The following is a 57,671-nucleotide window of genomic DNA, read 5'->3' as shown; positions in this document are numbered from 1 at the left end:
CCTGGTGTGCCTTTTGGCATTGCCGGCCGCAGCCCAGCGTATCATCATCAGTGGCCAGGTGGTGGAAGCCGTCAACGGCGAGCCGGTGCCGTTTGCGTCCATCTTTGTTCCCAAAACCAGCGCCGGCGTCACGGCCGATGCCGACGGCAAGTTCAAGCTGGCCGTGGCTGGCACCCCCGACTCCATTGCGGCCTCGGCCATGGGCTTTGCCACCCAGCGGCGCAAGCTCACCAATGCGGCCGTGCAAACGGTGCTGTTCCGCATGAAGCCCGGCGGCGTGACCCTGGCCGAAGTCGTGGTATCGTCGCGTCAGCCCGAAAACCCCGCTTTCCGCATTCTGCGTGAAGTGCAGAAGCACAAGCCTCAGAACGAGCGCACAGCCCTCACGGCCGCCGAGTACGACTCCTACAACCGCATCGAAACCAGCCTGATTGACCTGCCCAAGAGCTTGTCCAATCGCAAGGTTATCAAGGACATTCGGGCGCTGGCCGTGCGCCAGGGCGCCTCGGCGGCGGCCGATACCGATGCGCCACTACCCATTTTTGCGTCCGAAGTAGGCTCGCGCGTGTACCAGCGCAATGCGCCCCTGCGCCGGCGCGAAGACCTGCTGCACAAGCAGATGCGCGGCGTGGGCCCGCGCGAGGGCTCGGTGCTGTCGCAGATGCTGGGCTCGAACTTTCAGAACTTCGACTTCTACCCCAACTGGCAGAACGTGTTGGGCAAGGACTTCATCTCGCCCATTGCCGAAGGCGGCCGCCTCACCTACGAGTACGAGCTGCAGGATTCCGTTTTCGTGGGCAAGGACTGGTGCTATAAGATTGCCGTGACGCCCAAGCGCAGCCACGATTTGGCCTTCAAAGGCACCATCTGGATTACGCAGGAAGGCTACGCGCTGCGCCGCGCCGACCTCGTGGCCAGCCCCGACGCCAACATCAACTTCGTGAGCGACCTGCGCATTTACCAGGACCTGACCTCGCCCGGCGATGGCCCCGGCCTGCCCACCCGCACCAAGCTGGTACTCAGCGTGCGGCCTTACGAAAAGCAGGCCGCCATGCTGGTGCGCTTCACCACAGTGAGCAGCAACTTTGTGCGCAACCAGGTGCACACCGAAGCCGGTTTCTACGACCAGCCCATTGTGTCGTCGCTGATGGAGCCCACCGCCCAGGAAGCCAGCGCCAGTAGCCTTATCACGGGCCTGCCCCAGGGCGGTGCCAGCGGCTATTTCGACCAGCACCGGCCCGATACCCTCAGCCTCTCGGAGCGCCAGACGTTTGCCGTGCTCGACTCGGCCAAGCAGCTGCCCTCGGTGCGCAACGTGCTCGACTGGGTTGATTTGCTGGTGAACGGCTACAAGCGCGTGGGCAAGCTCGACATCGGCCCTATTGCCAACATCTTTGCTCACAATGACTTTGAGGGCAACCGCTTCCGGTTCGGCTTCCGCACCACACCCGATATCAGCCGCAACTGGGTGACGCAGGCCTACGTGGCCTATGGCACCAAGGACGAGAAGTTTAAGTACGGCGTACGCACCAGCTTCATTGCCGAGCGCCGCCACTGGACGGTGTTTACCGGCGAGTTCCGGCACGACGTGGAGCAGGCTGCCCTGCTCGACAACGACTTTCTCGACAACAACAACCTGTTCGTGGCCGCCTCGCGCTGGGGCCGCTTCCGCCAGGGCCTGCCCGTGATGCGCGACCTCACGGCCCTGAGCGTGCAGCGCGACCTGTTCCACGGCTTCACCCAAACCCTCACCGCGCGCTACCAGAGCATCAACCCGCTGTTCACCATCCGGTCGCGCCCCGGACCCGGCATGCCAGCCGTCGACAACGACCCCAACTCCAACATTCTGCACCTGAGCGAGATGGTTTCGGAATGGCGCTACGCCCCCGACGAAAACCTGGTGCAAAGCGAAAACCGCCGCCGCGCCGTAGGTCTGAAGCGCCTGCCAGTGTTTGGCTTCCGCTACACGCTGGGCGCCATCGACTGGACGAAAGGCGACTTTATGTACCACAAGTTCAACCTGTCCATTGCCCACAGCTTGTCGGTGGGCCAGTTGGGCCGCCTCACCTACCGCGCCGAGGCCAACTACATTCCCTCGGCCCTGCCCTACTTCATCCTCAAAACCCCGCTGGGCAACCAGACGCCGTTCTACAACGCCAACGCCTTCAACCTGATGAACTATTTTGAGTTCGTGACGGACCGTTCGGCCACGCTGCGCCTCGACCACCATTTCGAAGGCTTATTGGTGAATGCCATTCCCGGCATCCGGGCGCTCAACTGGCGCCTGGTGGCCACCGGCAACGTGCTCTACGGCAAGCTTTCAGACCGCAGCCGCCGCGCCAACGGCGACAACCCCGACCTGCCCGGCAACATCTCGACGCCTTATGTAGAAGTGGGCTACGGCGTCGAAAACATCTTCAAATTCATTCGCGTCGACTTTATTCACCGCCTTACCTACCGCAATGTGCCCGGCACCAGCGACTTTGGTATTAAAGTTGGCGCCCAGTTCCGTCTGTAAGTTTAGGGTGAGTAAGCCCTTGCTAAGCCCACCGGTTCAAAGCCGGTGGGCTTTTCGTATTTTAGCACCTTATGCCACAATCTCATAAGCTTGGGGGGCGTCGGGGCCGGCTCGGAGGGCTGGGAAGAACGTTGATGCAGTTTCTGCTGGGCGCGGGCCTGCTGCTGGCCAGCCTGCTGGGGCTGAGTCTGCCAGCCATGGCCGCGCCCGAAGACACGCTGGTCGTGAATCCTTCTCAGCCGGCCCTGTATCTCGACGAGAATTATTACAGCATGCTGGAAGACCCCTCCGGCCGGCTCACCGTGGCCGAAGTGCAGTCGCCGGCCTGGAGCCGCCGCTTTGTGCAGATGCGGGGCTCGGGGCATCCGCCCAACATCAACCGCACGCACAGCACCTACTGGCTGCGCATCACGGTGCGCCATGCGCCCACCGAAACGGCGGCCTGGTACCTGGAGCTATACGACTCGCACATTGGACAGGCCGTGTTTTTCCGGCCGCGGCCCGGCCTGGCTGCTGGCTACGACAGCGTGGTGACGGGTGCCAACCTGCCATTTGCCACCCGCCCGCATCCTTATAAAAACTTCCTGTTCGACATTCCGCCCCGGCCTGGCCAAACGGCCACCTACTACCTGCGCCTGCACTCCGACACCCGTACCAGCTTCCGGGCCATGCTGCACAGCAGCGCCGGGCTGATACCGGAGCTGTCGGTGCAGTACTGGCTACTGGGCGTATTCTACGGCATCCTGGTCATCATGCTGCTGTACAACCTAATACTCTTCTTCTTTTTGAAGGAGCAGACCTATCTATCCTACGTGCTTTATGTGCTCAGCGGCACACTGCTGTTTCTTACTGAGGATGGTCTGGGGTTTCAATACCTGTGGTCAGACTGGCCCGAGTTCAACCATTTCATCGGCGCGGCAGCACCGGTACTGCTGCTCATCACCTTTGCGGTGTATGCCAGTGGCTTTCTCGATATGGCCTCGCGCCTGCCTGCCCTGCACCGCCTGGGCCGCTGGGTGGTAGGGCTGAGCACGGCCCTGCTGGTGCTCGATGCGGCCGTGGTGCACTCGGGCTTCAGCTTCTGGCTGTATCTGCTGCCGTACGGTCTGCTATACTACTCGGCGTTCTGCGCCTACCGCAACGGGCTGCGGCCGGCGCGCTACCTGCTGCTGGCCCAGGCGCTGGTGGCCAGCAGTCTCACGTTCCTCATCATGCGCAAGCTGGGCATCGACTTCTACAACAACGCCTACACGGTGTACAGCCTGTATGCGGCTTTTGTGGCCGAAGTAGTGATTCTAAGCTATGCGCTGGGCGAAAAGCTGAAGGGCTTGATGGACACCACCCTGCTCACTCAGCACCGCCTGCTGAAGCAGCTCCGCAAAAAGCACCAGGCCCAGGACCGCCTGGTGGAGCAAATGCGCGAAAACCAAGAGCTGAAAGACCGGCTCAACACCGAATTGGAGGCTTTGGTGGCCCAACGCACCGCTGAGCTGCGCCGCCAGAACGAAACTGTGGCAACCCAGAACCGGGAGCTGCTGGAAGCCAACGGCCTGTTGGCCCTACAGTCGGCGGCCATCGAGAAGCTCAACAACGAGCTCAGCCGCGACCTGCACGCCGAGAAAGCCGCCCGCATCGAAGCCCGGGAAGTCGACTTTGGCGAATTCAGCCAGATTTACCCCGACAAAGACGCTTGCCTGCGCTACCTGGCCGACCTGAAGTGGGCCCACGGCGGCTACCGCTGCCGCAAGTGCGGCCACGAAAAAAGCTGCGAAGCCCGCGAGCCGCACGCCCGCCGCTGCACCCGCTGTCGCTACGTGGAGTCGGCCACCGCAGGCACGCTATTGCAAAAGTGCAAGTTTTCTATTGTGAAGGCCATGTACGCCGTATTCCTGCTTCATGCCCACAAGGGCAACTACTCCTCTTCAGAGTTGGCGAGAGTTCTGGAACTCCGCCAGGCCACTGGCTGGGCTTTCGCGCAAAAGGTGCTGGCCGCGCTCCAACGCCGCCGCCAGGCGAGCGACTACGAAGACGGAGAAGCGTGGTCCCATTTATTGCTGGATGCTACTGCAGAAGCCGAAATAACTGAGGCCGAAACGGTGGAAACCGGCAGATAATTTCCCGGATTTAATCCGGCAACGTTTGCGGACTCAGGGTAAGTGAGCTAAATGGCTTTAGCACCTATTTAGCCCTTAAACGTTATGAAACTGGAATACTCAATGGCTGGAAATGATTTTTTTTTCATTTCCAGCCATTTTTTTTCGTTGTTTTTTAGCTTGAAGGCGCAGAACATGAAAAGGCATCCGCGGAATAGCTCAGGGCAGAATATAGCTTTTTTACGTGTGAAGCAAGCGTATAACCCCTGGGTGGTTTAACCGAAAAAACGGCGAAATCAGCGCACTGAGGCATTTTTCGAGCTTGCGTTTGCTCAACACACCTCTATACATTTGGGCATCCCATCCCACCTGATGTCCGTGTTTCGCTCTTTTATAAGCGTCTTTTCGACTGGCTGCTTCCGCCTTTTGGAGGGCATAGTTCCACGTCCTGCCAGCTGCCGAAAATTGCTGCTGATGCTCCCGCTTTTGGCAGCCTGCCAACGCGGGGCAGTGCTTACCACTTCTGTATCTCCGGCAGTAGTAGCACCGGTTCAAAGTAAGCCTGCTACCACAGTGCCAATGTTAAGCCCACGGGTGCAGCAACTGTTGGCACAGATGACGCTGGAGGAGAAAATCGGGCAGATGACTCAGCTCAACCTTTCGGCCATCAATACGACGGGTGACAACAAGGATGTGCTGCTCGACTCGGCCAAAGCCACCGCGTTAGTCCGGAATTTTCATATTGGCTCGTTCATCAACGGGGAAGCCGTGCCAGCTGCGCAATGGGTGCGCTACTGCGCGGCCCTGCAGCGCATTGCCCTGCGCGAGTCGCGGCTGCACATCCCCATGATTTACGGCATCGACCACATGCACGGGGCCAGCTACGTGAGTGGCACCGCCATTTTCCCGCACAACCTCAACCTGGGCGCCACCTTCAACCCCGAGCTGGCCCGCCTCACGGCCCGCGCTACCGTGCTGGAGTCGGCCGACCTGGGCCACGCCTGGGTGTTTGCGCCAAACCTGGACCTGGGGGTGAATACCTACTGGCCCCGGCTGTATGAAACTTACGGCGAAGACCCGCTGGTGGCCGCAACTATGGGCGCGGCTTTTGTGCGGGAGATGCAGACTAACAGCGAGATAGCGCCCTACAAAGTAGCGGCCTGCGCCAAGCACTTCATCGGCTATTCGGACCCGCGCAATGGCTGGGACCGCAACAACGCCTTAATCTCCGACCAGCGGCTGCAGGAGTTCTTTCGACCTTCGTTCCAGGCAGCAATCGATTCCGGAGTTGAGAGTGTGATGGTCAACTCTGGGGAGATTAACGGCGAGGCCGTGCACGCCTCCCGCGCCATTCTCACCGACCTGCTGCGGCGGCAGATGGGTTTCAAGGGCGTGGTGGTGACAGACTGGGAGGACATCAACCGGCTGGTGAAGGTGCAGAAGATTGCGCCAAACGAGAAAGAAGCCACCTGGATGGCCGTGGACGCGGGCATCGACGTGGCCATGACGCCCTACACCACCAACTTCTGCCGCTTGGTGAAGGAGCTGGTGCAGGAGGGCCGCCTCACACCTGCGCGCATCGAACAATCGGCGGGGCGGGTGCTGCAGATGAAGGACGAAATCGGCCTTTTCGAGAACCCCATGCCGCGCGCCGACCGCCTAGCCCGGGTGGGCGACCCGGCCTTGCGCGCCCAAGCCGTGGCGGCGGCCCGGGAGTCGCTGGTGCTGCTCAAGAACCAGCGCAACGTGCTGCCGCTGGCGCCGGCCCACGTGAAGCGCCTGCTGGTGCTGGGGCCGTCGGCTGAGTCGCGCGCCAACCTGTGCGGCGGCTGGACGCTGGCCTGGCAGGGCCGCCCCGAAGAAGCCTACCCCAAGGACGTGCCCACGCTGGTGGAAGCCTTGCGCAAAGAATACCCCGGCGCCATCATCGAAACGCTGCCCTACCGCAATGCTGCCGGCAAACTCCTGCCAGTCAATATTTTATCTGCGGCCAAGCAGGCCGATGCGGTGGTTTTGGCCTTGGGCGAGCGGCCTTACACAGAGGTGCTGGGCAATACCTCAGACCTGACCCTGCCCGACGACCAGCAGCAGCTGGCGCGCGCTGCCCAGGCCAGCGGCAAGCCCACGGTGCTGGTGATAATCGGCGGGCGGCCGAGCATCATTCGGAACGTGGAGGCGGGTAGTTCGGCCATCATCTGGGCGGGGCTGCCGGGCTATGGCGGCGGCACGGCGCTGGCCGAGGTCATCAGCGGGCGGACCAATCCGAGCGGGAAGCTACCTTTTACGTACCCACAATTTGCTGGGCACGTCACCAATTACCACCACGACAACAACGAGAACAGCCTCGACCTGATTGACTTTGCCGGGGGCTTTGGGCAATTTCAGCCTAAATACAAAGCCTCCATGCTCACCGAGTTTGGTGAGGGGCTGAGCTATACCTCTTACACCTACTCGGGGCTGGCGCTGAGCGACTCGGTGCTAACCGGCACGGCCGGCAAGCTGCGCGCCACGGTGCGCGTGGCCAACACCGGCCAGCGCGCCGGGCAGGAAGCGGTGCTGTGGTTTCTCACCGATGAGGTGGGGCGCATTGCGCGGCCGGTGCGCCTGCTCAGGCATTTTGAAAAACAACCCTTTGCGCCGGGCCAGTCGCGCGAAATGGCCTTCACCATCGACCCGCTGCGCGACCTGAGCTACCCCGACGGGCAGGGCCGACCACAGCTCGAAGACGGCTGGTACACCCTGCGCGTGGGCTCGCAAATGGCGCGGTTTCGCTACGCGGGCCGGGCGGCGGGCGGCGTGAGCTCGGCTGCATCGGGTTCAACTAATTAGCCAGGAATAAACTCCTGTTTTTCTGCGAATTGCCTTTTGATTTCAAGCATTTTTCCCACCCACTTCAGAAAACTCACTATGAAGCGAGATGTATACATGAATGCGCTGCTCCGCCGCACGGCGGTGATGCTGGCCTGCGGCATGCCCGCGCTGGCCACCAGCGCACCGGCCGTGGCAGCGGCCCGGCCGCACATCCGGCCTGTAGCCGATGTGCCCGTGAGCGGGCGCGTGACCGGGCCCGACGGGGCCGGCCTGCCCGGCGTGACGGTGCTGGTGCGCGGTACGACTATGGGCACCAGCACCAACTCCGACGGCGCTTTTAGCCTGACGGCGCCCGAAGGCAGCACGCTGGTGTTCAGCTTTGTGGGCTACACCACCCAGACGGTGGCGGTGAGCAGCAGCAATGCCGGCGCCCTCAACGTGGCGCTGGTGGAAGACGCCCAGAAGCTGAACGAAGTGGTGGTGGTGGGCTACGGCACCCAGCAGCGCGGCAGCGTGACGGGCGCAGTGTCGTCGGTGACGGCGCGCGAGATTGCCTCGCAGCCGGTGGCCGATGCCACGCAGGCCTTGCAGGGCCGCGCGGCCGGCGTGCAGGTGACCTCGAACGGCGGCGCGCCGGGCGGGGCGGCGGGCACGTCCATTCGGGTGCGCGGCATCACGTCGGCGGGCAATAACAACCCGCTTTATGTGGTGGACGGCTTTCCGCTGCCCGACAACGGCAGCGAAAACCAGCTGAATGCCATCAGCCCGAACGACATTGAAACCATTGACATTCTGAAGGATGCTTCGGCTACCGCCATCTACGGCGTGCGGGCGGCAAACGGCGTGGTCATCATCACCACGAAGCGCGGCAAGGCCGGCACATCGGGCATTACTTTGGACGGCTACCGCGGGGTGCAGCAGGTGTGGCGCAAGCTCGACCTGCTGAACGCGACCGAATACGCCACCATCAACAACGAAAACCGCATTGCCGCCGGCCAGCCCATTGTGGTGGACCGGCTGCGCAACCCCTCGGCGCTGGGCGAAGGCACCAACTGGCAGGACGAGGTGTTCCGCCGGGCGGCCATTCAAAACTACTCGCTGTCGGCCACGGGCGGCTCGGACAAGGCGCGGTACGCCGTGTCGGCCAGCTACTTCCAGCAGGACGGCACCATTGTGGGCTCGCGCTTCGAGCGGTTTACGTTGCGGGCCAACGGCGATGTGCAGGTGAACAAGATTCTGAAAATCGGCAACAGCATCTCGCTCACCAGCCTGAACGACCGGCAGATTACCTCCAACAGCGGCGAGTACGGCACGGTGCAGCAAACGCTGCGCATGATTCCGATAGTGCCCGTGTACCGGCCCGACGGCTACTACTATGAGCCGCGCGGCCAGCAGGACAACTTCGTGGAGGAAAACCCCATTGTGGCCGCCACGCTGAACAACCAGAAGTTTACCCGCAACCGGGCCCTCACCACTTTCTACGCCGAGCTGGAGCCGGTGAAGGGCCTGCGCTTCCGCACCAACGTGGGCGCCGACCTGATTTTTGATAACTACAACTCGTTCCGGCCCACGGTGCCCGAGCTGCGCGTGGGCACCGACGTGTACTCGACCCGCTACAACCTGGCGGGCGCCTCGGCCACGTCGGCCTACACGCCGAGCTACCTCATTGAGAACACCGCTACCTACGAGCGGCTGCTGGGCGGCAAGCACCAGCTGACGGTGCTGCTGGGCCAGTCGGCGCAGGCCTTCAACTACAGCAACGTGGAGGCCTACCGCACGGGCTACCTGCGCAATGATTTGCAGGTGATTAACACCGGACCGCTGAATACGTCGCTGGCCAATGCCGGCATCATCAACCCGACCTCGCACTTGGCCAGCTACTTTGCGCGCTTGAACTACGAGTTTGCGGGCAAGTATTTGCTGCAACTGGTAGCTCGCTACGACGGCTCGGGCAACTTCCCGCCCGGCCAGCAGTTCGGCTTCTTCCCCGGCATTTCGGCCGGCTGGCGCATCTCGGAAGAGGAATTCCTCAAGGGCAACCCGGTTATCAGCAACCTGAAGCTGCGCGCAGGCTACGGCAAGGTGGGCAACCCCAACAACGCCGGCCGCTTCGCCTACCTCTACTCGGTGAACTCGGCCATTCAGTACCCGTTTGGGGCGGCGGGCACCATCCAGACGGGTGCCGCGCCCACGCGCCTGGCCAACCCCGACCTGCGTTGGGAAACCAACAACCAAACCAACGTCGGCATTGACGTAGGCTTCCTGCAGAACCGCTTCGAGGCCACCATCGACCTGTACGACCGCACCTCGCCGAACCTGATTGCGCCGGTGCCGGTGTCGCTGGTGTCGGGCACTTACGAGAGCGTGAACCGCAACGCCGCCTCGGCCTACAACCGCGGCGTGGACTTCACCTTCACCTCGCACAACTTCCAGGGCGGGGCCACGGGCTTCAACTGGACCACCAACCTGACGCTGTCGGCCTACAAAACCCGGCTGTCGTCGCTCGGCGCCGGCAAGCCTTACGACGGTCTGAGCGCCCTGAGCGGCGTGATTGTGCGCTACGACGCCGGCCAGCCGTTCGGTGCGTTCTACGGCCTGGTGGCCGACGGCCTGTTCCAGACGGCCGAGGACATCCGCAACCACGCCACCCAGAGCGGTGCGGCCCCCGGCGACATCCGCTTCAAGGACCTGAACAACGACGGAGTCATCAACGCCGACGACCGCACCTTCATCGGCGACCCCAACCCCAAGTTCATCTACGGCCTGAACAACACGTTCAGCTTCGCGGGCTTCGATTTGAACGTGTTTCTGCAGGGTTCGCAGGGCAATAAAATCTACGACCAGAACCGCTACCTGCTCGAAAGCGCCCTCTACGGCAACAGCAACGGCAGCACCCGCGTGCTGGCCCGCTGGACCGGCCCGGGCACCAGCAACGACGTGCCCCGCGCCATTGCCGGCGACCCCAACGGCAACCTGCGCGTGAGCAGCTACTACGTGGAAGACGGCTCCTACATGCGCATCAAAACCCTCACGCTGGGCTACACCATCCCCACTACGGTGCTCAACCGCATTGCCGCCAAGCAACTGCGCGTGTACGTGACGGCCCAAAACCTGCTCACCCTCACCAAATATTCGGGCTTCGACCCGGAGGTGGGCTCGCGCGGCGTCGACCTCGGCATCTACCCCCAGGCCCGCGTGTTCCTGGCCGGCCTCAACCTGGGTTTCTAACCTTTTAAAATCTCACCTTCGATGTTCACCATCACTCCCAAATTCACCGGCGCCGCCCTGCTCCTCGCCCTGGGCCTGCTCTCCGGCTGCGGCAAAGCGTTTCTGGACGAAACCCCGACCGACCAGGTAACGGACGCCAATTTTTACAAAACTTCCAACGACGCCATTCAGGCCGTAAACGCCATTTACAGCGAGCTGGGCAAGGGCGGGCAGTACAACTACGCCCTCTGGGGCATCGGCGACATCGGCTCCGACCTCTCGACCACGGGCGGCGGCGGCGGCGGCGACGGCCTGGAGCAGCAGCAGCTCGACAACTTCAACATCCCGGCCACCAACCCGCTCACCACGCGCCTGTGGGGCGGCTGCTACATCGGCATCGGGCGGGCCAACATTGTGCTGCAGAAAGTGCCAGCCATGTCCATCGACCCGGCCATTCAGCGCCGCAGCATCGGCGAGGCCGAGTTTTTGCGGGCCAAGTATTACTTCGATTTGGTGCGGGCCTACGGCGACGTGCCGCTGCTCACCACCCCGCCCACCACGCTGGAGCAGGTGAACATTCCGCGCACCCCGGTGGCGCAGGTGTACGCCCAGATTGAGAAGGATTTGCTCGACGCCATCACCAAGCTCGATGGCTCCTACACCGGCGACGACCTGGGCCGGGCCACCAAGTGGGCCGCCACCGGCCTGCTGGCCAAGGTATACCTGACGGAAGGCAAGCTGCCCGAAGCCGCCACCCAGGCCCGTAGCGTCATCAGCGGCAGCGGCAAAGTGCTGTGGCCCAGCTACGCCGACAACTTCAAGGTAGCCAACGAAAACGGCCAGGAGTCGCTGTTTGAGGTGCAGTACGTGGCCGGCCGCAACCAATACACCTTCGACGGGCTGGGCTTTGTGGGCAACGAGTTTATGGGCCCGCGCGGCCAGGGCATTGTGCCCCAGGGCGGCTACGGCTTCAACATTCCCGAGCCCGACTTCGTGGCGGGCTACGAAGCCGGCGACCTGCGCCGCGACGTGACCATCTGGAAGCCCGGCGACGTGTACCCCGACGGCCGCACCCAGCCCACTTCGCTGCCCGGCTCGCCCAACGGCTACGGCGTGAAGAAGTGGTTTGTGGGCAAGGTGAACACCAACATCTGGGACTCGGAGCTAAACATTCCGGTGCTGCGCCTGGCCGAAGTATACCTCATTCTGGCTGAGGCCGTGGGCCCGACGGCCGAAGGCCTGGAAGCCATCAACAAGGTGCGCCGCCGCTCGTTCGGCCTGCCCGTGGGCACGGCTTCGGCCACCCGCGACATTGCCGCCAGCATCAGCGCCGCGGCCTTTAAAACGGCCGTGTGGCGCGAGCGCAAATACGAGCTGGCCTTCGAGAACGACCGGTGGTTCGACATGAAGCGCACCGGCGAGCTGCTCACCTCGCCCCAGCTCGTGGCCAAGGGCGTGAAGCCCTTCAACGTGCTGCTGCCCATTCCGCAGTCGGAGCGCGACGTGAACCCGGGCCTGACCCAAAACCCCGGCTACTAAGGCCGGCATCCTCCTCACTTCCTCTTTGATATTCCCATGAAAAACCTTGTTCGCGCCGCCGCTTTGGCATTGCTTGCGGCGCCGCTTGTGCTCTCGTCGTCCTGCAAAAAGGACGAATACGCGCTGGAAGGCGCCGTGCCGGCCTCCGACTTCACCTACACCCTGAACACCGTGGGCCTGACCACCACGGCCACCTTCACGGCCACCAACACCGACGGCTACTTATATCAGTGGAATTTTGGCGACGGCACCATTGCCTCGGGCCCCACGGCCACGCACGTGTACAGCAGCAGCGGCACCGTGAAGGCCCAGCTCGTGACCATCTACCGCGGCGGCAACAGCTTCTCGGCGCAGAAAGACGTGACCCTGCCCTCGACCAGCGCGCTGGTGAAGGCCTACCTCACGGGCACCACCTCTAAAACCTGGAAGCTGGACAACAGCGTGGCCGCCGCCATTGTGGTGGGCCCCGATGATGCCAACCCCACGCAGTACTACGCCGGCGGCGCAGCGGGCAGCCTGCCCGCCTGCCAGGCCGACGACGAGTACACCTTTTCGGCCAGCAACACGTTCACCTACGACGCCAAGGGCCAGACCTTCGTGGCCGGCGGCGCCTGCGACACCCCGCGCAACGTGAGCACACCCTTCACCTTTGGCAACGCCACCGGTGCCGGCCTGGCCCAGATTACGCTGGCCAGCGCCACGCCCCGCCCCTTCATCGGGGTCACCGATGCGCCGGATTTGATTTACCGCGTCATCGCCATCGATGCCCAGCGCATGACCTTGCGCGCCGGCAGCCCCACGGCCGGGGTGGTGTTCACCATGAAAATGATTGTGAAGTAGCAATCCTGCTGCGTTCGTTTTTTCCGTTTTTTATGTCCTTCCTTTCTTTTCACGGTTTGCCGCCTCAGCGGCTCGGTGCTGGCCTCGTGCTGGCGCTGAGCTTGCTGGGCTGCACCGAAAGCTCAAGCAAATTCGTGCCCGCACCCGTCACGCCGCCCGTGCCGGTGGTGAACGAGGAGGCCCGCAACTTCGCCGACTACTCCAACCTGGTGTGGAACGACGAGTTCGACGGCACCAGCCTCGACGCCACCAAGTGGACCTACGACCTGGGCGGCGGCGGCTGGGGCAACAACGAGCTCGAAACCTACACCAACTCGACCGACAACGTGTACCTGAGCGGCGGCAACCTGGTGATTAAGGCCATCAAGACCACGCCCACCGGCAATTCCTACACCTCGGGCCGCATCCTGACCAAGGGCAAAAAGACGTTCCAGTTTGGCCGCCTCGATGTGCGGGCGCAGGTGCCCACCGGCAAAGGCGTGTGGCCAGCCATCTGGATGCTGGGGGCCGACATCGACCAGAACAACTGGCCGGTGTGCGGCGAAATCGACATCATGGAAGTGCGCGGCAGCAATTCGCGCCAGTTCCTGTCCACCATGCACTTTGGCAACAACGGCGCCGACCACCGCTACAAGGGCGTCACCCAGGCGCAGCCCTATGACCTGGCGGCCGGCTTTCACATCTACTCGGTGGTGCGGAGCAAGGACCTGCTGCGCTTTTACATCGACAGCCAGCTGTACTACACCTTCACGGCCAGCGACGCCAATCCGTTTCCGTTCAACAACCCCTTTTTCACGATTCTGAACGTGGCCGTGGGCGGCGATTTCGACGGCAACCCCGATGCCACCACCGTCTTCCCGCAAATGATGCAGGTCGACTACGTGCGCTTTTACCAATACAACTGATTACAATGGAGCAGGCCCACCGGCTTGCTCATTACCAATCCGGTCGGGACTTGGTGGGAATTTCGACCCGCCGGATAGGGTGGCGGCTGCGCTCGGCTCGGACAGGCCGCGTGTGGCTGCCCCCGATGGTATTTCCTGACACCCACCGTGTGCCCACCCCGGCCGCTGGCCGGTACCTTTCGCTATGATTTCCATCTTTCTTTCCGGCCTCTTATGGCTGGGCCCTTCCGAACTACCGGCCGCCGCGCCGCCCGCCAAGCCGCGCTATACCTTCACCAAGCTGGTGTGGAGCGACGAGTTCAACTACACCGGCCTGCCCGACTCGACGAAGTGGACCTACGACGTGGGCGGCAGCGGCTGGGGCAACAAGGAGGAGCAGTACTACACCCGCCGGCGCCTCCAAAACGCCCGCGTGGAAGGCGGCCACCTGATAGTGGAAGCCCGCAAGGAGGCGCTGGTAGCGGCCAACCCCTACACCTCCGCCCGCCTGCTCTCGCGCGGCCCCGGCGGCAGCCAGACCTATGGCCGCATCGAGGTGCGAGCCAAAATTCCGGCCGGGCGCGGCACCTGGCCCGCCATCTGGATGCTGCCCGACCAGAACACCTACGGCAACAAAGGCTGGCCCGACAACGGCGAAATCGACATTATGGAGCACGTGGGCTACGACCCCAACGTGATTCACGCCACCACGCACTGCAAGGCCTACTACTTCCGCATCAACAACCAGAAAACTGGCATCACCAAGCTGCCCGACGCCACCACGGCCTTCCACACCTACGCCATTGAGTGGACGCCGGAAACCATCACGGCCGACATCGACGGCGAGCTGTATTTCGCCACCCGCAACGAGCGCACCGGCTGGGAAGCCTGGCCCTGGGACAAGCCCTTCCACCTGCTGCTGAACGTGGCCGTGGGCGGCGAGTGGGGCGGCCAGAAAGGCATCGACGAAGCCGCCTTCCCCCAGCAGATGGTAGTGGATTACGTGCGGTTTTATGCCATGAAAAAGAACTAACGAAGTGCCACACCCCCGGCCCCTCTCCCAAAGAGAGGGGAGCCTGACGGTTCCGAACCAAGCATTTCCGGTGCCCCCTCTCCCTGAGGAGAGAGGGTCAGGGGGTGAGGCGCTACGTCAGAGCATCCTACATATCATCCCCCCTACGCCGACGGATTGGTGAGACTCCGCCCGGTGTTGCCGATGCCGCGCTAATGGACAAGCCGGCATTTTAGTGAAGGAACGGGCCCGCTGGATTTGTTGGTGAGCCCCAGTCCGGCCCGTTCCTTCTGCGGCATCTGGCGCCTATTCCTGCCCTCCGACTTTCCTTCTTTTATGAGCAAATCCTCTTCCATTTTCCGGCGCATGGCCTTGGGCGCCGTGCTGGGCTTAGCCGCCAGCTCCGCCGCCACCGCCCAGCGCCTGGGCCTTGAGCTGCGCGTCGATTCCCTCCTCAAAGCCATGAGCACCGAGGAAAAGCTGGCCCAGCTGACCAAAAACACCTTCATGACCACGCCCGACAATGCCCGGCTCAAAATTCCCGGCTTTGTGATGGACGACGGCCCCCACGGCGTGCGCTTCCAGAAAGCCATTGCCTGGCCCACCGGCATGGGCATGGTTTCGACCTGGAACCGCGGCCTAGCCGAACGGGTGGGCGAGGCCATGGGCACCGAGTTCTGGGCTTTTGGCAAGCAGCAGCAGCTGGGCCCGTGCATCGATTTGACGCAGGACCCGCGCGGCGGCCGCAGCGCCGAAAGCGGCGGCGAAGACCCTTACCTCATTGGTCAGGTGCAGTCGCACGTGGCCAAGGGCATCCAGAAAACGCCGGTGATGGCCACCGTGAAGCACTTCATGATTGAGGGCAAACAGGCCACGCGCCACTCGCGCAACGAGCTGTTCACCGACCGCGGCGTGATGGAGCACTACGGTTACCACTTCCGCACCGTGGTGCAGGAAGGGGCGGTGCTGAGCGTGATGTCGGCCTACAACCTCATCAACGGCGAGCACGCTGCCGAAAGCCCGTATTTGCTGAACACGGTGCTGCGTGAGCGGTGGGGCTTCCCGTTCTACGTGGTGTCGGACTGGGACGCGGTGCATGACACGAAGAAGGCCATTCTGGCCGGCAACGACGTGTGCATGGGCTCCGACGACTACCTCAAGGACCTGCCCGGCCTGGTGGCCAGCGGCGCCGTGCCGATGACGGCCATCGATGCGGCCGTGCGCAACGTGCTGCGCACCAAAATTATGGTCGGCCTGCTCGACTACTACCCCAAAGGCAGCAAGGCCGATGCCAACACGCCGGCCCACACCAAGCTCAACCAGCAGGCGGCCCGCGAGTCCATTATTCTGCTCAAAAACGCGGGCAATATTCTCCCCTTAAAAAAGGCCGCCGTGAAGCGCATCGCCCTCATCGGCCCCAACGCCGACAAGGGCAACCTGAACTGCTACGGCAGCTCCGAAACCAGCCCGCCTTACTCCGTGAGTCTGAAACAGGGCTTGGAAACTAAGCTGGGCGTCGATAAAATCTCCTTCCTGAAAGGCTGCGACATGAACAGCGCCGACACCAGCGGCTTCAAAATGGCGCGCGAGCTGGCCCGGAAGTCGGACGTGGTGATTTTCGCCGCCGGCCTCGACAGCACCCAGGAGGGCGAGCAGTACAACTCGGGCCACGACCGCGCCAACAACTCCGTCACGCTGCCCGGCCAGCAACAGGCCCTCATCATGGCCCTGGCCAAAGCCAACCCCAACGTGGTGGTGGTGGTGCAGAGTGGCGGCGTGGCGGCCCTGCACGAAAGCCTGCCCCGCATGAAAGGCCTGCTTTACAGCTTCTACGCCGGCCAGGAAGCCGGCACCGCGCTGGCCGATGTGCTGCTGGGCGACTACAACCCCGCCGGCCGCATGCCCGTGAGCATGCCCACCGGCGACAGCCAGCTCCCCGCCTGGAGCGACGACCTGCGCGACGCCAACGCCGTGGGCTACCGCATGTACGACCAGAAAGGCATGAAGCCGGAGTTCGCCTTCGGCGCGGGCCTGAGCTACACCACGTTCCAGTACAGCAACCTGCAAAAGCCCAAGGCGCCCGTGGCCGTCGGCGCGCCCGTCACCATTAGCGTGGACGTGACGAATACCGGCACGATGGCCGGCGACGAAGTGGTGCAACTCTACCTCAGCGACAAGTCCGCGAAGGTAGCCATGCCGGTGAAGCAGCTCAAAGGCTTCGAGCGCATCAACCTGGCCCCGAAGCAGAAGAAGACGGTCACCTTCACCCTTTCGGCCGAGGACTTCTATTTCTGGAACGAGCAAACCAAAGCCTACGAAGTGCACCCCGGCGCCTACACGTTCAACGTGGGCAGCGCCTCAGATAAGCTGCCCCTGGGCGGTGCCTTCACGCTGCAAGCCGGCGCCGCCAAGCCCGATTTGAAGGTAACGCAGGTGTTCACGGTGCCGCGCTACCCCCGGCCCGGCCAGGCCGTGACCTTCTATGCCATGGTGAAGAACATGGGCACCGCACCAGTGCCCACCGGCAGCCAGCTGGGCGTAAATTTCACCATCGACAAAGTTGCTGTAGGCAGCCTGCAGGGCCTTGCGCGGCCGCTGCTGCCCGGCCAGGCCCGCCTGCTGCCCGCCACCACCAACAACTGGAAACCCACCGCCAGCGGCACCTTCACCGTGGGCGCCGTGGTTGATGGCAGCAACGCCATCAGTGAGTGGCTGGAAAGCAACAACAGCTTCAGCCGGCCGATTAAAGTGTATTAGGGCTGACAGGCGCCTCACCCCCGGCCCCGGTTCGCTTGAAGCGCGAAGCCTCAGGGAGAGGGGAGCCTGTCGATTTGCGTATGAAGTATAACCGGTGCCCCCTCTCCCTGAGGAGAGGGGGTCAGGGGGTGAGGCGCCCCGCCAGAACGTTCTGGGTCTATCAACGGCCAGCGACGGAAAAACTCCGCGCAGCTACGCCCCGCCCGTATCTTTGGCAACGGCCGCGCCTCGTGGCGCGGGCTTCCTGTTGCGCATGCTTTCGGCTCCTTCTCTCCAACGTCTGTTCGGCATCAAAGCCAGCGAAACCCGCACGGTGGGGCTGTTTTTGCTGCACAATTTCCTGCTCGGCATCGGCTCGGTGCTGGTGTACGTGGCGGCCAACGTGCTGCTGTTGGAGCACGAGCCCGAACTAAGCCTGCCCCTGGGCTATTTGGCCGGCGCCGCCGCCATGATGGCGGTGGGTAAAATTTACACCTACTTCGAGCACCACCTGTTGCTGAAAAAGCTAGCCGTGCGCGTGCTGCTGGCCGTGGTGGCCCTTACGGGAGTGGTGGGCGCGCTGGTAGTATTCGGTCATTCGGTGGCGGCGGCCGTGGCCATCATGGCTGGCTACCGGGTCATTTATCTGCTGACCAATCTGGAGTTCTGGGGGGTATCGGCGGTGGTATTTGATGTGCGGCAGAGCAAGCGCCTGTTCAGCGTCATCAGCTCGGGCGACATGCCGGCCAAGGCCCTGGGGGCCCTGCTGGCGGCCCTCATCCACGGCGATGCCCAGCTGCCGGTGCTGCTGGGCGTGTCATTTGTGGCGTATCTGGCGGCGCTGTTTGCCTTGCGCGCCACGCTCAGTTCGCACGTGGTAGAGGCCGCCGCCCGGCCGGTGCGCCGGCCGCAGCGCGCGCCGGGCCAGTTGGCGCAGCAGCTGTTTGGCGGCAGCGAGCTGGTGCTGGCCATGTGCCTGAGCTTGCTGGCCATCGGGGCGGTACTCACGGGTGTTGAATATATGTTTTTCCTCAACGTGAAGCACAAGTTTCACGCTTCGGAAGACGTGATGCGTTCGGTGGGCTGGGTGCTGGGCGGCACCTACCTGGCGGCCATGTTTTTCAAGCTGCTGGTGAGCCGGCAGGCCCTGGAGCGCTACGGCGTGCAATGGTCGCTGCGGCTGCTGCCGGTGGTGGCGCTGCTGGCGCTCACCGTTTTCGGGGGCTTGCAGGCCACGGGCGCTTACTCCCAAACCGGGCAGCTGGCCTTCTATTGCGGCCTCTACCTGCTGCTGGAAGTACTCCGTCGCACCGTGTTCGACCCAGTGTTTCTGGTGTTGTTTCAGCCCCTAGCCCCGCAGCAAAGGCTAGCGGCCCACACGCTGGCCAAGGGTTTTTACGAGCCGCTGGGCATGGGCCTCACGGGCTTGTTATTCTTCACGTTCCGCTACGCCGGCTGGCTGAGCGGGGCGGCGCCGTTTGTTTGGATGGGGGCTTTGCTGTTGCTGGCACTGTTGTTTCTGGGCCGCACCTACCGCAGCTATCTGGCCGAATTGAAGGAAGGCCTGGGCCGACGCTTCGCCGAAACCGCCGAGCTGGCCCTGCCCGATGCCGCCCGCCAGGTGGTGCTCAGCCATCTGCAAAGCGCCCATCCTTTGGAGGTTCTGAATGCCATGAGCTGGCTGCACCAGCGCGAGCCGCAGGCCCTGGCCAGCCACGCCCCCGCCCTGCTCCAGCACCCCGACGAACGGGTGCGCCTAGCCCTGTTGGCCACGCCCGAAGTGCGCCCCCTGCCCCTCGACACCCTGCAGCAGCTGGCCCACCACGACCCCGCCCCGGCCGTGCGCGAAGCTGCCGCGCGCGAATTTGCCGCCGCCGCGCCCGATGTGCCCCCCCTCGCCGCCCTGCTCGAAAGCAACGACCTGGCCGTGCGCCAGGGTGCCCTGCGCGGCAGCCTCGAAACCGCCCCGCAGCACACCGCTGCTCGGGCCAACCTGCGGGAGCTGGCCGCCACGCCGGCCACCCACCGCGCGGCGCTGACCCTGCTGGCTTTCTTCCCGCTCGATGTGCAGATTGAGCTGGTCGAACGCAGCCTGAGTGGCTCCGATACCGCCGAAGCCCAGGCGGCACTTACGGCCATTGGCACGGTGGGGCACACCGCGCTGGCGCAGTACCTCCTGCATTCTTTGGGCGATAAACAGCGCTGGCAGCCCGCCGCCGACAGTTTGGTGGCGCTGGGCCCGGCCGTGGTGCCGCTGGTGCGCGAAGCCTTGCTGCGCGACCCCGGCAATGCCATCACGCACCGCCTCACCACGGTGCTCGAACGCCTCGACGCCCCTGCCAGTCGCGCCGCTCTCATCGAACTCGCCCAACGGCCCAACCTGTTTTCCCGGTTGGTAGCACTGCGGGCGCTGCGCCGGTTTCCGGCGCATTCCACCGAAATCCCGCTTTTCGAGCGGCTGCTACGCGAAGAATTCGGCTTGGCGGCGCAGTTGCTGCGCGGCCTTGTGGCAACTCCGCAACCCGCTTTGCACGCGGCCGTGCTCTACGAGTTTGACCTGTTGCACCAGCGCATTTTCGGCCTGCTGGCCCAGCTCTACGATGCCGAATTGGTGGCCACGGCCCAACGCAACGTGGCCCACGCCGCCCGCGAGCGCCAGGCCAACGCCCTCGAAATCCTCGACAACCTGATTCCCAGAGCCATATACCAAGGCCTGCAAACCCTGCTCGACGACTCCCCAGTAGCCGAGAAAGCCCGCATTTTCGCCGCTCTCACCACGGCTGGCGTAGCCACCCACGCCCACCACCTGGCGCCGGCCGGCCCGGCAGCCGCGGCGGGCAGCGCAATCGCCACGCCATCACTAACCGCGCCCCCTACCACCGCCGACGAGCCCCTGCCCACCCTGCTGCTCCGCCGCGGCCAGGCTGCCTTCACCACCTGGACGCTGAGCGTGGCCCTGCGCCACTGGCAGCCCACCGAGCCCGACGCCGAAGCCCTGCTCCGCCCCTACCTGCACTCGCCCAACGCGCTGCTAGTGGAAAGCGCGCAGCTGGCGGGCCGCGCCCTGGCCGCCCACACCGGCCGCCCGCTATCCATTTCGCCCCTCCAACCTGCCCCTATGAGCCACGCTGCTGCTTCCGAAACCCGCGTATCTGCCCTGGAGCGCGTGGTGGTGCTCAAAAGCACCGCCTTGTTTGCCCACACGCCCGAAAACGTGCTGAGCAGCATCGTGCCCATCATGAAGGAAGTGACGTTTCACGAGGGCGAGGAGATTTTTGCCAAGGGCGATATCGGCACCTCCCTCTTCATCCTGCACGACGGGCAGGTGGGCATCTTCAATGGCGAGCAGCAACTGGCCACCTTCGGCCCCGGCGACTTTTTCGGCGAGTTGGCTCTACTCGATGCCGAGCCCCGCTCCGCATCGGCGGCGGCGCTGAGCCAAGTGCTGGCCTTCCGCATCGACCAGGAAGATTTCTACGACGTGATGGAGGAGCGCGCCGAAGTGCTGCGCAACATCCTGCGCATGCTCTGCCAACGCATTCGCACCCAGAACGAGAAGATGCGCGAGCTGGCGGGGTAGAACAATCAGGCAAGCAAAAGCAAAGTAGAACAGTCATGCTGAGCGCAGCCGAAGCATCTCTACCGCAAGAGTAAATTCAATTACTGCTGCGGTAGAGATGCTTCGGCTGCGCTCAGCATGACCGTTTTTTATCCTTGAAGCGAATCTACACTTACTCCACCACCTCGTAAATCTTCACGGGCAACGCCTTATTTTTCAGCGTCACTTCGCTCACGAACTGGCAGTGGAACGACTCTTTCACGCGCTCGTAAACGGCTTCGCTGATGATAATCTGGCCGGCTTTGGCGGCCGACTGCAGGCGTTGCGACATGTTCACCACGTCGCCAATCACAGTGTAATCCAGCCGCTTGAGGGAAGCCGAACCGATGTTGCCGGACACTACTTCGCCGGTGTTCACGCCGATGCTCACCTCGGGGCGGTAGTCGAAGCCGGCGGGCAGCGGAGTTTGATTATTCTTCAGGGCGGTGCGGGCCGAGAGGGCGGCATCAATGGCGCGGTCGAGGTGGTGCTCACCGCGGAAAACGGCCATCACAGCATCGCCCATGAACTTATCGACGTGGCCGCCTTGCGCGATTACCTCCTTCACAATCAGGTCGAAATAGGTATTGAGCAGGCTCACCACGTCGGTGGGCGCCAGCTTTTCGGCCAGCGCCGTGAAGCCGCAGATGTCGAGGAAAACCACGGTGGCTTCCACGGTTTCGGAGGCCAGCAGGCGGTTCTCGAAATCGGGCCGGGTCATGAAGTTGAGCACCGTTTCATCGACGTACATCTTCAGGATGTTGTTTTCCTGGATGGCGCGCAGGGTGTCACGCAGTTGGCGCACCTGGTCGGCGGTTTTCTCGATGGTGACTTCCAGGTCGGTAAAGTCCACGGGCTTCACCACGAAGTCGAAGGCGCCGCGGTTCATGGCGGTGCGCAGGTTGCCCAAGTCGCCGTAGGCCGACACGATGACCGTTTTCATGGCCGGGTGCTCGCTGTGGGTGTGCGTGAGCAAGGTCAGGCCGTCCATCACGGGCATGTTGATGTCGGAGAGGATGATGTCCGTGTCCGGGTGCTCGCCGATGCGCGTCAGGGCCTCCTCGCCGTTGGTGGCGAAAACGAATTCGTAGGCATTCTCCCGAATCTTGCGTCTGAATTTCTGTTTTATCAGCAGTTCCAGGTCGGTTTCGTCGTCGACCACCAGAATTTTCGTTTTCATAGAACTGATTGTAGTAGAATACCTTGACAAGCAGAATTTGCAAGCACGTCATGCAGAGCGCCGCGAAGCATCTCGCGTGCTTCAACTAATTACTGGTAGCACGCGAGATGCTTCGCGGCGCTCTGCATGACGGCCCAAAGCTCACGACGGCAGCAAATGTGCTAATTTTTCTTTGAGTACGGCAAAATCAACCGGCTTGGTCAGAAAATCGTTGGCCCCCAGCGCCATGGCTTTGCGGTAGCTGTCGTCGTCGCCGTAGGCCGTAATCATCATCATAGTGGTGGGCGGCATCTCGAACTCTTCCTTCACGTGGCTCAGCAAGTCGAGCCCGCTCATGCCAGGCATGTTGATATCGGAGAGAATGATGAGCACCTCGGAATGATGTGCGCGCAGGTATTCCAGCGCCTCCTCGCCCGAAAACGCGAAGCTGAAGGTCCATTCGCCGCTCCGGATTTCGCGCCGGAAGCGCTGCTGAAACAAGTCGCGCACGTCGGTTTCGTCGTCGACTACCAGGATTTGCATGGGTAGATTTTTTATCGGATTTGAGGAAGCCAAAGGTAAAGCCCGGGCTACTTAAGCCGGCAGCGTCACCACAAATTCGGTGCCTTCGCCTTCCGTGCTTTCCACCGTCAGGGTACCGCCGTGGCCGGTGGTCACAATGTCGTGGCTCAGCGAGAGGCCCAGGCCCGTGCCCTCGCCCACGGGCTTGGTGGTGAAGAAGGGCTGGAAAATTTTCGCCTTGATATCGTCCGGAATACCCACGCCGTTGTCCCGCACCCGGATTTCGACGCCGCCCGGCACGGTCTGGGTAGTCACGCTCACCCGGGGCTGGTAGGCGGGTTCGGCACCTTGCCGCTGGCGCTGCTGCACGGCATGGAAAGCGTTAGTGAACAAGTTGATGAGCACCCGGCCCAGATCCTGCGCCACGGCCGGCACCTGAGGCACCGCAACATCGAACCGGGTATCGAGTTCGGCGCTGAATTCCTTGTCTTTGGTGCGCAGGCCCTGGTAGGCCAGGCGCAGGCTTTCGTCCACCAGGGCGTTGAGGTCGGTGGGCACGCGCTGGCTGGTGCCGCTGCGCGAGTGCTCCAGCATGCCCTTGATGATGGACGTGGCCCGCTGCCCGTGCTGGCTGATTTTCTGAAGGTTCAGCTTCAGGCCGGCTAATATTTCCTGTTCTAGGCCGGAGTTGCGCGCCGCGCCGGGCTGCTCGCCGGTGATTTCGTCCACGAGGTCGGTGCTCACTTCGGCAAAATTCTTCACGAAATTCAGCGGATTTTGGAGCTCGTGGGCAATGCCGGCCGTGAGCTCGCCCAGAAACGCCATTTTCTCGCGCTGCACCAACTGGTCCTGCGCGGTTTTGAGCTCGGCCAGCGACTGTTCGAGGGCTTCGCGGGCGCGCTCCTGCTGGCGGGCGTGGCGGCCCAGCAGCAGTGCCAGCGCCAGCAGCACCACCACGCCGGCCACCAGGGCATAGGTGCGGTAGCGGGCCTTGAGGGCGGCCTGGGCCGCGGCGGCTTCTTGGGTGCGCTGCTGCTCGCGGTAGTTGAGGCTTTGCAGGCGCATCACTTTTTCCTGTCCGAACAGCGTGTCCTGCATGATAATCTTCAGGCTCTGGTACTTGAGGGCGCTGTCGGCGTTGTGGCGGTCTTTGAAATCCTGGGTGAGCAGGGTGCTGGCGTTGAGCACGCCGCGCAAAAAGCCGTTGGTTTGGGCGGCCTGGCAGCCCAGGCGGGCGTAGTAAATGCTGGAATCGGATTGGCCCTGCTGCTGGTAGAGCGTGGCCAGGCCCACGTAGGAAAAGTTGAGGCTGCGCAGGTGCTGCACCTGCTTCGACTCGGCAATGCTGGCCCGGTAGAACGCTTTGGCCTGGGCCGTGCGGCCCTGTTTGCGGGCCACGTTGCCGAGGCCGTAGAGAATGTAATTAGTGGGCGTGTGCAGACGCCGGGCCAGGGTGTAGGCGCGCTCTTGGAAAATGCGGGCCGAATCGAGCTGGTTGAACAGGTCGTAGGCCAGCCCGATGTTGCTGAGCTCGATGACCACCCGGCGGTCGTCGCGCAACTCTTCGCCCAGGCGCAGGGCCCGGAAATAGTAGGCCAGCCCTTGGCGCTGGTCGCGCAGGTACACGTAGATGATGCCGATGCTGCGCAGGTTCTGGGCGGCCAGGGCGCGGTCGTGGGTGGCTTCGGCAATGCGCAGCGACTTCTGAAACACCTCCAGCGCGCGGGCCAGGTTGCTCTCGCGCAGGGCAGCGCCCAGGCGGTTCAGGGCCTCGCCCTCGCCGTGGCGGTAGCCGATGCGGCGGGCCAGGTTCAGGGCCTTGTAGGCGTACACGGCGGCCGAGTCGGTGCGCTGCGTCCAGAGCTGGTCGCTGAGCTGGCAGAGCAGCAGCACCTGGTCGTAGTTGGTTTGGGGCAGCGAGAGCAGGTGGCGCAGGCTGTCCACGGCGCGGCTTTGGGCGTGTTGCGGCGCCTGCACGGGCAATGCGCGCGCCCAGACCCGGGCCGGCCCCACCAGCAGGCAGCACGCCAGTAGCAGGCGCAGCCAGCCAAGCTTAGTCAATGCTGCAGAAAAGAGCGTAAAGATTTTGTGCAAGAAACGACGTTTGAACGCTGACAAAGAGTGAGCACATTCCAAATCTGAGAAGCACCACCGGGCTTGCGCCGCATTGCCCGCTCTCCTTTGCAGGAGGCAGACGGAGGGCCACCTTTTCCGATTAAAAACGGCCAAATTGCCCGCTGGCTAAGAATGCATTGCGGATTTGACCAGCCCAAACCTCAACCGACAAGCAAGCTGATAAGTTACCCCAAAAAAGACCGGCTTAATTAAATGGCAAGCTAATCAGAAACTCGGTGAAATTCCCCGCCGGAGACTCAACCGTGAGCCGGCCGCCGTGGCCCTGGGTGATGATGTCGTAGCTCAGCGACAAGCCCAGGCCCGTGCCCTCGCCCGTGGGTTTGGTGGTGAAAAAGGGCTGGAAAATCTTGGCCTGCACCTCGGCCGGCATGCCGGTGCCGTTATCTGCCACGCAGATTTCGACCTGGTGGCCGGTGTGCTTGGTGCTCACGCGAACGGTGGGCGCGTAGCCGGTTTCGCCGGTTTGCTGGCGCTTCTGCACGGCGTAGAAGGCGTTGCCGAACAAGTTGAGCAGCACCCGGCCCACGTCGGCCCCTACCACCGGAACCCGGGGCAAATCCAGGGCGAAGTCCGTTTCCAGCGCGGCGTTGAAACTCTTGTCGTTGGCGCGCAGGCCTTGGTAGGCTAGGCGCAAGTACTCCTCGCACAAGCGGTTCACGTCGGCGGGGGCGCGCTCGCCGGTGCTCGTGCGGCTGTGTTCCAACATGCCGCGTACGATGGCCGCCGCCCGCCGGCCGTGGTGGCTGATTTTGCCCAAGTTCTGCCGCAGGTCGCCCACCAGCTCGGCTTCCAAATCGGCGTCGCGAATGAGCTTGGCCTGCTCCTCTTCCAATTCTGCCAGCAGTTCGGTGCTCACTTCGGCGAAGTTGTTGACGAAGTTCAAGGGGTTCTGAATCTCGTGAGCGATGCCGGCCGTGAGCTCGCCAAGTGAGGCCATCTTCTCCTTCTGGATGAGCTGGGCCTGCGTGGCCTGTAGTTCCGTCAGGGAAGCGTCGAGTTGGTCGCGCTGGGTTTGCAGCTCACCGCGCTGGGCCGTCACGGCCGCGTTGAGCTGGCTGAGCTGCTCGTTGGCCCGCTGCTGGCGGCGGTTGGCGCGCCAGAGCACGAAGCCCAGACCAGCCAGCAGCGCCAGCACGGCCAGCGCAGCAAACAGTAGCAGGCGCTGGCGCCGGGCGGCGTCGGCTTGCAGCTGCTGGTTGCGGGTGAGCAGGCCGATTCGGCTCTTTTGCCGGGCCATGTCGTCGGCGAAGCGGGCGGCCGTGGCCTGGCGGGTGGTGGCCTCGCTGTTGAGCGAGTCGCGCAGGCCGGCGTAGCGGCGCTGGTAGGCGTAGGCGGGGCCGTACTGCCGGAGCTGGGCGTAGGCCTGGGCCAGCAGCAGCACGGCGTCGCGCAGCGTCTCCTTTTCCTGCATGGCTTTCTCCTGGACGGCTTGCCGGCCGTAGTACACGGCGCTGTCGGGCCGGTTGGTGCGCAGAAAATATTGCCCCAGTGTGGTGCAAACCCAGGCCCGGTAGATGTTTCGAGTTTGGTTGACTTCGCGCAGCACCTGCCGGGCGTAGGGCAAGGCCAGGGGGCTGTGTTGACGCTCGTAAGTATCGGCCACCCGCACTTTAACCAGCAGCTCCACACTGGTGCCCCGGGCCAGGCGCAGCGCCCGCTCATAGCCCGCCAGCGCCAGGGCGTAGCGCCCCGAGAACCGGTCGCAGTCGGCCAAGCCGGTCAGGGCCGTGGATACCCAACGGGTGCGCTGCGTGGTGTCGGACAGGGCGCGGGCGCGGGACAGCTCCTGCCGGTAGGAGGCGCGGGCCTGCTCGTAGTCGTCCAGGTAGATGTACACGTCGCCGATGGACTCCAGGGCCCGCACTTCCTCCAGCAAGAGGCCGGCACGGCGGGCTACCGGCAGCACCCTCGAGGCGGCCTGCAGGGCCTGGTAGTTGTCGTGTAGCACCAGGTTGAAGTAGCGGTGCTCGCTCAAGTATTCCTGCGCCAGCAGCGCGGGCTTCCCTGTGGCCCGGGCCGCGGCCCGGGCCCGCAGCAGGTAGGGCAGCCCCTCCTTACCGGGGGAATAATTGGCCAGGGCCGAGAGCACATACACCGATATGCGCTTGTCGGCGCTGCGCGCGGCCAGCGGCAGGGCCTGCCGGAGCAGTGCCAGGTCGGGCGGGGTGCCCCGGCGAAAGCCGACGCCGACGCGCCGCAGCATCGCCCTGGCCTGCCCGTCGGGGAAGTTGAGCTGCCGGGAGAGCAGCAGCGCCTGCTGAACCAACGAATCCAGCCGGTCGGGCGGCAGCAGGCTATACGTCACTTCCTCCAACCGGAGCAGGAGGCGCACGCGGGCGGTGTCGGGCTGCGGGTGCTCGCGCAGCGCCTGCCACAGTTGCGGCGGGGTGGGCGGTGCGGCGGCCGGCCGGGGCTGGGCCGGGCTGGGCGTGTGCGCCATCAGCAGCAGAAGAATCGATAGCAGCCAGCGGGCGCTGCCAAGCCCGGAAACGAGAGTGGAATGCATGCTTACGCGGGTAAGGAAATCGTGAATGTGGTGCCCTGGCCCACGCGGCTATCCACGGCCAGCGTGCCACCGTGGCCCTGCACGACGATGTCGTGGCTTAGCGACAGGCCCAGGCCCGTGCCCTCGCCCGTGGGCTTGGTGGTGAAGAAGGGTTGGAAGATTTTAGCCTGCACCTCGGCCGGCATGCCCGTGCCGTTGTCCGCCACCCGGATTTCCACCTGCCCATTCAACCGTTTTGTGTTTACCGAAACCGTGGGCTTGTATCCCGCTTCGCCGGTTTGCTGGCGCTTCTGCACGGCGTAGAAGGCGTTGCCGAACAGGTTGAGCAGCACCCGGCCCACATCGGCTCCGGCTACATCCACCAAAGGCAGTCCCGGCGCGAAGTCCGTTTCGAGCGCACAGTTGAAGGATTTGTCTTTGGCGCGCAGCCCCTGGTAGGCCAGGCGCAGGTATTCCTCACACAGAGCGTTGAGATTGGTCGGCGCCCGCTCGCCGGTGCTCGTGCGCGAATGTTCGAGCATGCCCTTCACGATAGCCGCCGCCCGCTTGCCGTGCTCTATAATCTTGCCCAGGTTTTGGGCCACGTCCTCGGCCAGCGCCGTCACTTCTTCCGCGTCGCCGGCGGCTTGAGCTTCCTGCAATTCTACCATCAGCTCGGTGCTCACTTCCGAGAAGTTGTTGACGAAGTTCAAGGGGTTCTGAATCTCGTGGGCGATGCCGGCCGTGAGCTCCCCCAGGCTGGCCATCTTCTCCTTCTGAATCAGCTGGGCCTGCGTGGCCCGCAGGTCGGTGAGGGAGCGTTGCAGCTCGCCCGTGCGCTGAGCTACCTGCGTTTCGAGGGTTTCGTTTTGGGCGGCTAGCAGCGCTTGTTTCTCCTGCTCCTGAGCCAGGGTCTGGGCCGAGAGGCGCTCTACTTCGGCCAGTTGCACTTGCAGCAGCCCGGCATCGAGGGCGAACTCGCGCGCCAGAAACAGGGAGATGCCCAGCGCCGGCAGCGCGAAGGCCGCCACGATGCACAGGTTGGTTACCAGCACCGACGCCGAGAGCAGTTCCGTGCCAACATACCCCAGCGAGGCCAGTAGCCCGGCTGCAAAGCCGACGGCGATAATCCAGACCCCACGCCGGCGCTGCCGCACGGCCCGCACGGTTAGGCGTAGCTCCTCGGCGGTGAACAGGACGCCCATGCCGGCCCCGATGTACATGGTCACCGGGTGAAAAGGAGCCAGCATCCACGCCAGCACTCCCACCCCATACCACACCCACAAGCCCGCGTAAATGCGGCCGGGCCGCACGCTAAACAAGGCGTACAAAGCCCGCACCGCCCACAAGCCAGTCATGGAAGCCAGCAAGTTGCTTGCCCCAGCTACTAGCAGAAATTCCTTTAGCGAGTTCAAATTCAGGGTGTACATACAACATGCCCCGAATGAAGCCAACGCCGCGGCAAGGGCAAAACGGGCAAAGTAGCGGTTGGCCCGTTGCTTGGGGTTGTAGCGATAAAAGGCGTAGTGCAGCAGGGCCAGCATAGCCGAAAACCCCAGCAGGACCAGGAATACCTGGGCGTTATCCCTTTCCCGGGCCTGCGCCTGCCAAAACGCCTTAGGGCTAAACAAGGATGGTACCAGCTGCGGGACTCGGTCAGTTCCTATCAGGAGGGGTGGCTGCCAGGGGGCGTAGCGCACGGCCAGCACCTGCTCGGCTGGGCCGCCCGCCGACACCTGTCCGGGCTGGGAAAGACGGCTGCGGGGCACCACCGTGGCCGGGTCGGCGTCGATAACGCCTTGGCGCTGTACCAGCCGGCCATTGAGGTACACCTCAACGGCGCTCCGGCCCTCGGCATTCACCAACAGGTCGTGCCGGCGCAAGCTGTCGCCCAGCCGGAAGCGGAGCCGCAGCCAGCTGATGCCGGTGCTCAGGCGGACCGGCAACTCGCGCCGGGGCCGGGTGGGGCTGAGCGTATCCCAGACGCTGTCGTCGAAGTCGGGCCGGGCCCAGGCCGGGTCGTCGCCGGCGTGGTAGCGCCAGCCCTTTTTTAACAACAACCTACCTTTACCGGGCAGGCGGTTGATGCGCAGCATCGTCGTGTCGGCCGGCGCGGGCGCGGCACTGGTAGCCCCGAAAAGCAGCCCCAAGGCCGCGAGCAGTAGAAATAGACGCATAGGCAAACGCCGGCACCATGCCGCCGTTCACCGTTCGCGGTTGGAATTAATCCCGGTTAAAATTGACTTTTAAGCCGGCAAGCTAATGATAAATTCCGTGCCTTCGCCCTCCCGGCTTTCCACGGCCAGCGTGCCGCCGTGGCCCTGGGTCACAATGTCGTAGCTCAACGACAACCCCAGCCCTGTGCCCTCGCCCGTGGGCTTGGTGGTGAAGAAGGGCTGGAAGATTTTGGCCTTCACGCTTTCGGGCATGCCCGTGCCATTGTCGGCCACTCGGATTTCCACTTCCTCGCCCACGCGCTTGGTGCGCACGCTCACGGTGGGCACGTAGCCGGGCTCGTTGCGCTGCTGGCGCTGCTTCACGGCGTAAAAGGCGTTGGTGAGCAGGTTGAGCAGCACCCGGCCCAGGTCCTGGGCAATGACCTCGACGGGCGGCAGCGTGGGGTCGAAATCGGGCTTGAGGGTGGCGTTGAAAGTCTTGTCCTTGGCACGCAGGCCGTGGTAGGCCAGGCGCAGGTACTCGTCGGCCAACTGGTTGAGGTCGGTGGGCACCCGCTCGCCGGAGCTGGCCCGCGAGTGCTCCAGCATGCCGCGCACGATGCTGGCGGCGCGCCCGCCGTGCTGGTGAATCTTCTGCAGGTTCTGCTTGAGGTCGGCCAGCAGGTCGGCTTCCAGCTCCAGGTCGCGGTCGGTTTTTTCGCGCTCCTCTTCCAGCTCGGTCACCAGCTCGGCGCTCACTTCGGCGAAGTTGTTGACGAAGTTCAAGGGGTTCTGAATCTCGTGGGCAATGCCGGCCGTGAGTTCGCCCAGGCTGGCCATCTTCTCGCTCTGAATAAGCTGGGCCTGCGTGGTGCGCAGCTCGGTGAGGGCGGTGCGCAGCTCCTCGGCTTGGTTGGTGAGGGCGGCGGTACGCTCGGCCACCAGGTGCTCCAGCTGCGCATTCTGGGCCTCGATGAGGCGCTTGGCTTTCTCTTCTTCCTCGCGCAGCACCCGCTCCTTTTCCAGTTGCTTTTTCTGGCTGCGGGCAATAAAGATGAACGTGACCAGCCAGATGATGACGAAGCCCTGCGTGGTGTCGAGGGCGGCGTCGTACTGCTTGGGAATCTTGCCCTGCGGCGTTTCCAGCACGAATTCTACCAGCTTGTACACCACCAGCGGCCCGATGGCCAACACCAGCGAGCGGGCCGGGCGGTAGTCGCGCACGGCCAGCAGCACGGCCAGCACCATGCCCAGCACCAGCAGCCAGTACGCGTCGCCAAGCTTCGGGCTCCAGAAATCAAACGCCTGGGCGCCGAGGTACAGCACCACCACCGGCACCCAAATCCAGGTCAGCAGGGGGTTCCAGCGCGGCAGGCGCCGGGGCAGGTCCAGGAACTTGCGCAGGGCGCCCACGATTCCGAAGGCCACCGGAGCCGTGAAAAAAATATCGCCTAAACCCGAGTAGTGAGCCATGAGTGAGTGGGTAGCAGCTGCCCGCCGGGGCCGGGCCCGGCAATGTGTGTGGCAATGTTACTCAGCAATAGCCAAACCGCTATGCGGCCCCGGGCGCAGCGGCTGGCGGAATCGCCTTATACGGGCAGCACAATCAGGAATTCGGTGCCTTCGCCCTCGCGGCTTTCCACGGTGAGGGTGCCGCCGTGGCCCTTCGTCACGATGTCGTAGCTCAGCGAGAGGCCCAGGCCCGTGCCCTGGCCGGCGGGCTTGGTGGTGAAGAAAGGCTCGAATATTTTGGCCTGCACGGCCGCCGACATGCCCGTGCCGTTGTCCTTCACCCGGATTTCGACGCGGCGGCCGGCCGGCCGCCGCGTGCTCACCACCACGGTGGGCACGTAGGGCACGTCGGCGTGGGCTTCGTGCTGGCGCTGGCGCACGGCGTGCAGGGCGTTGGTGCACAAGTTGAGCAATACCCGGCCCATGTCCTGCGTCACCACGGCCACGGAGCCCATTTTGGGGTCAAATTCCTTATTCAGCAGGGCCTCGAAGGTTTTGTCTTCGGCGCGCAGGCCCTGGTAGGCCAGCATCAGGTTCTCCTCGGCCAGGGCGTTGAGGTCGCTGGGCAGGCGCTGGCCGGTACCGCTGCGCGAGTGCTCCAGCATGCCCTTGATGATGGACGAGGCCCGCTGCCCGTGCTGGCTGATTTGCTGCAGGTTCTGCTTCAGGCCGCTCAGGATTTCCTGCTCCAAATCGGCCGAGCGGGCGGCGCCTTCGCCGTGCATGCCTTCCACGAGGTCGGAGCTGACTTCGGCGAAGTTCTTCATGAAGTTCAGCGGGTTTTGCAGCTCGTGGGCAATGCCGGCCGTGAGCTCGCCCAGAAACGCCATTTTCTCGGCCTGCACCAGCTGCGACTGCGTTTGGCGCAGTTGGGCCAGGTTGCGGCGGTTCACGCGCAGCTGCCGGTAGATGAACACGCCCAGCCCCGATACCAGCAGCACGGCCAGCAGCGCCCCCAGCAGCAGGCGGTTGCCGAGGCGCAGGCGCACGGCCTGCACGGCCTGGGCCTGGCGCAGGTTGTTTATCTGGCTGCTCTGGGCCTGCTCGATGCGCTCGCCCTCGTACTGGGCCACGTTGAAGGCAGCCTGAGCCCGGCGAAAGGTATCGGCCAGGGCAATGTAGGCGCGCGAGTAGCGCTGGGCCTCCACCAGCTGGCCCCGGGCGTCGTAGAAGGCGGCCAGCTGCTGCAGGTACTTGGGACGCAGGCGGTCGAGCCGCGCCGCCGTGGCCTTCTGGTAGGCCAGCAGCCAGTGGCGCTCGGCTTCCCGATTATCGCCCTTGGCTGCACAGTACTGCGCCAACGTTGCATCCAGCTCAAACTCGCCGGGCCCGCTGGACATGGGCAGGTCCAGCGAATCATCGAGCTGCTGGGCGCGCCGCAGCAACGGCGCGGCCTGGTCGGTGGCGCGCATTTGCAGGAGCACGGCCGCTTTCTGCACCAGGGCACAGGCGCGGTCCACCTGCTGCTCGCTGGGGTCGGCCACGTGAGCCGCCAGGGCCGAATCGGCCGAGCGCAGCGCATCCGGGTAGCGCTTTTGCTGCACAAACAGCTTCGAAAGCGCCAAAAACGTGAACACCCGGTTGGTGCCCTGCACCCGCCGAAACTCGGGCATGGCCTGGGCCTTGCGCAGGTACTGCACGGCCTTGGCGTTGTTGCCCCAGTCGGCGTATAGCCCGCCGGTCACAATCACCTCGTTGATGTGCAGCTTGTTGCTGAAAAGCAGCGCGGTATCGGCCGCGCGCAGGGTGCTGTTGATGGCCCGGTTGTAGTCGCCCATGCGCCGGTAGTAGGCGCCCTGCGAAATGTAGCAGGCCGTGATGTTTTCGATGGCGTTGTGCAGCCGGTAGTAGGTCAGTTTTTCCTCGTAGTATTTCTTCCGGGCCACCATGTCGTTCTGCTGGTTATACAGCGTCACCAGGTTCATGAGCAGCCAGGGAATGGGGCGGCCCACCCGGTCAAACTCCTGGATAGCTGCCTTCATGGTGTCGAGGGCCGCCGCCGAATTATGCTGCCACAGGCCCAGGCCGGCCCGCAGGCGGCGATAGGGGGCGTCGTCGAGGGTGGGCAGGCGTTGGTTGAGAGCCAGCAGCTGGTCGAGCAGGGGCCGGGCCGCCGCATTCGTGGGGCGCAGGTCGAGCAGGTGAACGATGGTGCGCAGCCGGGCCGAGTCGGAGGTTTGGCGCGGCAGCGTGCGGGCCAGCGAATCGTAATCCGCGTCCCAGTAGCGCTGCCGGGCCTGCAACGGTCCGCTCAGCGCCCACAGCGCCAGCACCATAACAATCCATCTCATGGGTAGAATCTATGCGTTAAGAACGAACGTTAACGCGTTGACCGTACCGCACAATCCGCCGTTTTGCCAGGCTTGAACACACGCCGCCATTTCCATGCCGTAAAGATGAAATATTTCCTTCGCACCATCTATAACCCGGGCCATAAATGTATGGCCGGGCCGGCCCCGATAAGCGCTTGATTTTCTGTTTTCAACTTTACCTGCTTGCTTTGCCCGCCTGCCGGGCCCCACCGCCCCCAGCCCTTGCCGCATGAATCTCCAGGCCGCCGAAGAGTTTATTGTGAACGAGCTGCGGCGCGGCCTCTCCCCCACGCTCCATTACCACGGCCTGCACCACACCCTCGACGTGACCGCCGTGGCCATGGATCTGGCCGCTGCCGAAGGCATCACCGATTCCGAAGCGCTGGCCCTGCTGCGCACGGCCGCCCTCTACCACGACGCCGGCTTCCTGCACACCTACCAGGGCCACGAGGACGAAGGCGGCGCCCTAGCCCGCGCCACACTGCCGGATTTTGGCTATTCCGATGCGCAAATCGCCCAGATTTGCGCCCTGATAACGGCCACCAAATACCCGCAGGAGCCGCAAAACCACCTCGAAGAAATCCTCTGCGACGCCGACCTCGACTACCTCGGCCGGCCCGATTTCGTGCCCATTTCCACCAGCCTGTTTGAGGAGCTCACGGCCCGCCAGCTCATCGCCAACGAGCACGCCTGGTTCCAGCTGCAGGCCCGGTTCCTGGCCGGCCACCACTTCTGGACGCCCACCACCATTGCCCGGCGCGCGGCCCCCAAGCAGGCCCGGCTCGACCACATTCTGGCCTTGCTGGCCAACTGGCCCGCGCCCGGCCAAGCCTCCTGACTCTGCTTCCCACCGCCATGCAGCTTATCGTGATTTCGTCGCCCGAGGCGGTAGCGCATGAAGCGGCGCTGATGAGCGAAATACTGGCCGCCGGCCTCCCCCGCCTCCACTTGCGCAAGCCCGCTTTCAGCCCGCCGGAAATGGCTGATTTAGTTGCGCAGATTCCGGCCCGCTATCACGCCCGGCTGGTGTTGCACGGGCATCCGGCCCTGGTTTCGGACATGAAACTCGGTGGCCTGCACCTCACCACTAGCGCCCGCAACGCCCTGACCAGCCGGCCAGAACTAGCTGCAGGCCAAAAGTTATCCACCTCTTTCCACACGCTGGCCGAAATTCGCCAGCACCGCCGAAAGTACGACTACGTGTTCCTGAGCCCGGTTTTCGATAGCCTGAGCAAGCGTGACTACGCCTCCGGCTTCGAGTTATCCACAGTGGCTGAGGCACTTCAACGTCTGCGGCAGCGCGCCGGCCACGTGCCACAGGTGCTGGCGCTGGGCGGCGTCGAGGCGCACCGGCTGGCCGCCGTGCGGCAGGCTGGCTTTGCGGGCGCCGCCGTGCTGGGCGCCGTGTGGCAAAGCCCCGACCCGGTGGCCGCCTTCCGTGCGCTGCAAGCACTATCTGGTCAATAATCGGCCAGGCCGTTTTTGAGCGAGTACACTTCCCGAAAACCCTCCGCAAACAACTGCTGCGCGGCCCGCTGGCTGCGCGTGCCACCGGCACAATGCACTACCACCGGCACATCGGCGGCCAGCTCGCCCAGCCGCTCGCCCAGTTGCTTCAGCGGAATCGGCTGCCCGCCGATGCTGCGCCGGGCCACCTCGTCCGGCTCGCGCACATCGAGCAACTGCAGGGGCCGGCCGCTTTGCTGCCAGGCTTTCAGCTCCTCAGCTGTGATTTCGGGCGCGCGCTGGGGCGCGGCCACCATGGGTGCCTCGCCGCAAAAAGCCGCGTAGTCGGGCGCCAGTTCGGTGAGTTGCTGATTTGCCGCCACGGCGCGAAACCTGATGCTTTGGAAGCGCATGCCCAGCGCATCGACCAATAGCAGGCGACCGTTCAGCACCTCGCCCAATTCCAGAATAATTTTCAGCGCCTCGGTGGCCTGCATGGTGCCCACCAGGCCCGGCAACACGCCCAACACGCCAATTTCGGCGCAGCTTGGCGCGTCGCCCGGCGCGGGCGGCTCCGGGTAGAGGCAGCGGTAAGTCGGGCCGTTCTGATAATTAAAAACCGATACCTGTCCTTCGAACTTGAAAATGGCCCCAAACACCAGCGGCTTGCCAAGGATAACGCAAGCGTCGTTCACGAGGTAGCGCGTGGCGAAGTTGTCGGAGCAATCCACCACCATGTCATATTCCGCAAACAGGTCCAGCACGTTGTCGCGCGATAGCAGTATCTGATGCGTTTGCAGCGTGATGAATGGGTTTTGGGCGGCCAGCTTTTCGGCGGCCACTACGGCTTTGGGCCGGCCCACATCGGCGGTGGCGTAGAGCACCTGGCGCTGCAGGTTGCTGTCGTCCACGGTGTCGAAATCGAGCAAACCGAGCGTGCCTACGCCGGCGGCGGTCAGGTATTGCAGCACCGGACAGCCCAGGCCGCCGCAACCCACCACCAGTACGCGCGCCGCCTTCATGCGCAGCTGGCCAGCCAGGCCGATTTCGGGCAGCAGCAGGTGGCGGCTGTAGCGGTTGTTTTCGGCGGGGGAAAGCGGTAAGTCAGCGGTATTGTCGGCAGGAATCATCAGGATGAATTTTGAACGTCATGCAGAGCGCAGCGAAGCATCTCGCGTGCCATCACTAACCCATAGTTCTATTATTTTGATTTACTACCACACGCAAGATGCTTCGCTGCGCTCTGCATGACGGGCTTGTAATCACCTAACGCGCCAGCCCCACTAGCGTCGCATCCCAGTCTTTCCATACCGGTTCGTAGCCCTGGCGGCGCAGCATGGCGGCAATTTCAGCGGGGCTGCGCTCATCCGAAATCTCGAACTGCTCCAGCGACTCCGGCGCCACCGCGTAGCCGCCCGGGTTGGTCTTCGAGCCCGCGCTGATGCTGGTGATGCCCAGCTTCACCACATGGTCGCGAAAAACCGGGTTTTCGCGGGTCGAAATCGACAGCTCCACCTCCTCATTCAGCAGCCGGTAGGCGCAGATGAGTTGCACCAGCTCCCGGTCGCTCATCTCCACTTTGGGCTGCAGCAGGCCCTTCGCCGGCCGCAAGCGCGGGAAGGAAAGGCTGTATTTGGTCTGCCAGTAGGTTTTTTCGAGGTAGTCGAGGTGCAGCGCGGTGTAGAAGCAGTCCGTCCGCCAGTCTTCCAGCCCGATGAGCACGCCCAGGCCCATCTTGTGGATGCCGGCCCGGCCCAGCCGGTCGGGCGTGTCGAGGCGGTAGTTGAAGTTTGATTTCTTGCCCTTGGGGTGGTGCTTTTTGTAGTCGTCGCGGTGGTAGGTTTCCTGGTACACCAGCACCGTATTCAGCCCTTCCGGTATCAGGCGCTCATAGTCGGCTTGGTCAAGCGGCTGTACTTCCATGGAGAGGTGGGCGAAGTGCGGCCGCAGCGTGCGCAGGGCCTTTTTCAGGTAATCCACACCCACCGTCACGTTGGCCTCGCCCGTCACCAGCAGCACATGGTCGTAGCCCCAATCCTTGAGCACGGCCGCCTCCTGCAGCATTTCCACGCTGCTCAGCGTGCGCCGCGCAATCTTGTTATCGAGGCTGAAACCGCAATAAGTGCAGATATTCTGGCACTCGTTGCTCAGGTACAGCGGCGCATACAGTTGCACCGTGCTGCCAAACCGCTTGCGGGTGAGCTGATGGCTAAGCTGCGCCATCTGCTCCAGGTACGGCGCGGCGGCGGGCGAAATCAACGCCTTGAAATCCTCCAGCGTGCGGTGCGGCGCGGCCAAGGCGCGCTCCACATCGGCCGCCGTCTTGGCGTAGATGCTGGCCTTTACATCGTCCCAGGACTGGGCTTCGAAAATGGGGCGGAAGCTCATGGTTCTTATTTATTTGGGGAAACCCGGAACGTCATGCTGAGCGCAGCCGAAGCATCTCTACCGCGCAACGCAATCCAATCGATTTATTTACCACTGCGGTAGAGATGCTTCGACTCCGCTCAGCATGACGTTCTTAGCTTTCACCATTTATAATTCTACATATCCAAAAACGCCGTGAGCGGCGAGCTGGCCACCGCTTCGGCGTGCGCTACCGGCGCGGCCAGCCGCGCCTCGTAGGCCAAGCGGCCGGCTTCCACGGCCATTTTGAAGGCTTTGGCCATGGCCACCGGGTTGCCGGCCACCGCAATGGCCGTATTCACAAGCACGGCATCGGCGCCCATTTCCAGGGCCGCCGCCGCGTGCGAGGGCGCCCCGATGCCGGCATCCACCACCACTGGCACCTTGCTTTGGCCGATGATGATTTCGAGGAATTCGCGCGTCAGCAGGCCTTTATTCGAGCCAATGGGCGAGCCCAGCGGCATCACGGCGGCCACGCCCACTTCTTCCAAGCGCTTGCACAGCACCGGGTCGGCGTGGATGTAGGGCAGCACCACGAAGCCCAGCTTCACCAGTTCCTCGGCCGCTTTCAGGGTTTCGATGGGGTCGGGCAACAGGTACTTCGGGTCGGGGTGGATTTCGAGCTTGAGCCAGTTGGTTTCCAGCGCCTCGCGGGCCAGCTGGGCGGCAAAAACGGCCTCCCTGGCCGTGCGAACCCCAGAGGTATTGGGCAACAGGTTGAACTGCGGGTGCGATAGGTGGCGCAAAATGTCGTCCTCCGCGTCGGCCACGTCCACCCTTTTCAGCGCCACCGTCACCAATTCGGAGCCCGACGCCAAAAGCGCTTCCTCCATCAGCACCGACGAGCTAAATTTGCCCGTGCCGGTAAACAGGCGAGAGCTAAACGTGCGGTCAGCAATGACCAGATTTTTATTTAACATAATAATTAAATACGATTTACAGCCGATAACTCGTTGACAAACAGACTTGCTGCTTGCGCTGGATTTTCTACTCCGCCAATGGCCCCGGATACCGCCACGCCATGCAGCCCCGTGGCCAGCAGTGCAGCCACATCTTCTAAAGCAATGCCGCCGATGCCGATAACGGGAACGGTGATGCCAGTCGCCCGGCACTGTCGCATAATTTCGGCGTAGCCCGCCAGGCCCAGAATCGGGCTCAACTTCTCCTTGGTGCTGGTAAAGCGAAAGGGCCCCAGGCCCACGTAGTTGACGCCGGCCGCGGCCAGGCGCTGCACGTCGGCAAAGGTGTTGGCTGTGCCGCCGATGATGAATTTCGAGCCCAGCATCTGGCGGGCTTCGTCGGGCGGCAGGTCTTCCTGGCCAAGATGCACGCCGTCGGCCCCGATTTCCTGGGTTAGCGCGGGGTTGTCGTTGATGATGAGCGTGGCACCGAAGCGGCGGCACACGGCCTGCGTATCGAGCGCCAGCTGCTTCCAGATGGCCGGCGGCTGGTTTTTCACCCGGAGCTGCACCCAGCGCACCCCGCCCTGGCAGGCCAGCTCGGCTGCCTCGACGTTGGTGGTGATGTAGTGGAGCGTGCTGATTTTCATGATGGATTAGCTTTTCGAGTGGTAGCCCAGCAGCGTGTCGTTGCTGGCCAAAAACTCCGTGGTGTAGTCCTTAGCGGCCTCGCAGGCCTCGACCAGCGTTTCGCCTTTGGCTAGATTGGCCAGCACCGCCGCCGAGAGCACGCAGCCGCTGCCGTGCTTCTCGCCATGCGGCAGCCGCGTCACCGCAAACGAGTCCCACTTGCCGCGGGCGTAGAGCACGTCGGTCGATAGTTCTCCTGTATCGTGGCCACCTTTCAGCAACACCGGGCAAAAGGCGCTCACGGCCTGCGCCGCCATTTCCGCCGATTCTTCGCCGGGCCACATGCGCAGCATTTCGGGCTTGTTGGGCGTCACGAGGGCCATTTCGGCGCACAGGGCCTGCATTAGCTGGCGGTCGGTCTGGCGGTGGAACTCGTAGCCGGCCGAGGCCTTCAGCACCGGGTCCCACACAAGTTGCAGCTTCGGGTTTTGCCCCTTCAGCCAGCCCACCAGCTCCAGCAGCTGCGGTAAGCTTTCAACCAAACCAATTTTGATGAAATCGACTTTGAAACGCGCGAACAGCACGCGAATCTGCTCCCGGATTTCGACCGCCGGCACCCAGTTCACCCGCTCAAACGACACGTCATTTTGCAAGGTGAGAGCCGTGCACACGCCCAGCCCATACACGCCGTGGCTCTCAAACGTTTTCACATCGGCTAGCAAGCCGGCTCCGGCGCTGGGGTCGAAACCGGCAATGCTAAGGGCGTAAGGGCGGAAGGGTTGGGCCATGGGTTATGTCGAAATGCAGCTAATAAAGAACGTCATGCAGAACATAGCGAGGCATCTTGCCCGCCACCACTAATTCTGTCGATTGAATCACTTGCTGCGGGCAAGATGCTTCGCTGCGCTCTGCATGACATTCTTAAACATGCGACGTTCTTGTTCTAAAAAGGCCTAGAAATAAATCTCGCTGCCTTTTTCCACAAATTCCCGCGACTTTTCCACCAGCCCTTTGGCCAGCACTTCACTGGCCGTGAGGTCCTGGGCCGCGGCGTAGTCGCGCACTTCCTGGGTAATTTTCATGGAGCAGAAATGCGGGCCGCACATCGAGCAGAAGTGGGCCACTTTGGCGCCCTCGGCGGGCAGGGTTTCGTCGTGGTATTCGCGGGCGGTGTCGGGGTCGAGGCTGAGGTTGAACTGGTCTTCCCAGCGGAACTCGAAGCGGGCCTTGCTCAGGGCGTTGTCGCGGTACTGCGCTCCCGGGTGGCCCTTGGCCAAATCGGCGGCGTGGGCCGCAATTTTGTAGGCGATGACGCCATCTTTCACGTCCTGCTTGTTGGGCAGGCCGAGGTGTTCCTTGGGCGTCACGTAGCAGAGCATGGCCGTGCCAAACCAGCCAATCATGGCCGCGCCAATGGCCGAGGTAATGTGGTCGTAGCCGGGCGCAATGTCCGTGGTAAGTGGCCCCAGCGTGTAGAAGGGTGCCTCGTGGCACTCCTTCAGCTGCTTGTCCATGTTTTCCTTAATGAGGTGCATGGGCACGTGGCCGGGGCCCTCAATCATCACCTGCACGTCGTGCTTCCAGGCAATTTTGGTGAGCTCGCCCAGGGTTTCCAGCTCGGCAAACTGGGCTTCGTCGTTGGCGTCGGCGATGGAGCCGGGGCGCAGGCCATCGCCCAGCGAGAAGGCCACGTCGTAGGCCTTCATGATTTCGCAGATTTCCTCGAAGTGCGTGTAGAGGAAGCTTTCCTTGTGGTGCGCCAGGCACCATTTGGCCATAATGGAGCCGCCGCGCGACACGATGCCGGTCACGCGCTTGGCGGTCATGGGCACGTAGCGCAGCAGCACGCCGGCGTGGATGGTGAAGTAGTCGACGCCCTGCTCGGCCTGCTCAATGAGCGTGTCGCGGAACAGCTCCCAGGTCAGGTCCTCGGCCTTGCCGTTCACCTTTTCCAGGGCCTGGTAAATGGGCACCGTGCCCACCGGCACGGGGCAGTTGCGGATAATCCACTCGCGGGTTTCGTGGATGTTCTTGCCGGTGCTCAAATCCATGAGGGTATCGCCGCCCCAGCGGCAGCTCCACACGGCCTTATCTACCTCTTCCTCAATGGAGGAAGTCACGGCCGAGTTGCCGATGTTGGTGTTGATTTTTACCAGAAAGTTGCGCCCGATAATCATGGGCTCGCTCTCCGGGTGGTTGATGTTGCTGGGAATCACGGCGCGGCCGGCGGCCACTTCCTGGCGCACAAATTCGGCCGTGATGTGGCCCTCCGGCGTGTTGGCGCCGAAGCTGTGGCCGCGGTGCTGCGTGCGCAGCGGGTCGTCGGCGGGCAGCTCGTCGAAGCGCTGGTTTTCGCGAATGGCGATGTACTCCATTTCGGGCGTGATAATGCCCTTTTTGGCGTAGTGCATCTGGCTCACATTGTAGCCCGGCTTGGCGCGCAGCGGGGCCGCGATGTGCTCGAAACGCAGGTGGTCGAGGCCGGCGTCGGCGGCGCGCTGCTGACCGTATTCGGAGGTGGTGCCGGTGAGTTGCTCCACGTCGCCGCGGCCCAGAATCCACGACTGGCGCAGGCGGGGCAGACCTTTTTTCAGGTCGATTTCAACGTTGGGGTCGGTGTAGGGGCCGCTGGTGTCGTACACCGTCACGGGCGCGTTTTGCTCCGACGGGAAGCCGAAATCGAACTTGCGCTCGGTGTCGGCCAGCGCGATTTCGCGCATGGCCACCCGGATTTCGGGGTGCAGCTTGCCGGGCACGTAAATCTTGCGGGAGCCGGTGAGCGGCTGGCGTTCCACCAGCGTCTGCTGCGGGGCCTGGTCTTTCTTTTTCATCTATTGATAAGGTGTAGCGGTGAAATCTTAGCTGACTGTGATTCAAACGTCTGTCATGCTGAGCGCAGCGAAGGACCTTATCACGATTGCACTGATTGTTGCAAATTATTCTGCTGTGATAAGGTCCTTCGCTGCGCTCAGCATGACAGACGTAGCGACTTACCCACCCTGTGTGGCGCGGATAATCGTGACCCGGTCGTGCGCCCGCAGTTCGTGGACGGACCAGGCGGCGCGGGGTACTACCTCGTCGTTCACGGCCACGGCGAGGCCGCGCTGCTCGGCCAGCGCGAGGCCGGCGAGCAGTTGGATAAGCGTCTGATTGTCGGAAGTTTCCTGGGGCGAATTGTTTACGTAGCAGACCATGGCAACCGGGTGAGTTGGCAGTGAAATCAATCCATAAACAATAGCGGGTGCCGGCAACGGACTACCCCATGGGCAGCCGCGAACGGACCATTACTTTTCCCTTCGCCGGTATTAGCCGGAATCAGGTTCCAAGGGTATTATCTCAGCCGCGCCGAAGCGCAGCACCCCTAAAGTTTATGGGCCAAATCTACACACAGTCGGCAAATAATCGGCTGGTTGAGGGTGACTAAAATTTACCAGTCCTGGCCACGCGCAATCCGCTGCATTATAAAAAGCCGCCCGCGTAAAGTTTCTTTCAGCAGATGCGGCTGGAAGTAAAAAATCCAATATCTTCGCTACCTACGCTTTCTATTCGAATTATTATCTGGCTATGATGCAAAATACTCTACTTTTCCTCGTGTTGATGGCGGCGCCCATTGCGGCGCGGGCGCAAGTCGATACCGTGCGCGCCAGCACCCTGCCCGGCCCGCAGCTGGCCGAAAAAGCCTACAACGCCGGCCTGGCCAGCTTCCAGGCTCAGCGCTACCCGGCTGCGCTGCAAAGCTTCGACCAGGCCATTGCCGCCAAGCCCGATTTTGCGGCCGCCTACACCAATCGCGCCGCCACGCGCTTCGAGCTGAAAGACTACCCGCAGGCCCAAGCCGACTACGACCAGGCCCTGAAGCTGGAGCCCGGCAACTACGCCGGCTACTTCGGCCGCGCCCGCGCCCAGGAGGCCCAGAACCACATTACCGAGGCCGAAACCGATTATTCGGAAGCCCTGAAAGCCAAGCCCGACTACGCCCCCGCCTGGTACAACCGCGGCGTGCTGCGCTTCGAAAAAGGCGACTACCAGGCCGCCCGCGACGATTTCGACGGCGCCCTCAAGGCCGACCCCAAGCTAGCCTACGCCTACCACGACCGCGCCAGCGCCCAGCAGAAGCTCGGCAACTTCGCGGCCGCCGCGCAGGACTACACCCAGGCCCTGGCCCTGCAGCCCGACCTGCTGCCCGCCCTGCTCAACCGCGCCGCCGCCGAGCGCCGGACCGGCCAGCTTCCCCAGGCCCTGAAGGACTACGACGCCTACCTGGCGAAGAAGACCGACAACGCCCTGGCCTACACCAACCGCGGCAGCGCCCGCTTCGAAAACAAGGACTACGCCGGCGCCATCGCCGACTTCAGCCAGGCCCTGCAGCTCGACCCGAAGTACGCCTACGCCTGGAACAACCGCGCCGCCGCCCTGCTCAAGCAGGAAAAATACGCCGATGCGGCCTCCGACGCCAGCCAGGCCCTCAAGCTGAAACCCGACTACGCCGAGGCCTACCTCAACCGCGGCCACGCCCGCGAAATGCTCCGCCAGGCCGACGAAGCCTGCCAGGACTGGCGCAAAGCCGCAGAATTGGGGCTGACGGTGGGCGACCAATATGCCGCCGCGGCCGGCTGCGCGGGCGAGGCGGCGGAGTAATCGATTCGCCTGACGTGGCGCCTCACCCCCAGCCCCTCTCCCAAGGGAGAGGGGAGCAAAACGATTCCGAAAGGAAACCAAACCGGTGCCCCCTCTCCCTTGGGAAAGGGGGTCAGGGGGTCAGGGGGTGAGGCGCCCGCCCGCGCTTAACAGAACAAAATCCATATCCGATGCTTTTCCGCCTATTCTTACTACTCTCCCTCGCCGCCACTCTGCCCGCCGCGGCCCAAAGCATCGCCTTCACCAAAGACAACTTTGGCGACAATAAAGACGGCCTGCGCGAAGCCAACCGCGAGCTGAAAGACGGCGACACCGAGTACCGCGCCGACCCGCCACGCTACGCCGCCGCGCTGCCGCACTTCCTGGCAGCCCAGGAATTCAACCCCAACAACGCGGCCCTGAACGTGAAAATCGGCGACTGCTACCTACACTCGCCCACCAAAACCGCCGCCCTCCCCTACCTGCAAAAGGCGGCCAGGCTCGACGCCACCGCCGATGCGCGCACGCACTACCTGCTGGCCCGCGCCCTGCACCTGAGCGGCAAGTGGCGCGAGGCCCTGGCCGAGTACCAGCAGGCCCAGCCGGTGGGCGGCAACACCCGCAACGGCGACGCCGAAACCATCACGGCCACCGACTTGCAGCGCTACATGCAGCAGTGCCGCAACGGCCAGCAGCTGGCGGCGCACCCCACCCGCGTGTTTATTGATAATGCCGGTCCGGAGCTGAACTCCCCGGATTCGGACTACGGCCCGGTGGTATCGGCCGATGAATCGACCATTCTCATCACTTCACGCCGGGCTGGCTCGACGGGCGGCAAGAAGGACCCCGAGGGCAATGGCTATTTCGAAGACATTTACCAGGCCAACTGGCAGGGCAAGAAGTGGAGCCGTGCCACCAACCTGGGCGCGCCCGTGAACACCGACGACCACAACGCCACCGTGGGCCTGGCCCCCGACGGCCAGCGCATGCTCGTGTACGTGGGCACCAACGGCGGCGACCTGCTCGAAGCCAACCTCACCGGCACCACCTGGACCAAGCCCAAACAGCTCGGCTCGCGCATCAACACCAAGAGCCACGAAACCTCGGCCAGCTACTCACCCGACGGGCGCTGGCTGTATTTCGTGAGCGACCGGGTGGAGGGCAGCCTGGGGGGCTCGGATATATATAAAGTCGATATGGAAGGCCGCAACCAGCCCGTGAACTTGGGTCCGACCATCAATACGGGCGCCGGAGAGGAAGGCGTTTTTATGGCGCCCGATGGCAAGACGCTGTATTTCTCCTCCGAAGGCCACAACTCGATGGGTGGCTACGACATCTTCAAGTCGGTGTTTGAGAACGGCAAGTGGAGCGAGCCCGAAAACCTGGGCTGGCCCATCAACACGCCCGACGATGACGTGTTTTTTGTGACTTCGGCCTCGGGGCGGCACGGCTACTACAGCAGCGACCGGCCCGGCGGCCTGGGCGCCAAGGACATCTACCGCATCACCTTTCTCGGCCCCGAAAAGCCGCCCGTGCTCAGCCAGGAAGACCAGCTGCTTGCCTCGCGCCTCAACCCGGTGAAGCAAACCGTGCTGGCGCCCGCCGTGGCCGTGGCCACCGCCCAGGTTACCATCCTGAAAGGCACCGTAACCGACGCCGCCAGCCAGCAGCCGCTCGACGCGGCCATCGACCTCATCGACAACACCAGCGGCCAAACCATTGCCACCTTCCGCAGCAACGCTACCTCCGGCAAATACCTCGTCAGCCTGCCCTCGGGCACCAACTACGGTATTGTGGTGCGGCAGGACGGCTACCTGTTTCACTCCGAAAACTTCGACCTGCCGGCCGGCGCCGCTTATGCCGAAGTCATCAAAGACATCCCGCTGAAAAAGCTGGAAGTGGGCACCACCATCGTGTTGCGCAACATTTTCTTCGACACCGGCAAGGCCACGCTGCGCCCCGAAAGCACCGCCGAGCTGGAGCGCCTGCAAAAGCTCCTCACCGAAACGCCGGCCCTGAAGCTGGAAATGGCCGGCCACACCGACGACGTGGGCGAGGCCGCCATGAACCAGGACCTGAGCCAGCGCCGCGCCCAGGCCGTGGTGAGTTACCTCACGCAGCACGGCATCGCGGCAGCCCGCCTCACGGCCATGGGCTACGGCGAAACCCGCCCCGAAGTGCCCAACACCAGCAAAGGCAACCGCCAGCTCAACCGCCGCACCGAGTTCAAAGTGACGGCGAAGTAGCCAACCGACGCGGCCGGGCAAAAGGCGACATTGGCCGGGCGAAGGACGTTAATAATCGGAAAGTTGGCGGGCAGGGCGGCGGCCGCCTTTACCTTGCGCAGCTAAACCAACGGGCAGCTTTTTCGGCTTGAAACTTTTACTCCGCTTTTTCTACCGCCGCCGGCTGGGGCTGCTATTGCTGGCCCTGCTGGGCGGGCTGTTGCTGCTCACGCGGACGGCGCAGGCGCAGCGGGTTTTCCTGCAGCAGTTCGGGCCAGCCGAGGGCCTGCAACCCTCCTTCATCTACGCTTTGCTGCAGGACCAGCAGGGCTACCTCTGGCTGGGCACTGGCGAGGGCCTGGTGCGCTACGACGGCACGCGCTTCGTCACCTTCACCAAAAAAGACGGGCTGGCCGAGGATTTTGTGGTGTCATTGCGCGAAGAGCCCGCCACCGGCCGGCTGTGGGTGGGCCATTCTGAAGGCGGCATTTCGGTAAAAAAGGAGGCTGCCGGCCGCTTCGAGCCAGCCAGACTCGTCGCCGTGCCCGCCGCCCTGCACCTGCACGCCGACGGCCCGCCGCCCGTCGATACCGCCGCCATTGGCCGCTACCTGCACCAGTATCATATTGTGTTGCAGGAAGGTACCGTGCCCATCTGCCTGCTGCACGACCGCGAAGGCAACACCTGGCTGGGCACCGCGGGCCAGGGCCTGTTGCGGCATTCCGACCGGCATTTGCGGCTGGAAGCGCACTCCGTCGGCCCTGCGGGGCAAGTTCCAGCCCTGGCTACAGTCCCCACCAAGCGCCACACCGAAGCCTGGGGCACCTTCGGCGGCAACCGCTTCTTTCGGCTGCGACCCGGCAACGAGGCGCCTCTCACCGCCGGCAATGGCCTGGCCCCGCCCCTGCCCGGCGACCCGGTGAAAGCCCTGCTGCCGCGCCCGGCCCGGCTGGGTGGCGGTTTCTGGCTCGGCACTTCCACGGGGCTTTATGTGGTAGCCACGCCCGGGCAGCCGGGGGTAGCAGTGCCGAGCTTGTCCGGCAATGATGATTTCGAAGTAACTGCCCTCGCTTACGCGCCCGGCACCGGCCTGTGGATGGGCACCGCCGCCGATGGCCTCTACCTACTTCCCGCCGATTCGACCAAGCCCCTGCGCCACTTCACCACCGCCGAGGGCCTGCTGCACAACACCATCACGGCCCTGCTGGCCGACCGCACCGGCCGCGTCTGGATTGGCACCCACGACACCGGGTTGGCCTTCTTCGAGCCCCGCACCAACGACTTCGACTACGCTCGCCTCACCAAAAAAGGCATCGATGTGAGCAGCTTTGCCGAAGATGCCGACGGCCGCCTCTGGGTGGGCACCGAAGGCCAGGGCCTGTTTTGCCGTCTGCCTAATCAGAAATGGGAACAGTTCACAGCCAGCCAGTTACCCTCTGATTACATCTACGGCCTGCTGCCGCTGCCCGGCAAAGAGCCGCGCCTGCTGCTGGTGCACCGCGAGGGGCTAACGGTGCTCCACGCCCGCACCCAGCGGTTTTCGCCCCTCGCCGCGCCCGACAACCTGCTGGTGCGCGACTGCCTGGGCCCGGCCGCGCTGGCCCACCACGCCGGCAGCCGCACGGTGGCCTGGCTCAACACCCGCGCCGGCCTGCTCCGCCTCGACCTCACGGCCGGCCTGCGGCAGCTCACGGCCCAGCCGCCCGGCCTGGCCCTCATCGGCGCCGAAGTGGACGGCGAAGCGCGGCCCGTGCAGGCGCTAGGGCAGCTTTCGGCCGCGCGGCACCGGGTGGCTTTTGCTTTCGAAGGCATCAGCCTCACGGCTGGCGAGCCGCTGCAATACCAGTTCCGCCTGCGCGGCCTGTCCGACGAGTGGAGCCGCCCCAGCCGCGCCGGCGAAGCCCAATTTCCGGGCCTCGACGCCGGCCGCTATGAGCTGCAGGTGCGGGTGCGCCGCGGCAGCGCCGGCCCGTGGAGCAAAATCGTGGCCTCTGGCTTCGGCATTGCCACCCCGTTTTGGCGCACGTGGTGGTTTGCCACTTTCGCGTTGCTGAGCCTTGGGGGCGTGGTTTTTGGCCTGGTTCGGTTCCGGGAGCGCACACTGCGTCGCACGCAATTTGTGCTGGAGCGCACCGTGCGCCAGCGCACCGCCGAGCTGCGTCAGCAAAAGGCGCAGATTGAGGATATTAATGCCGATTTGGTGGTGGCCCGCGACGCGGCCGAGGCTTCGCGCCGGGCCAAGGCGCAGTTTTTGGCCAATATGAGCCATGAAATCCGCACGCCGATGAACGCCGTCATCGGCCTCACCAACCTGCTGCAAGCCACCCGGCCCACAGCGGAGCAGGCCGAGTATCTCACAGCCATCGAGTCGTCGTCGCAAAACCTGCTGGTCATCATCAACGACATCCTCGACAGCTCCAAGATGGAAGCCGGCAAGCTGTCGCTGGAGCAGGTGCCCTTCCGCCTGCCCGAAGCCGTGCGCCGCCTCGGGGCCATGTTCAAGTTTGCCACCGAAAGCAAAGGCCTCGCGCTGCAAATAAAAGTAGCCGACAACGTGCCCGCCGCCGTACTCGGTGACCCGGTGCGCCTGAACCAGATTCTGGTCAATCTGGTCGGCAACGCCATCAAGTTTACCCGCCAGGGCGGCGTCACGGTCACGGTGGAAGCCGTGGAACCGACCGATTCCGCAGCAACCGGAGCGGCTTCAGCTTCTACCCATTCATCCATCCACCCATCCGCCAATTCAACAATCCGCTTCGCCGTGCGCGATACCGGCATTGGCATTCCGCAGGATAAGCTGGGGGCCATTTTCGAAGATTTTTCGCAGGCCAATACTTCCACTACGCGCGAGTTTGGCGGCACGGGCCTGGGCCTGAGCATTGCCCGCAACCTCGTGCAGCTGCACGGCGGCCAGCTCGGCGTGCGCAGCGAAGAAGGCCAGGGCTCGGAGTTTTTCTTTGAGCTGCCCTACGAAGTGGCCGACGCCAGCGCCGCTCAGCCCGAAGCCCACGCCGGCCTGCTCGCGCCCTTCGAGCCCGCCCTGCGCGTGCTGGTGGCCGAAGACAACGCCCTCAACCAACTCGTGGCCCGCAAAACCCTCGAAGCCTGGAACGTGCAGGTCGTCATCGCCGAAAACGGCCGCCTGGCCGTGGAAGCCGCCAGCGCCGCGCCCCAGCCCTTCGACGCCGTGCTGATGGACGTGCAAATGCCCGAAATGGACGGCTACGAGGCCGCCCGCCGCCTGCGCGCCCTATTCCCCGACGCCGGCCAGTTTCCCATCATCGGCCTCACCGCCTCGGTGCTGCCCGAAGACCGGGTGCTGGCCCTGGCCGCCGGCATGAACGACACGCTGGCCAAGCCTTTCGAGCCGGCCGTGCTGTATGCCCGCCTAGCGCATTTCACGGGTCGCTCGTTGGCTCCAGTCAGCGAGGCAGGGTCATCAACCGCCGCGCCGGTGGCCCCCCCGGCCAACGTTACCATCAAACCCGACTGGCACTTGCTCGAAGAATTGGCGGGTGGCAACGAAGGCTTCCTGCGCCAGATTGTGGGCACGTTCCTAGCCGAAGCGCCGGCCCTGGAAGCCCTTTTGGCCGCCAACTGCGTCGATAACCCGGCCGCGCTGGCCGGCACCGCCCACAAACTGAAAGGCCAGGTGGCCTACTTCGGCGTGCCGGTGCTGCACACCCAGCTCGACGAGCTGGAACGCGCCGCCAAGCACCCGGCCCACCCCTACTGCGAGCCGTTGGTCGAGTCCATCCGCCAGCAGTTGGCCGAGCTCTATCCGCAGCTCGAAGCCCGGGCGCCGGCTTAGAAATCGACGGCACCGGTTACTTTCGTTTTTCCTTACGCCCACCTTTCGCTGCTATGTCTGCTTCTGTACTAAGTTGTTTGGTTGTCGACGACGACCCGCTGTCGGTGCAAGTGGTGCTCAATTGCATCAACAACACGCCTTTCCTCACCGCCGCCGGCAGCTACACCAACCCCGTAGAAGCCGCCGAGGCTCTGCGCACCCAGCCCGTCGACCTGCTGTTTCTGGACGTGGAAATGCCCCTCATGTCGGGCATCGAGCTGCTGCGCACCTTGCAGCACCCGCCGCTGGTGGTGCTCATCACGAGCAGCAAGGACTACGCGGTGCAGGCGTTCGAGCACGCCGTGGTCGACTACTTGGTGAAGCCCGTGAGCTACGCCCGCTTCCTGCAAGCCGCTCAGAAAGCCCTCGAAATGACCGAGCGCCAGGCATCTGCGGGCGCCGAAAACATCGAAGCCGCGGCCAACAACGAGTTTACCTTCGTCAAAGTCGACAACAAGCTGGTGCGCGTCTCCTTCGCCGACGTCCGCTACGTGGAGGCCCTCGGCGACTATGTGCACATCATCACCAAGCAGAGCAAGCTCATCGTATACAGCACCATGAAGGGCGTGGAGGAGAAATTCCCGAGCAATCAGTTCGTACGAGTACACCGCTCTTTCATCGTCAACGTCAACCACATCCAGGCGCTGGAAGACAACATGCTCACCGTGGAAGGCAAGCAGATTCCCGTGGGCCAGACCTATCTGCGCGATGTGATGCAGCGCCTCAACAAGTTTTAAACCGCGCACGCAAGCCGCGTTATTTTTCACGCTTTTCTTCTTCGCATGCGCTTCCAGTTTGTACCCGGCCGCGGCATTTTTGCCGTTTCTGTCTTTCTCCTCTTGTTGATAAGCTCCGCCGCCCGCGCCCAGCAGGCCGGCGACACCACCAGCGTGAACTGCGGGCCGCCCCTGCCGCGCATGCTCTGCGTCGACCTCGACGGCCGCGGCTCCATCGACGAAGTCGCCGGCCCCTTCACCTACAAGTGGCAGATGGGCGACGGCACCACCCTCACCGGCCCCCAGATTACGCACTGCTATAAAGAGCGCAAGAACTACGTCGTCCAGCTCGACGTCATTGTGGATAAAACCGGCGAGGTGCGCACCGGCCAGAAATACATTCCCATCAACCTCGTGGCGCAGGACGTGGTCGATTTCACCGCCTCCACCACCCGCGTGCGCGTGGGGCAGCCGGTGTCTTTCGCCTCGCCCGAAGCCCAGCTCCTCACCTGCCAGAACGTGCAGTTTGTGTGGGACTTTCGCGACGGCACCGTGCAGAAGGGCCGCACCGCTGAGCACACGTTTCGCCGCCCCGGCACCTATGCCGTGCGCTTCAGCATGCGCGGCTACGGCTCCCAGGCCTGCATCCAGAGCCACTGCGTCTCGCGCCAAATCGTGGTGGAGCCATAATTAATGATTAATGAAGGACGAAAGGCGCAAAAGCCCGTCATGCTTCGCTCTGCGCTGCATGACGGGCTTTCCTTATTAGACACTACGCCCCCGTTTCGTTCGCCACCGGCGCGCCTTCGCGCAACAGCTTCAGCACCAGCTGCCAAAGGTGTTCGTACGGGATAATTTCTACTTCTGCGAAAGCTTCGCCAGGGGGGGCTGTGTCGTGTAGTTGCTGTAGTAGCGCTTTGCCGCGCTCGGCCGCCTTCGTCGCATCGAAGTTCTTTTCCACAATCACTTGCAGCAAACGTAAAAAAAGCCGGCTGCGCACCGTAGTAGGCTCGTACAAATGCCGCTGCTGGTACTTGCGCAGGCGTTCTAGGCGCAGCAGCACGGCTTCTAGGTTGCGTTCGCGCAGGAAGTGCAGCAGCTGCAGTACCAGGATGGCTACGTTGTGCCCGCGTTTGTCGCGGCTGTATTCGGGCAGCTGCAGCACCCACTGCGCCATTTGGCGCTGCCGGGCCACGGACGGCCGCGGCGGCGGCAACACAAAGTCGATGTAGGCCCGGTACAAATCCCAGCGCTGCAAAGCCGCCTCGCGCTGAATGAGGTAGGCCGGGTTTTTGGTAATGACCTCCATCAGCTGCTGGGCCCGCTCGTACTGCTCGGCGTGCAGCGCCAGCAGCACGTGGTGCTCCTGGAAGTAAAACCAGTTGTTGGACGAGGGGTGAAAATCCCGGTTGTATTCCTCGGCCAGGCGCAGGCCCTGCACCGGCTGGCGGCTGCGCAGGTAGGCATAAATGCTCACGAAGTGGTTGAAGCGCAAATCGAACCGCCGCTCGTTCAGCTTGCCCTCGCGCAGACGGCGCGACGCCGCCGCCGTCACCCGAATCATTTCCTGGAAATTGCCCTGCAGCTCTTCATAGGCCAGCCGCGCCCGGTACACCACATTGTAGGTAGTGAAACTGCGGGCCTTGCGGTGCAGGGCTTCGAGTTGGGCAATACGGTCGGGCAGCACCGCCAGCACGGCCCGGCGCGTGGCTACGGTGCCGCTCAGGGCCAGTTGGGTGGCGGTGTACAGCTGCTCGGCTTCGTCCTCCAACGCCAGCACCTGCTGCACGCGCGCGAGCACCTTGGCCGCTTCTTTATAAGGAATGGCATCGCGTTTTTCGGCGTGCAGGTTGCGCAGCATGCGGGCGCACAGCACGGCATACTGCGTGAACTCGCCTTTTTCGGCCAGCGCCAGGCAGCGCTGCAGCAGCCGCTCCGAAAGTTTGTACTCGCGCTCGGCGTATAAAATACTTACCTTGTGCAACATATCCAGGCACTCGAGCTCGTAGCGGCGCGACACGAGGTGCCGGGGGTCGGAATGGTCCAGGAAATAAAGCTGGTTGAGCAATTTGCTGCGCACCCGCGACTGCAGCTTTTGCAGGGCCCGCACGTTGGCCGTCGTGGCCTTGCCATATAAGGCCTTCACCACCTGCAACTGGGTGGCGTCGGGGGTCTTGGCCAGGGTCTTGACAAACAGGTTCTCTTTGTTCGGCTGGCGGCTATTCAGGTCCAATACCGGCAAAGAGCTCAGACTACGCGACGTCACAATTCGCGCCAAATTTGCAATTTCATTCATCTAAAATATGCGCTGATGGCGTGTAAATGGGCTTTTCATCTAAATCAAGCCCTCAAAACCGACGTCACAAAAACGCGGATTTCTTCCTTTTTTCAAAGCAAGAGTCCGGCAACCTTTGTATTGTGAGTATTCGTGGCCGTTTTGGAGCTTAGAAGTCACAAATTGAGTGTTTTTTCTGACAGTGCATAAAAAAAAAGTTTATTTAAAAACAAGTAAGGCATTCTTCTATATTTTTTCTTTTTTTATTTAAAAAACTTATAATTTACATACAAGTCAATTTTAGGGCAAAAATGTCCTTTTGCACGGTTCTGGCAACCCCCAACTTTGTGTTGTTCAAATAGCTGACACACATTTTAAGTCTTAACCACCGTGCTGAATCTCCTCACCATCGCCCTGTTTCAAGTTGCTAGCCTTTGCTCCCCCGCCCCTTCGGATGCGGCCCTGACTAACACCACGAACGCAACCACCGTGACCAACCTGGGCGGTACCGGCGGCTGGGCCGGCGACATCACCCCCGGCGACGGTGACGGCGATGATACGGGTGTCTTTGGTGGCACGGGCGGCTGGGCTGGCGACATTGCCGGCGGCACCGGCGGCTGGGCCGGCGATATTGCGGTTGCTGGCGGCACGGGCGGCTGGGCTGGTGACATTGCCGGCGGCACCGGCGGCTGGGCCGGCGACATTAGCACGGCTGGCGGCACGGGCGGTTGGGCTGGCGACATTGCCGGCGGCACCGGCGGCTGGGCCGGCGACATCGCTGCCCAATAAAGCACTGCCGTTTCGTGCCTATATTGCCTGCTCACTGTAGCTGGGCTAGTATAGTCTGAATGTATCGCGTGAGGCAAAATTCCCTGGCTGGAGCGTGGCTCTGTCTTGCAATGGCCTTGCTGCTACAGGGTTGCACCACCAAGCGGCCCACCGAGCGCGCCCTCAAAATTCGTTGGGCGCACGACCCGGAAAACCTGGACCCCCTGGCCCTGGCGAACCAGACCGCCATCGATGCCCTCTATTTATTGAACTGCAGCCTGCTTCAGGCCGATTTTACCACGAATCGCTTTGCCCCGGCCCTGGCCGAAGCCCTGCCGAGCGTACGTTTCCTCGGCGATTCGCTGATGCAGTTGCAGTACACCATTCGGCCGGAAGCTACCTGGGATACCGGCCGGCCGGTGCTGGCCACCGACGTGGCCTTCACCCTCAAGCTGATGTTTTGCCCCGGCCTGCCCACGGAGGCCCCCAGCAGCCAATACCGTTTCATCCGGGAAATTCTTCTCGACCCCCGAAACCCGCGCCGTTTCACCTTCGTCTGCACCAGTCAGGCGGTGGAATACGTGCAGGCTTCGGGAGATTTTTTCGTGCTTCCCGAAGCCGTGCTGGACCCCAGGGGCGCAATGCGGCGTTTCACGCTGGCCGAGTTGCAGCGCCGCCCGGCCACGGCGGCACCCAATGCGGTGCTGCAGGCCGTGGCCCGGCGCTACACGGCCGCCACCCCGGGCCAAACGCCTGCTCGCCTGCCCGGTTGCGGCCCCTACCAGCTGGTGAAGTGGGAAAAAGACCGGTACCTGCGCTTCCGCCGCAAGCCCCACTGGTGGGCTGACCGGGTGCGCCCCCGTCCTTTTACGCTTCAGGCCCGCCCGGCCCGGCTCGACTACGTCATTGTTCCGGATGCGGCCACGGCTTCGCTGGCTTTGCAGCGGGGCGACATCGACGTTTTTCCGCAAATGCCCACCCGCGAGTTCACGCGCCTGCGCCAAGCCTCGACCACTCGCTCGAACCTGAATTTTTACGCCACGGCCTCCTACGACGTCGTCACTGTGGGATTCAATACCCGCCACCCGGCCCTATCCGACGCTCTGACCCGCCAAGCGCTGGCCCACTGCATCGATGCGGCGGGCATTTTGAAAGGCACCGAACTAGGCCAGGGCCAGCGCACCGTGGGCCTCGTCAGCCCCACCGACCGTTTGAACTACAACGACAGCCTAGCGCCGGTGCCTTTCGACCCGGCCGGGGCCGCGGCCCTGTTGCGCCGCGCGGGCTGGCAGCGCGGCGCCGCGGCCGCGGACGGCTGGCAGCGCAATGGCGCGCACGGCCCCCAGCAGCTGCGTCTGGTGATGCGCTACCGGGCCGACGAACAGCTTTTTGCCACCATCGCCCTGCAATTCCAGGCGGCGGCGGCCAGCATTGGCGTGCCGGTCAGCCTGCAGCCCACCGAGTCGGGCGCTTTTAGCATGGCCCTGCGCAGCGGCGAGTTCGACATGTACGTGCGGGCCCTGCGCGGCAATCCGTTCATGTTCAATTTCACGTCCTTCCTGCATTCGCAGGCCATTGGGGCGGGCAATACCCTGGGCTACGGCTCCCCCAGGAGCGACCAGTTGATTGAAGCCATTGCGGCGGCCAGCACCGTGCAGCGCCGCGCGCAACTGCTGCGTCAATTTCAGGCGCTGATGCAGCAGGAAATGCCCTTGCTGCCCCTGTTCTTCTTGTCAAATCACATTGCAGCCCAAAAACGGCTGGTCGACCTGCATCCTACCAGCCTCAAACCGGGCTTTGCAGCCATGGCCATTGGCGAAGCCGCTGCCCCTTCCACCTCGCCCTAACGCATGGCCCGGCTACTTTTTTGGCGGCTGTTGCGCACGGCTCTGGCCGTGTGGGCGCTGGCATCGGGGGTGTTTTTGCTGAGTCATCTCGAAGGCAGCACGGCCGTGGAACTGGCCCAGCCCGCCCTAGCCGAGTTGCGCGCCACCGGCGGCGTCACTACTCCCGCCGCCCGCCAAGCCCTCGAGCGGGCCACCCGGCACCGCCTGGGGCTCGATGTGCCACTTTTTTACGTTGGCACGCACCGCCCCGCGTCCGCCACAGCGGGCCAGTGGCACTGGAATGGGCTTGCCAACCAATACCACCGGTGGCTGCGTGACTTGCTGCACGGGCAGCTCGGCGCCTCTTTTCGCACGGGCGAAGGCGTGGGGGCCCGCTTGCAGCAGGCTCTGCTCTTCACCCTCCCGCTCACCGGCACGGCGGCCACGCTGGCTGTGCTGCTGGCGCTGGCGCTGGCCCAGTATTTGGCGGGCCGGCCGCGCGGGCATGGGCTCCTGCGCGGCGCACTCGTGGGTTTGCAGGCGTTGCCACTCTTCGTTATTGCGCTGGGACTGCTGTTGCTGTTTGCCAATCCGGAAACGCTGGCCTGGTTTCCCAGCTACGGCCTCGAGCAGGCCACCGATGCGGAACTGGATGCCGGCTATCAGCTACCATTGTATTTGTGGCACATGACTTTGCCTGTCATAGCCTTAACCCTCAGCGCCCTGCCCGAGCTCACGCTGCAGCTCACCGCCGCGCTGGAGGCGGAGCTTGGCACCGACTACGCCACCACGGCCCGGGCCAAAGGCCTGGCCGAGCGCGCCGTCATCCGCCACCACGCGCTGCGCAACGCCTTGCTGCCGTCGCTGGCCCAGCTGGCCGAACTGCTCCCGGCCCTGGTGGCCGGCGCCGTGGTTGTGGAAGTTGCTTTCGCCCTGCCCGGCATGGGCCGCCTGTTGGCCGAAGCCGCCGCGGCGCGCGATTTTCCAGTGCTAGTGGGCGGCGTGCTGCTGGTGGGCGCGGCGCGGCTGCTGGCCCTGCTTATCACGGACTTTCTTTCCTTATGGGCCGACCCTCGAATCCGATGATAGCGCTAGCCGTCCCGCACCTGTTCCGAACGCCAAGCTGGGCGGTGGCTTGGCTGGGCTTTCTGATGCTGGTGGCCGCCGTGGCCCCCGTGCTGCCCCTGCCCTACCCGCCCCACACGCTCGACCTAGCGCACATTGCCCAGGCACCGTTAGCGCCCGGTCAGCATTGGCTCGGCACCGATGCGCAGGGGCGCGATGTGCTGAGTCTGCTGGTGTTTGGCACGCGTACGGCAGTGCTGCTTACGCTGCCCGCAGCCCTGTTGGCGGCCGTCATCGGGGCGCTGCTGGGCAGCGCGGCGGGCTTTTGGGGCAATCGGGCCCGGGTCGATATTTCGTATGGGGTCGTGGCGGTCGGTAGCGTGTGGTGGGCCTTACGGCTGCCCACGCCCTGGTTGGGCGGGCTGGCCGCCGCGCTGGGCCTGGCGGGGATAGCAACAAGCGGTAGGCGCCGCCGCAACGTTGCCTTTCGTCTGCCCCTCGACGCACTGGTGACGGGAGCCGTGACGGCACTCGACACTGTGCCGCGCTTGGTATTGGTGGTGGCATTAGCGGCCGGTGCCGGGAGCATTTCGCCCGCTGGTTTGCTGGTTCTGCTCACCCTTACATCTTGGACTACCCCCGCTCGGCTGGTCCGTGCCCAGATGCTGCGCATCCGCACGCTTCCTTTCGTAGAAGCCGCTCAGGCGGCTGGGGTGCCGGCGTGGCGCGTTTGGCTAAAACACAGTATACCTCACGCTATCAATCCATTAAAGACTTTATTTCCCCTGAGCCTGGCCCGGCTTCTGGGCCTGGAAAGCACGCTGTCTTTTTTGGGCATTGGCTTGCCGCCGGAGGCTGCCAGCTGGGGCCGCCTGATGGTCTCCTACCGCCAAGAACCATCTGCCTGGTGGCTCTTCCTATTTCCAACAATTATGCTCATAATCACCATTTTAAGCCTTAACTCTTTAACCAGGCCTCCAAAATAACAATCGTATTTTTTCAGCGAAGCCTGCGTAGTCGAAGGGCGTAAAATATGTGCAAAACATCGCAAGAGACCGATACTTGCGATGTCGCAAATTGCGCTTTTTTCACAGAAATGAACCTGTTAATCCGCGAGGCATTTGGCTTATTATTATTTTGACAACCAATTATTTACTGTTTTATCAACTTGTGTAAGGTTTGAATTTTATTGATTTATATCGTCGAAAAATTATACTAAAGCAATAAAAATTCATTTGGCGGGATGTCGCAATCTCAGCTGTTGTGTCCTTTTATGAGGTAAAATGGAGCAGTAACATTGTATTGCTTTTGGGAAAAGCCGTTTCGGCTCCAGGCAATACATCCTCATATTTTCTACCTGCCCGCTTATGTACCTACTCATTTACCCCTCGTTGAGCTCGCCACGCCGCCCCAAAGCTTTGCCTCACA

Annotated in this window: 37 protein-coding genes and 1 riboswitch (2 of these 38 running past the window's edge); of the genes, 22 read left to right on the top strand and 15 right to left on the bottom strand. The window is 63.3% G+C overall.

Annotated features, from left to right (window positions below; translation table 11 throughout):
• The 10 genes from Q4S41_RS01340 to Q4S41_RS01295 form a co-directional block, all read left to right on the top strand.
• Positions 1-2,518 carry the 3' portion of a DUF5686 and carboxypeptidase-like regulatory domain-containing protein gene (locus Q4S41_RS01340; protein ID WP_305029332.1) on the top strand. The gene continues 23 nt to the left of window position 1, outside the view, so only the last 2,518 of its 2,541 coding nucleotides appear in the window; the start codon falls outside the window, past its left edge; it ends in the stop codon at positions 2,516-2,518.
• A gap of 71 nt (positions 2,519-2,589) precedes the next feature.
• Positions 2,590-4,632 carry a 7TM diverse intracellular signaling domain-containing protein gene (locus Q4S41_RS01335; RefSeq protein WP_305029331.1) on the top strand — a complete coding sequence of 681 codons (2,043 nt, stop codon included), beginning with the start codon at positions 2,590-2,592 and terminating at the stop codon, positions 4,630-4,632.
• A 558-nt stretch (positions 4,633-5,190) separates the two neighbouring features.
• On the top strand, positions 5,191-7,440 hold the full coding sequence (locus tag Q4S41_RS01330; protein ID WP_305029330.1) for a beta-glucosidase: 2,250 nt from the start codon (positions 5,191-5,193) through the stop codon (positions 7,438-7,440).
• Positions 7,441-7,518: 78 nt separating this feature from the next.
• Entirely contained in the window at positions 7,519-10,650 is a 3,132-nt protein-coding gene (locus Q4S41_RS01325) for a SusC/RagA family TonB-linked outer membrane protein (RefSeq protein ID WP_305029329.1), read from the top strand.
• A gap of 21 nt (positions 10,651-10,671) precedes the next feature.
• Positions 10,672-12,168, top strand: a complete 1,497-nt coding sequence (locus tag Q4S41_RS01320; protein ID WP_305029328.1) for a RagB/SusD family nutrient uptake outer membrane protein — start codon at positions 10,672-10,674, stop codon at positions 12,166-12,168.
• A 36-nt stretch (positions 12,169-12,204) separates the two neighbouring features.
• On the top strand, positions 12,205-13,008 hold the full coding sequence (locus tag Q4S41_RS01315) for a PKD domain-containing protein (protein WP_305029327.1): 804 nt from the start codon (positions 12,205-12,207) through the stop codon (positions 13,006-13,008).
• Between the two features lie 32 nt (positions 13,009-13,040).
• Positions 13,041-13,913 carry a glycoside hydrolase family 16 protein gene (locus Q4S41_RS01310; RefSeq protein ID WP_305029326.1) on the top strand — a complete coding sequence of 291 codons (873 nt, stop codon included), beginning with the start codon at positions 13,041-13,043 and terminating at the stop codon, positions 13,911-13,913.
• A gap of 184 nt (positions 13,914-14,097) precedes the next feature.
• Complete coding sequence (locus Q4S41_RS01305; RefSeq protein WP_305029325.1) at positions 14,098-14,925, top strand: glycoside hydrolase family 16 protein; 828 nt, start codon at positions 14,098-14,100, stop codon at positions 14,923-14,925.
• 315 nt (positions 14,926-15,240) lie between these two features.
• Positions 15,241-17,661 (top strand): glycoside hydrolase family 3 C-terminal domain-containing protein, encoded by a 2,421-nt coding sequence (locus Q4S41_RS01300; protein WP_305029324.1) that lies wholly within the window; start codon positions 15,241-15,243, stop codon positions 17,659-17,661.
• Between the two features lie 253 nt (positions 17,662-17,914).
• Positions 17,915-21,220: a cyclic nucleotide-binding domain-containing protein gene (locus tag Q4S41_RS01295; RefSeq protein ID WP_305029323.1), complete on the top strand. Its 3,306-nt coding sequence runs from the start codon at positions 17,915-17,917 to the stop codon at positions 21,218-21,220.
• Positions 21,221-21,371: 151 nt separating this feature from the next.
• Here the strand turns inward: Q4S41_RS01295 and Q4S41_RS01290 are convergent, their stop codons facing one another.
• From Q4S41_RS01290 to Q4S41_RS01260, 7 genes are all read right to left on the bottom strand, one after another.
• A complete protein-coding gene (locus tag Q4S41_RS01290; RefSeq protein ID WP_305029322.1) occupies positions 21,372-22,418 on the bottom strand; it encodes an adenylate/guanylate cyclase domain-containing protein in 1,047 nt (348 codons plus the stop codon).
• Positions 22,419-22,559: 141 nt separating this feature from the next.
• Positions 22,560-22,940, bottom strand: coding sequence for a response regulator (locus Q4S41_RS01285; RefSeq protein WP_305009961.1), 381 nt, complete (start codon positions 22,938-22,940; stop codon positions 22,560-22,562).
• A 51-nt stretch (positions 22,941-22,991) separates the two neighbouring features.
• The gene (locus tag Q4S41_RS01280) at positions 22,992-24,980 is read right to left on the bottom strand and encodes an ATP-binding protein (protein WP_305029321.1); all 1,989 of its coding nucleotides are present in this window, start codon (positions 24,978-24,980) and stop codon (positions 22,992-22,994) included.
• A 259-nt stretch (positions 24,981-25,239) separates the two neighbouring features.
• Positions 25,240-27,561, bottom strand: a complete 2,322-nt coding sequence (locus Q4S41_RS01275) for a tetratricopeptide repeat-containing sensor histidine kinase (protein ID WP_305029320.1) — start codon at positions 27,559-27,561, stop codon at positions 25,240-25,242.
• Between the two features lie 2 nt (positions 27,562-27,563).
• Positions 27,564-29,717, bottom strand: coding sequence for a sensor histidine kinase (locus Q4S41_RS01270; protein ID WP_305029319.1), 2,154 nt, complete (start codon positions 29,715-29,717; stop codon positions 27,564-27,566).
• A gap of 69 nt (positions 29,718-29,786) precedes the next feature.
• Positions 29,787-31,169: an ATP-binding protein gene (locus Q4S41_RS01265; protein ID WP_305029318.1), complete on the bottom strand. Its 1,383-nt coding sequence runs from the start codon at positions 31,167-31,169 to the stop codon at positions 29,787-29,789.
• Positions 31,170-31,285: 116 nt separating this feature from the next.
• Positions 31,286-33,499, bottom strand: coding sequence for an ATP-binding protein (locus tag Q4S41_RS01260; RefSeq protein ID WP_305029317.1), 2,214 nt, complete (start codon positions 33,497-33,499; stop codon positions 31,286-31,288).
• Between the two features lie 250 nt (positions 33,500-33,749).
• Between Q4S41_RS01260 and Q4S41_RS01255 the strand changes: the two genes are divergently transcribed.
• Entirely contained in the window at positions 33,750-34,358 is a 609-nt protein-coding gene (locus tag Q4S41_RS01255; RefSeq protein ID WP_305029316.1) for an HD domain-containing protein, read from the top strand.
• A gap of 17 nt (positions 34,359-34,375) precedes the next feature.
• On the top strand, positions 34,376-34,987 hold the full coding sequence (locus Q4S41_RS01250; RefSeq protein ID WP_305029315.1) for a thiamine phosphate synthase: 612 nt from the start codon (positions 34,376-34,378) through the stop codon (positions 34,985-34,987).
• Here the strand turns inward: Q4S41_RS01250 and moeB are convergent.
• The 7 genes from moeB to thiS all read right to left on the bottom strand — a co-directional run bounded on the left by moeB (position 34,981) and on the right by thiS (position 42,095).
• The gene (gene moeB, locus Q4S41_RS01245; RefSeq protein WP_305029314.1) at positions 34,981-36,096 is read right to left on the bottom strand and encodes a molybdopterin-synthase adenylyltransferase MoeB; all 1,116 of its coding nucleotides are present in this window, start codon (positions 36,094-36,096) and stop codon (positions 34,981-34,983) included. The two genes, Q4S41_RS01250 and moeB, sit on opposite strands and share 7 nt — an antisense overlap.
• A 136-nt stretch (positions 36,097-36,232) precedes the next feature.
• Positions 36,233-37,354: a 2-iminoacetate synthase ThiH gene (gene thiH / locus Q4S41_RS01240; protein WP_305029313.1), complete on the bottom strand. Its 1,122-nt coding sequence runs from the start codon at positions 37,352-37,354 to the stop codon at positions 36,233-36,235.
• A 155-nt stretch (positions 37,355-37,509) separates the two neighbouring features.
• On the bottom strand, positions 37,510-38,292 hold the full coding sequence (locus Q4S41_RS01235) for a thiazole synthase (RefSeq protein WP_305029312.1): 783 nt from the start codon (positions 38,290-38,292) through the stop codon (positions 37,510-37,512).
• Between the two features lie 5 nt (positions 38,293-38,297).
• Positions 38,298-38,921, bottom strand: coding sequence for a thiamine phosphate synthase (locus Q4S41_RS01230; RefSeq protein ID WP_305029311.1), 624 nt, complete (start codon positions 38,919-38,921; stop codon positions 38,298-38,300).
• Between the two features lie 6 nt (positions 38,922-38,927).
• The gene (thiD, locus tag Q4S41_RS01225) at positions 38,928-39,689 is read right to left on the bottom strand and encodes a bifunctional hydroxymethylpyrimidine kinase/phosphomethylpyrimidine kinase (RefSeq protein ID WP_305029310.1); all 762 of its coding nucleotides are present in this window, start codon (positions 39,687-39,689) and stop codon (positions 38,928-38,930) included.
• A gap of 165 nt (positions 39,690-39,854) precedes the next feature.
• Positions 39,855-41,732, bottom strand: a complete 1,878-nt coding sequence (gene thiC, locus Q4S41_RS01220) for a phosphomethylpyrimidine synthase ThiC (RefSeq protein ID WP_305029309.1) — start codon at positions 41,730-41,732, stop codon at positions 39,855-39,857.
• Positions 41,733-41,891: 159 nt separating this feature from the next.
• The gene (thiS, locus tag Q4S41_RS01215; RefSeq protein WP_305029308.1) at positions 41,892-42,095 is read right to left on the bottom strand and encodes a sulfur carrier protein ThiS; all 204 of its coding nucleotides are present in this window, start codon (positions 42,093-42,095) and stop codon (positions 41,892-41,894) included.
• A gap of 80 nt (positions 42,096-42,175) precedes the next feature.
• Positions 42,176-42,274, bottom strand: a riboswitch (TPP riboswitch).
• Positions 42,275-42,465: 191 nt separating this feature from the next.
• On the opposite strand from thiS, the gene Q4S41_RS01210 reads away from it, so the two are divergent.
• The 5 genes from Q4S41_RS01210 to Q4S41_RS01190 all read left to right on the top strand — a co-directional run bounded on the left by Q4S41_RS01210 (position 42,466) and on the right by Q4S41_RS01190 (position 50,999).
• Positions 42,466-43,539, top strand: coding sequence for a tetratricopeptide repeat protein (locus Q4S41_RS01210; protein WP_305029307.1), 1,074 nt, complete (start codon positions 42,466-42,468; stop codon positions 43,537-43,539).
• Positions 43,540-43,709: 170 nt separating this feature from the next.
• The gene (locus Q4S41_RS01205; protein ID WP_305029306.1) at positions 43,710-45,764 is read left to right on the top strand and encodes an OmpA family protein; all 2,055 of its coding nucleotides are present in this window, start codon (positions 43,710-43,712) and stop codon (positions 45,762-45,764) included.
• Between the two features lie 127 nt (positions 45,765-45,891).
• A complete protein-coding gene (locus Q4S41_RS01200) occupies positions 45,892-49,554 on the top strand; it encodes a hybrid sensor histidine kinase/response regulator (protein ID WP_305029305.1) in 3,663 nt (1,220 codons plus the stop codon).
• Positions 49,555-49,607: 53 nt separating this feature from the next.
• Positions 49,608-50,330, top strand: a complete 723-nt coding sequence (locus Q4S41_RS01195; protein WP_305029304.1) for a LytR/AlgR family response regulator transcription factor — start codon at positions 49,608-49,610, stop codon at positions 50,328-50,330.
• A 45-nt stretch (positions 50,331-50,375) separates the two neighbouring features.
• The gene (locus tag Q4S41_RS01190) at positions 50,376-50,999 is read left to right on the top strand and encodes a PKD domain-containing protein (protein WP_305029303.1); all 624 of its coding nucleotides are present in this window, start codon (positions 50,376-50,378) and stop codon (positions 50,997-50,999) included.
• A gap of 82 nt (positions 51,000-51,081) precedes the next feature.
• Here the strand turns inward: Q4S41_RS01190 and Q4S41_RS01185 are convergent, their stop codons facing one another.
• A complete protein-coding gene (locus Q4S41_RS01185) occupies positions 51,082-52,542 on the bottom strand; it encodes a hypothetical protein (RefSeq protein WP_305029302.1) in 1,461 nt (486 codons plus the stop codon).
• Positions 52,543-52,974: 432 nt separating this feature from the next.
• On the opposite strand from Q4S41_RS01185, the gene Q4S41_RS01180 reads away from it, so the two are divergent.
• The 5 genes from Q4S41_RS01180 to Q4S41_RS01160 form a co-directional block, all read left to right on the top strand.
• Complete coding sequence (locus tag Q4S41_RS01180) at positions 52,975-53,373, top strand: hypothetical protein (protein ID WP_305029301.1); 399 nt, start codon at positions 52,975-52,977, stop codon at positions 53,371-53,373.
• Positions 53,374-53,483: 110 nt separating this feature from the next.
• Entirely contained in the window at positions 53,484-55,199 is a 1,716-nt protein-coding gene (locus Q4S41_RS01175; RefSeq protein WP_305029300.1) for an ABC transporter substrate-binding protein, read from the top strand.
• A 3-nt stretch (positions 55,200-55,202) separates the two neighbouring features.
• Entirely contained in the window at positions 55,203-56,264 is a 1,062-nt protein-coding gene (locus Q4S41_RS01170; RefSeq protein ID WP_305029299.1) for an ABC transporter permease, read from the top strand.
• Positions 56,261-57,229 (top strand): ABC transporter permease, encoded by a 969-nt coding sequence (locus tag Q4S41_RS01165; RefSeq protein ID WP_305029298.1) that lies wholly within the window; start codon positions 56,261-56,263, stop codon positions 57,227-57,229. Before Q4S41_RS01170 ends, Q4S41_RS01165 begins: the two co-directional genes overlap by 4 nt.
• Before the next feature lie 381 nt (positions 57,230-57,610).
• A protein-coding gene (locus tag Q4S41_RS01160) for a hypothetical protein (RefSeq protein ID WP_305029297.1) crosses the window boundary here: on the top strand, positions 57,611-57,671 show its 5' portion. Its footprint extends 143 nt past the window's final position; the window shows 61 of its 204 coding nt (coding positions 1-61); it begins with the start codon at positions 57,611-57,613; its stop codon lies off the right edge, out of view.

Origin of the sequence: Hymenobacter convexus, from assembly GCF_030580955.1 — a bacterium.
GTDB lineage: Bacteria > Bacteroidota > Bacteroidia > Cytophagales > Hymenobacteraceae > Hymenobacter.
The sequence above is the reverse complement of the archived record's forward strand: the minus strand, read 5'-3'. Positions and strand labels throughout refer to the sequence as shown.

What these genes read in the sequence shown, in the direction of transcription:
- Q4S41_RS01305 (WP_305029325.1), top strand. Translation starts at nt 14,098, where the DNA reads ATGATTTCCATCTTTCTTTCCGGCCTCTTATGGCTGGGCCCTTCCGAA.
- Q4S41_RS01235 (WP_305029312.1), bottom strand. Translation starts at nt 38,292, where the DNA reads ATGTTAAATAAAAATCTGGTCATTGCTGACCGCACGTTTAGCTCTCGC.
- Q4S41_RS01170 (WP_305029299.1), top strand. Translation starts at nt 55,203, where the DNA reads ATGGCCCGGCTACTTTTTTGGCGGCTGTTGCGCACGGCTCTGGCCGTG.
- Q4S41_RS01210 (WP_305029307.1), top strand. Translation starts at nt 42,466, where the DNA reads ATGATGCAAAATACTCTACTTTTCCTCGTGTTGATGGCGGCGCCCATT.
- Q4S41_RS01255 (WP_305029316.1), top strand. Translation starts at nt 33,750, where the DNA reads ATGAATCTCCAGGCCGCCGAAGAGTTTATTGTGAACGAGCTGCGGCGC.
- Q4S41_RS01300 (WP_305029324.1), top strand. Translation starts at nt 15,241, where the DNA reads ATGAGCAAATCCTCTTCCATTTTCCGGCGCATGGCCTTGGGCGCCGTG.
- Q4S41_RS01310 (WP_305029326.1), top strand. Translation starts at nt 13,041, where the DNA reads ATGTCCTTCCTTTCTTTTCACGGTTTGCCGCCTCAGCGGCTCGGTGCT.
- Q4S41_RS01265 (WP_305029318.1), bottom strand. Translation starts at nt 31,169, where the DNA reads ATGGCTCACTACTCGGGTTTAGGCGATATTTTTTTCACGGCTCCGGTG.
- Q4S41_RS01260 (WP_305029317.1), bottom strand. Translation starts at nt 33,499, where the DNA reads ATGAGATGGATTGTTATGGTGCTGGCGCTGTGGGCGCTGAGCGGACCG.
- Q4S41_RS01295 (WP_305029323.1), top strand. Translation starts at nt 17,915, where the DNA reads ATGCTTTCGGCTCCTTCTCTCCAACGTCTGTTCGGCATCAAAGCCAGC.
- Q4S41_RS01250 (WP_305029315.1), top strand. Translation starts at nt 34,376, where the DNA reads ATGCAGCTTATCGTGATTTCGTCGCCCGAGGCGGTAGCGCATGAAGCG.
- thiH (WP_305029313.1), bottom strand. Translation starts at nt 37,354, where the DNA reads ATGAGCTTCCGCCCCATTTTCGAAGCCCAGTCCTGGGACGATGTAAAG.
- Q4S41_RS01195 (WP_305029304.1), top strand. Translation starts at nt 49,608, where the DNA reads ATGTCTGCTTCTGTACTAAGTTGTTTGGTTGTCGACGACGACCCGCTG.
- Q4S41_RS01315 (WP_305029327.1), top strand. Translation starts at nt 12,205, where the DNA reads ATGAAAAACCTTGTTCGCGCCGCCGCTTTGGCATTGCTTGCGGCGCCG.
- Q4S41_RS01275 (WP_305029320.1), bottom strand. Translation starts at nt 27,561, where the DNA reads ATGCATTCCACTCTCGTTTCCGGGCTTGGCAGCGCCCGCTGGCTGCTA.
- moeB (WP_305029314.1), bottom strand. Translation starts at nt 36,096, where the DNA reads ATGATTCCTGCCGACAATACCGCTGACTTACCGCTTTCCCCCGCCGAA.
- Q4S41_RS01290 (WP_305029322.1), bottom strand. Translation starts at nt 22,418, where the DNA reads ATGAAAACGAAAATTCTGGTGGTCGACGACGAAACCGACCTGGAACTG.
- thiD (WP_305029310.1), bottom strand. Translation starts at nt 39,689, where the DNA reads ATGGCCCAACCCTTCCGCCCTTACGCCCTTAGCATTGCCGGTTTCGAC.
- Q4S41_RS01330 (WP_305029330.1), top strand. Translation starts at nt 5,191, where the DNA reads ATGTTAAGCCCACGGGTGCAGCAACTGTTGGCACAGATGACGCTGGAG.
- Q4S41_RS01320 (WP_305029328.1), top strand. Translation starts at nt 10,672, where the DNA reads ATGTTCACCATCACTCCCAAATTCACCGGCGCCGCCCTGCTCCTCGCC.
- Q4S41_RS01205 (WP_305029306.1), top strand. Translation starts at nt 43,710, where the DNA reads ATGCTTTTCCGCCTATTCTTACTACTCTCCCTCGCCGCCACTCTGCCC.
- Q4S41_RS01230 (WP_305029311.1), bottom strand. Translation starts at nt 38,921, where the DNA reads ATGAAAATCAGCACGCTCCACTACATCACCACCAACGTCGAGGCAGCC.
- Q4S41_RS01175 (WP_305029300.1), top strand. Translation starts at nt 53,484, where the DNA reads ATGGCCTTGCTGCTACAGGGTTGCACCACCAAGCGGCCCACCGAGCGC.
- Q4S41_RS01335 (WP_305029331.1), top strand. Translation starts at nt 2,590, where the DNA reads ATGCCACAATCTCATAAGCTTGGGGGGCGTCGGGGCCGGCTCGGAGGG.
- Q4S41_RS01285 (WP_305009961.1), bottom strand. Translation starts at nt 22,940, where the DNA reads ATGCAAATCCTGGTAGTCGACGACGAAACCGACGTGCGCGACTTGTTT.
- Q4S41_RS01165 (WP_305029298.1), top strand. Translation starts at nt 56,261, where the DNA reads ATGATAGCGCTAGCCGTCCCGCACCTGTTCCGAACGCCAAGCTGGGCG.
- Q4S41_RS01270 (WP_305029319.1), bottom strand. Translation starts at nt 29,717, where the DNA reads ATGCGTCTATTTCTACTGCTCGCGGCCTTGGGGCTGCTTTTCGGGGCT.
- Q4S41_RS01190 (WP_305029303.1), top strand. Translation starts at nt 50,376, where the DNA reads ATGCGCTTCCAGTTTGTACCCGGCCGCGGCATTTTTGCCGTTTCTGTC.
- thiC (WP_305029309.1), bottom strand. Translation starts at nt 41,732, where the DNA reads ATGAAAAAGAAAGACCAGGCCCCGCAGCAGACGCTGGTGGAACGCCAG.
- thiS (WP_305029308.1), bottom strand. Translation starts at nt 42,095, where the DNA reads ATGGTCTGCTACGTAAACAATTCGCCCCAGGAAACTTCCGACAATCAG.
- Q4S41_RS01325 (WP_305029329.1), top strand. Translation starts at nt 7,519, where the DNA reads ATGAAGCGAGATGTATACATGAATGCGCTGCTCCGCCGCACGGCGGTG.